Raw genomic sequence first — 57,671 nt, forward strand, 5'->3', positions numbered from 1 at the left:
GAATTTGGTTGTCGTACGACTGACCGCCATATACTGGAAGTACTTTAATTTTTTGACTAAAGCTCGCATAAACCTGAAACGCCTCTGCAACCTGAATAGCTAGTTCACGGGTTGGGGCCAATACCAGTAATTGCGGCTTACGTTGCTCAGGATCGATATTTGCCAACATAGGCAGGGCAAACGCAGCGGTTTTTCCTGTCCCTGTCTGTGCCTGACCGAGTAAATCGTGCCCTTCAAGAATAAGAGGAATACTCTCAGCCTGAATAGGAGACGGTTTCTCGTAGCCAACTTTTTCAAGGGCTTGTAAGATTGGTTCTGGTAAATTGAGGTCTTTAAATGTCATGTCGACAGTTGTGGTCATTAAGGGTCCTGGTGCATTAAGTAAGGAGGGTGCGGCATACGACTAAACCGTACTTTTTCGGTTTATTATCGCAAGACGCTATACAGCGTTGAACTGGCCTGTCCGGCGAGTTAATGAAGCGTATTCTTAGCGTATTTCGCGATATGCTTGCCAGCAGTGTTGCAAAAAACCGTATTATATTCGAATAATGGACAGGTTGCCACGAAATTGCACAAATTCGATGAAATAATAAGCAGTTTAGTCAGTGCTTTTGACAAAGAGCAGGAATGTGACGACAAAAATTTGAGGAAGGGCAAGGAATTACAATGACAAAGCATAGAACTAATAAATTAATTAAACGCACCACGTTAGCCGTTATGTTAACCAGTGCACTTTTGTCAGGGTGTAGCGAGAAGTCGATGGAAAGCCATTTGGCTGATGCGAGAAACTATGCCTCTCAACAGCAGTTTGATGCCGCCATCGTTGAATACAAAAACGCTATTCAAAAGGGCCCTAATGTGGCAGAACCTCGCTTCGAGCTAGGAAAACTGTACCTACAACAAAACAATTATGCGGCGGCAGAAAAAGAACTTAACAAAGCAATGGACTTAGGCCATCCCGTTAGCCAAGTTATTCCATTGTTATCTGTTGCCTATCAACAGTCAGGAGCAGAAAACGCCCTCGCTGAAGTGGATTATCGCGCAGAAGGAATGACCGCGGTTGAATCAGCAGAAGTGGGCTTTTATAAGCTCCAAGCTCTTATGCAACTTGGTAAAAACGAAGAGGCGCAAGCGCTTCTAGCCGATCTTTCTACCCTAGATACCAGTTCGGTTTACAAAGGCCTTATTGATAGTTATGCCTTTGTGCTAGAAAACGATATGGAAGGCGCATTAGCCGCAACAGAAGCCTTGCGTGAGCAAGCGCCAACCAACAAAGACGTATTGCAACAGCTTGCCAAAATTTACCTGCAAAATGGCGAACCTGAAAAAGCCGCAGAGGTATACGGCGTTTATGTTAGCCAGTTTCCAGATGACGTTACCAGTAAATTTGCGTATGCCGCGCTTCTTATTGAAATTAGAGATCTGGATAAAGCTCAGCCTATTGTCGATGATTTGTTGGTGCTAAACGAAAACCATCCGCTGCTAAATACTTTCAAAGGCATTATTGAGTCGGCCAACGAAAATTACGCGAAAGCCCTTGAGCACCTAGAAATTGCCGTTCAAAACGGTAGGAGCGATCAGGTTGTGCGTTTGGTTGCGGGTTTTAGTGCGTATCAAATTCAAGACTTCGAAGCAGCCCAGCGCCACTTAACCATGGTGGCGTCTAGCTTGCCTGATAATCACCCTGGTCTTCGAATGCTGGCAGACAGTATGCTCCAACTAGGTGAAAACGATGAGGCTCTTGAAGTATTAGCAAGAGTTGAAGGTGAGCAGGGTGTTGATGCGGCCCTGTTTTCGAAAGCCAGTTACCAGTTGCTTAGAGAAGGCAACGTCGTTGGCGCTCAGCAAATGGTAGAAAAATCAGAAGGGGTCAGCACAACAGCTGAAGACTTATCTCGTTTAGGTGTGTTACAGCTTTCATTAAACGACATTGATGGATTAGTAAATCTTGAACAGGCGGTTGAGCAAGCGCCTGAGTCTGTCACTTCACAAGCAACCTTACTGCGCGCCTACATAGCGACTAACCAACTCGATAAGGCGAAAAGTGCGGCAAAAGAGTGGCATGAAGCGTCGCCACAGACTGCCGCTCCCTTAATTTATTTGGGTAACATTGCAACGGCAGAAGGCGCTTATCAAGAAGCAGCGCAGTACTTAGACAAAGCGAGCGAGCTTAGCGACGCTGGTAACGAGGTTACGTACTCAAGAGCTAAATTGCTTGTTGCCGAGGGCAAGAAAGAAAATGCAGTTGCGTTTATTCGCGCTTTTATCGACGAGAACCCTGCTGACGTCCAAGCACTGGCGCTGTGGTTTGCGTTGGCAATGGAAAGTGGTGATGCCGACGACGTTGTTAAGCATACCCAAGCACAGTTTAATACCAATAAGGGCAATATTAACCTGCGCCTTTTACTTGCAAGAATGTATTCGCTTAATAACCAGCTAGATAAAACTGTCTCGCTGTTGACGGCTGTTGAAGGTGACGAGTCATCGCCTCAGACTTTCTGGAATTTAAAAGGCCAGGCACTTATTGCTACTAATAACGTAAAAGATGCAACGACCTTCTTTGATCGCTGGTTATCATTTTACCCACAAGATAAAAATGCTGTATTGGGCAAGCTACTTATCGTCGACTCTCAAAAGCAATTCAAGCAAGGATTAGAGTTAACAAACAAGGTATTGTCTAAGCGCCCAGACGCTCAATTAACGCTGTTGAAAGCTTATTTTCATAGCCGTCTTGGTCAGTCAAAACCGGCATGGGAGATTATCAACAATGTCTCTGACGAGGTTAAGGCATTGCCGTTTGTAAGAGGCGTTATTGCACGTTTACATCTTATAGATAAAGCGCCAGAGCAGGCCGTTGACCACGCAAAGGCGGCTTATGATGCCACTTCAAACTCAGACAATGCTTTGCTGCTTGTTGCCGCCCTGGAGATGTCAGGTAAAAAAGAGCAAGCGTTTAGCTTTCTACAAAAGCACGTAAATGCGCACAATAACGATGTACAAAGTGCAATGCTGTTAGCTGAGCGTCAAATTGGTAATGATAGAGCCGCAGCCATTGATACCTATGAGCTTATACTTACTAAAACGCCTGATAACTTTGTGGTGCTTAACAACTTGGCGTATTTAGCGTTTGAAGATAAAGACCTTCAGCGAGACTGAAGAGCTAGCGAAAAAAGCGGTATCGCTGCAGCGTGAAAATGCTGATGCTGTAGACACATTAGCGCAGATTTATATCGCTAAAGGTGAGAAAGAAGAAGCGCTAACCCTGTATGAGCAAATATCAACAGGCCCCATTGCTAGCGATGAAGTGTATTTAAATCACGTAGCTTTGTTACTTGAACTCGATAAAAAGGCCTTAGCGAAGCGACGCCTAGCAAGTAGGGAGTTCACCTCTGAAGCTGCAAAGCAAAGAGTAGAAAGCCTAAAGCAGCAATACGGCGTGTAAGGCATTTTAGTAAAGTTTTTAGCTAACCCGGTTAGCTTTCTTTAGTAACGAAAACTGAAATGAAAGAAGGCCACTTATCGTGGCCTTCTCTTTATGGTTGCCTGCCTGTCTGCTTGGGTAGCTTCTGATTTACTAGCTGTGTCTAGACAGCCTCTGGCAGTTATTCTCTGCTATTTTGTGACGCGACCTGCGCTTTTAGCTCTCGCAACTCTTTGAGCACATCATGCAGTGTAGGTTCGATATTGCCTTGTGCGATTTGCTCTTCAAGTAAGGCAGCTTCTTTTTCTGCTCTTGCCTTTTCGTTTTCTCTTTCCATCACATTGACCACAATACCAATTACCATATTGAGGAATGCGAAGGCGGTAAAGAAGATAAAAGTTAAGTAAAAAATCCAGCTGAGTGAGTACACTTCTTGAGTTTCGTACATCACATCTGTCCAATCTTCGAAGGTCATGATCCTAAAGAGTGTCAGCATAGAAATAGTGATATCGCCCCACAGCACCGGATTAATGTTTTCAAATAGTGTGCTGCCTACCGCTGCGTATATATAGAAGATGATAAACATCAGCAGCATGACATAGCCTAGCTGAGGGAGAGCTTTCACTAGAGAAACAAGTAATATTCGAAGCTCTGGGATGATTGAAATCATACGAAGCACGCGGAAGACCCGCACTAAACGCGCAATCAGCGCAAGTTCAGTGTCGTCTGCCGGGATTAGACTGATAACTACAATGAGGGTATCAAACCAGTTCCAGAAACTTTTGAAAAAGTAACGCTTTTGCTTTTCCGCTAAAAAGCGAATTGTGATTTCAGTTAGAAAGAAAGCGCTGATAAACCAGTCTAAAAACAACGTAATAGATGACATGCCGGTAGGTAGTTCATAGGTCTTCGCACCGACTAATAGCGCCGATATCACGATGACGCTGATAACAAAGGCTTCAAACCATTTGTTTGCTCTTATGCGCTCAAATTTATTTTGTAGTTCAGAGGCTTGCATTTTTATTTATCACTCAAGAAAAAACAATAGACCAAGAGGCTTGTCGTAAGCTTACTTGGCGTTATACTAAAGTTGTTGTTCGCACACATTATGCGCGAAAATGTAGGGGCAAAAAGGCGACTTTAAAGCCTTAAACCCGGCAAAAACAACATCACTAAAAATAGAGACAAATCTAAAGGGCATAATCATGGATGATGAGTTACAGCTGTTGCAAGAGAAATTACGCGTCGTTTCAATGCGTTTATCTAATTTTGTAATGACTAAACAAAACGCTGAAGCATTATGTGATGAATATCGGCAGTTGTTGGGCGCATTAAAGAAGTTCTCTTGCGCAAAATAGCGAGTAGATATTCCTGCTAAACCTCAAATCACCAATTTTCAAATACCGGAGTAGGCACAAAAAAGGGCAGCCAGTCGCCACCCTCTTTATGTCGTACTCAAATGCTTACTTAGCGGTATAAAACAACCTACTGGTCGTTATTGCTCTCGACCGGCTTGAGACCGCGGTTGATCATAGCCACATCTTCACCTGTAAGGGTTCCCGCCGCTTGCTTAAGTGTAATCACAGACTGAATAAAGTCATAGCGAGCACCAGCAAGGTTACGACGCGCATCAAACAGGTTACGTGTGCTATCAAGTACATCAACGATAGTACGTGTACCTACATCAAATCCAGCTTCTGTTGCTTTAAGGGCGCTGTCTGCCGACACAACAGACTGCTCTAGAGCGCGAATAGTAGAGATAGACGCTTTTACGTTGTTAAACGAGCTACGAACCGACTGTACGGTCTGACGATACGTCTGCTCTGCAGCTTGGCTCGCAGCAACGTAGTTGTACTTCGCCTGCGATGTTTGCGCGCTAACACTGCCGCCTTGGTAAATAGGTACGTTCAGAGAGATACCAATTGACTGGCTATCTAGATAAGGGGTTTCATAACCAAATGGGGTCGTTGAGCCATCGTCGTTAAGAATTTCAGCGTCTACATCGTCTTTCGAACGGCCATAGCTGCCTGACAAAGATAACGTTGGCAAGTGACCAGAACGTGCGATTGCGATGTCTTCTTTCGCCACGTCCATAGCTAAGCGGTCTACCAACAATGCTAGGTTTTTGTCTTGGGCGGTTTCTAACCAGCTATCTACGGTTTCAGGTACCGGCATTGTGGCCGAGAAATTATCTTTATTTAAACCATAAAGACGGTCGTGATATTTACCTGTAATCACGCGCAGCGCTTCAAGGGCAAATTCAAGTTCGTTTTTAGCCTGAATTTCCTGAGCGACTGTGCTGTCGTAGTTTGCTTGTGCTTCATGCACGTCTGTAATCGCAGTAAGACCCACTTCGAAACGTTGACGTGTTTGTTCAAGTTGACGTTCAATCGCACGTTTTTCTGAACCTACAAACTCTACGTTGTCGCGGGCGCGCAATACGTCAAAATAAGCAGTAACTGTACGTACAATTACATCCTGCATGCTTGCTGCAAGCTGCGCATCGCTTTGTTCAGCAATTTTTTCAGCGCGATCTAAGCCCAGCCAGTTAGCGTGGTCATACAACGACATCGAAAGTGTTAACCCGTAGTCAATGGTGTCTACTTCTGTATCTGTCGTGAATACCTGAAGGCCATTGTCACCGGCAGCCTGTTGAAAGCGTTCGGAATCTGACATGGTGTAGCCCACAGAGCCAGAGATTTGCGGTAGTAGGCTTGCGCGGCTAATACTAATTCCTTCAAACGCAGCATCACGTTGCGCTTTCGCTTGGTTTACCAATGGATCGTTTGCCAGTGCTTGTTGATATACCTGTAGTAGGTCATCGGCTAGTGCACCAGTTGTCATCGAAACACCGATAACCAGCGACAGAAGTGTTCGTTTCATGCTTACGTCTTCCTGTTGTGTTCAAGTTGCGTCGTCACTTTTTTGTTAAGACGACTTATTAAAACCAAGTGTATGAAAATTCAACCACAAACCGAAAGTCCAAACTCGTAACAGTATTCGATTAACTGTAACAGAATATGTGATCTACCCACGCAATTTTTATAGTAATAGACGACTTGTAATATGAGTTTTCTGTTATTCGTACACACTCAACATCGCATTTTTCATGCGTATACATGGTTGGTGTGTAAATGTACTATGTATGATAAATCTATTTGAACCATAAGTGTCAGCAAATGAGCAAGGAAATCCTTTCATTTACCTCAAATGACGTCGAAATTACCGACATTAAGCCAGTGTATCGTGGTTTCTTTACCATGAATCAGTATCAATTTAAGCACAAGTGTTTCAATGGAGAATGGAGCGACACGGTTACACGCGAAATTTTTGAACGCGGCCATGCGGTGGGCGTTTTGCCCTACGATCCTATTCTGCAAGAATTCGTGCTAATTGAGCAAGTTAGAATTGGGGCGTTAGCTACATCTTCAAGCCCTTGGTTAATAGAAATTATCGCAGGCATGATAGATAAAGGTGAGACTCCAGAAAATGTATGCCATAGAGAGTCCATGGAAGAGGCGGGAATAGAGTTACAAAACTTGACCAAGGCCTTAAGCTATTTATCGAGTCCAGGTGGTACCACGGAAAGATTACATATATTTATAGCAAAGACTGATGCTAGTAAAGCGCAAGGCATTCACGGCCTAGAAAGTGAGTCTGAGGATATCAAAGTGCATCGCGTAAAAGAGAATACCGCTCTTGAATGGTTGGAAAATGGCCGTATAGACAACGCCGCAGCAGTAATTGCGCTACAATGGTTCTTTATGCATAAAACACAACTTCTGGAGCAGTGGCAGACATCGTGACACAACGCAATCAACGAAAATACATCCCTCATCTTCCGTCAATGCAGGCGCTTTGCGAACTGAACTATGCTTATGTTCTTAGAATGCTACCTGACTGCGATACGGAAGATTTGAGTTATGAATTTTCCGTTGGCGTGGGATTGGCCTATGAGATTAGGATAGTGGACTCTGCTCGCTACACCAGCACGTTGAGCATAAAACAAACCACTAAAGACATGCCCTCGTACCTAACGCCAAGTATGACGGTTCGCCTATATCATGATGCCCGCATGGCTGAAGTGATAAACAGCCAAAATACAGGGGCCCTTGAGCCTTCCTATGAATACCCTAATTTGAAGATGCGCCAGCGCAACGAAAAGCATATGGTAAATATCTTTTTAGCTGAGTGGCTAAACTTTTGCCTGCAACATTCAACAAACGTTCCCTCTGAAGCGTGATATCACTAATACAGATAAGTGATTGCCACTTATTTAAGGATAAAGACAAGACCGGTTATGCAGGTATAGCGCCTTACCATTCACTAACGCGAGTGCTTATCGCTGTTCGAGAGGACCTTGCAGATATTGCTGACTCAAAAAAACAGAGCGCTAATCAAGGCAACAACGGGCAAGAACAAAAAGTGATAGTGTTGGTTACTGGTGATATCAGCGGCGATAACTCCCCCGAAAGCTATCAGCATTTTACCGCATTGATGAAGCAATACATCGAGCCAGAAAATATAGACTGGTTTGTTCTTGCTGGAAATCACGACAATAATCCGCATTTCGAAAGCTATCTCGGTAGCCGTCACTTACAAAGCACCAACCCGATAAGCTTTTCAAACTGGCAAATACACGGTATGGATACCCGCGCTTCAGGCAATGTGCACACGGCTGCAGGCGAGGTAAAAGGCAACGATTTAATTGCGTTAAAGCAATCGCTAGATGCATCTTCGCACGTTAATCATCTTGTTGCGCTTCATCACCATATATTGCCTTCGAAAAGCTGGATGGATAAACATTTTTTGGCTAATGCACAGCACCTTGAGTGGCTTATCAATGAATATCCGCAAATAAAGGCGTTAATTCACGGTCATATTCATTCGCCATTGCGCCAACACATAGGAACGAATAGCACGCCTTCTTACGGGAGCCCTTCTACCTGCTGGCAGTGGCGAATGCGTGCTGAATTCGGTGTAAGCGAAGACTCACCTGGGTATCAGCTGATTAACTTAATGGATAATGGAACGGTAGACGTTAGGGTTACCGAGGTCTGGGTTTGAAATAGTCCAAAATACAGAGAACAACACAGTAGAGAGCAACATAGTAGAGAACAGTATGCAGCACATTTTATATCTTCATGGCTTTTTGAGCTCGCCGAAGTCGATAAAGGCCCAAGCCACTAAACAATATTTTGAGCAGCATCACTCAAACGTCACCTTACATATACCTGAACTGTCTAACTTTCCTAGTAAAGTTGAAAGTCAGCTGCTTGAGCTTATTGATAGCACCCCGGCACTGCTTGAAAACGGGCTTAAACTGATTGGTAGCTCAATGGGCGGCTATCTCTCTACCTTTTTACTTGAGAAGTTCGGTGGTAAAGCCGTATTAATAAATCCAGCGGTACGCCCCTATGAACTGCTGCAAAACTTCATAGGCTCTCATGAGAACCCATACAGCAGAGAAAAATTTGAGATAGTAGAAAGCGATATGGGGGTGATAAAAGCCTTAGAGGCTGCTTCAATTAAACAGCCATCTAGTTACAAAGTGCTGCTTCAAACTGAAGATGAAACCCTAGACTATCGCTTGGCTGCAGAGAAGTACCAGAAAAGTCACTTACTTATTGAAGAGGGTGGTGATCACAGCTTTGTTGGTTACGAAAACCACTTACCTGCTATCGCAGAGTTTTTGCTAAAATAAGCGCATTGCCAGTCTTTACTAGCCCTGCTAACATCAAATATACGCCGTGCAGTGCTGTAATTGCTCACAGTAGTGCGTGCTTTCTTTCCTTATCGCTGGCTTAAATAACAACCATAACTATGTCAAATCAATATAATTCAGAAGCTATCGAGGTTTTAAACGGCCTTGACCCCGTAAAACGCCGTCCAGGTATGTATACCGACACCACCCGCCCAAATCATTTAGGGCAGGAAGTCATCGATAACAGTGTGGATGAAGCGCTCGCCGGCCATGCCTCTAATATCAAAGTTATTTTGCATGAAGACCAATCGTTAGAAGTTATTGATGATGGTCGTGGTATGCCGGTGGATATACACCCTGAAGAGGGAATATCGGGCGTAGAGCTTATATTATGTAAGCTTCACGCGGGTGGTAAATTTTCAAATAAAAACTATGCCTTCTCTGGTGGTCTTCATGGGGTGGGGATCTCGGTAGTTAATGCGCTTTCAACCCGCGTTGAGGTGACGATAAGACGAGATAGTAACGTATATCAAATCGCCTTTGAAAACGGCGACAAGGTAGAAGATTTACAGGTTATCGATACTTGCGGCAAGCGCAACACAGGAACCCGTGTTCATTTTTGGCCCGACCCGCAATATTTTGATTCTGCTAAGTTCTCGGTTAGTCGTCTTGTTCATAATCTGCGTGCCAAGGCGGTATTAAGCCCTGGCTTACGCATTCGCTTTGACAACAAAATTACCAAAGAAAGCCAAGAGTGGTATTACGAAGACGGCCTTAAAGACTATCTTTACCAAGCGGTAGAAGAGTTCGAAACTTTACCGTCAGATACGCCATTTGTAGGCACGTTCAGTGGCAATACGGAAGCGGCGGATTGGGCTGTGATGTGGTTGCCCGAAGGTGGTGATTTGGTCACTGAGAGCTACGTTAACCTTATCCCTACCGCGCAAGGTGGTACACACGTTAATGGATTGCGCCAAGGCTTACTGGAGTCGATGCGCGAATTTTGCGAATTTAGAAACTTAATGCCCCGTGGCGTTAAGCTATCGCCGGACGATATTTGGGACCGCTGCGCCTATATCCTTTCAACTAAAATGCAGGACCCTCAGTTCGCAGGTCAAACCAAAGAGCGTCTGTCTTCACGTCAGGCCAGTGCATTTGTATCGGGTGTGGTGAAAGACGCATTTAGTTTGTGGCTAAACCAGCACACTGAAATTGCTGAAGCGCTGGCTGAAATGTGTATTAACAATGCACAGCGTCGTCTTCGACAGGTGAAAAAAGTCGCCCGTAAAAAGGTTACTCAAGGCCCTGCATTACCGGGTAAATTAACCGACTGCTCGTCACAAGATATCTCTTACTCTGAGTTGTTTTTAGTAGAGGGTGACTCGGCAGGTGGCTCGGCTAAACAAGCGCGTGACCGAGAGTTTCAGGCAATCATGCCCCTGCGCGGTAAAATCTTAAATAGCTGGGAAGTCGACTCTTCTCAGGTGCTGGCATCACAGGAAATTCACGATATTTCTGTGGCGCTGGGTATAGATCCAGATTCAACAGACCTGTCTGGTTTACGCTACGGTAAAATTTGTATTCTTGCCGATGCTGACTCGGATGGGCTACACATTGCAACCTTGCTATGTGCACTCTTTGTACGTCATTTCAGAACCTTAGTAGAGCAAGGCCATGTGTATGTGGCTATGCCGCCGCTATTTAGAATAGATGTAGGCAAAGAAGTTTATTACGCCTTAGATGAGGGAGAAAAGCAGGGGATTCTGGATCGTATTGAAGCAGAAAAGAAACGCGGAAAAGTGAACGTACAGCGCTTCAAAGGCTTGGGTGAAATGAACCCGCTACAGCTTCGCGAGACGACAATGGACCCGAACACCCGTCGCCTTGTTCAGTTGACTATTGAAGATGCTGAAGAGATGATGGAGTTAATGGATATGCTGCTTGCTAAGAAGCGTTCTGGCGATCGTAAAACGTGGCTTGAAAGCAAAGGAAATATGGCAGAAGTTGCGCTATAGCGAGGCTCTAGCGCTTGTAAGAGCTAACGCGCAGAATCAACGTCGATGCTTTAAAAGTTAGTCAAAAAGCAAAACGTCAAAAAGTGAATAGAAAACGCCGAGAGACTATCCTGAAACATGGAGTTCTCGGCGTTTTAGTTTGTGCATCTGCAACAAAATACTGCCGCGCATTATGACACTGGTGCCGTTTAAGATGAGTAGCGGCCAGCTTTGGCTTAACGGCATTGTTAAGCCGAACATTAAGGTGCTAACGTCTTTAATCAAGATGTTTCGAAATAACGCAAAGGACAGCGAGCCTACTTTTTGTCTACGCTGCAACACAAGCCACTGATGCAGCGAACCTTGAAATAATATGACGGTGACTACCAGCATCAACGTGTTTGCGCCCAATTGCGCAAGCGTTGGGAAGGGGCGAAAAGCGATGGAAAGGGTACCGCCAACAAGCGCAAGCAAAGCAATAGCGGCAACGTAGCCTGAAATAGTAGTGCGCCTATGTTGCCATATCTTCCAAATTATTATGAGCGTAAGAATGAGCGCGCCAAAACGCGTCCAAACCAAGTAATGGTTAAAAGGCTCTACCGAAATGCCGAATAGGAAAATAGAGAAAAACGCAAAATAGCTAGATCCAAACTGGTTTAGCGACAGGCTGTGGTTCGCATCACTTTGCTCGCTCGCAACGTGCACTTGGTGGTGCGTCATAGCTTTAATTTGTGACCATAAGCCTAACCATGTCAGTAAAAAAAGCGCGGCACTGGCAAAGCCTAAAATGTGGTAAAGCACGCAGTTAGCTCCACGTAAAAAAATTTCAAACTGGTGAGAGGCTCTCAGTGTACCACAGGAGTAGCTGGCCTAGTCTCTGCATCATTTGTCATTGGTAATGACTACGTTGTTTCACCTTCTCGAAATGAAAATAGCGGACAATAGACAGAGACAGGATGATATCGGTTTTTCGGTGCTGATAGCATTCTATGTATTCTCAACATCGAAATTTAGTTTCAATAGCAAGGAGGTTTATTTTGGCATTGCATTCAGTTTCTTCATCTACACGCCAGTTAGCGGTGAGCGATAACACCACAACGCTGTTATTTGACCACGATGGTACTCTGATTGACTCAGAAACCGTACATTTTGACCTTTGGAAAGACATTTTATTGAAATATGATGTTGAGCTAAGCAAGGATTTTTATTGCGAAGTGATGGCGGGGATACCGGTCAAACAAAATGCAGTGGACTTAGTTGAGCATTTTAATATTGATATAGAGCCGCAGTTGCTGGCTCAGCAGAAACACAAAAGCGTGAGCGACTACCTCGACAAGCAAGCTTTTCCTTTGATGCCATTTGCTAGGGAGACCATTACACAATGTGCAGACAAGGGATTTACTATTGGTATTGTGACCGGGGGAAGTAAAAAGGCAGTAGAAAAAACGTTATCTCAATATGAGTTGAGTGATTATATTTCCTGTGTGGTGGCCGTAGAGGACGTAGAAAACAGTAAGCCCTCCCCAGATTGTTATGCCCTTGCAATGGATAAGCTAGGTAAATCGCCTAGCGAGTGTGTAGCCATTGAAGACACGCAAACCGGCATGACAGCGGCACTTGAGGCAAAGTTGGCTTGTATTGTAATACCTACAGACTTATCGCAGCATCACGATTTGTCCCGTGCTACTGTGCGTTACGATAGCTTGAAAGAGTGGAGCGATAGTGAGCTCAAGACACGTTGATTAATAAAGATACGTTAATTAAAAAGGTTATATACGACCAACTTGTCATTCCACTTGTCACTGGTGGCGCGAAAATAGATAACGTAGTATAACCAGCATCTTAGCGCCTATTGTGTTTCGTTTCACAACAACGCATTTAGGCGCTAACTCCTTTTTATTAGTTGTAATTACAGGTAAAGCTGATTTCTTATGATTTTGCGTAGCCTCAAATGGCTTTTAATAACTATCGCCATCATCCTTGTTCTGCTTGTAGTAGGCGTGGCTACGGTTACCGTTATGGCTGTACAAAAAGCGCCCTTGGTAGCATCGACAGCGCCCACACAACTAGATGGTGCTGACAGTGTTAACGAACTGCTCGGCCAGCTTAAACAGGCATTTTCACGCCGAGAAGAAGGTCATCAAGTTACGCTTACCGAAACTCAAGTCGAAAGCCTGGTGGGCGTGTTACAGCGGGCCTTACCGGAGTTTAAAGGCGTAGTAAACATCACCCCATTGGGTGGTACTGTAAATGTTACTTACGCCATTGATAATACAGGCTATTACATTAATGCCTCGGCATTAGTATTACCCGGAGATAGCTTGCGTATAGAGCAAGTTCAAGTAGGTGACTTAACCATTCCGGGCCGTTTTTTACTCGACTTTTTAGAACGCACGGTGAACTCTTATACCCAATCAGAAATAGCCACTATTGCGTTATCTCGAGTTGAACGCGTTACCATGGGGCGCGGTGAACTTACCCTTGATGTTGGGCGCTTAGATGAGCTGCTAAGTGAGCTAAACGTTGTGACTTCAAATATGTCAGTCAGCGAACAAACCGAGCTTCAGCAACTATCAGCCTATTACCTACGTTATTTATCGGGAAGAGAAATAGCTTTATCAAACAAACCGGTTTCTCTTACTGAATACTTGCGTGAAGGGATGGCTAGAGCGCGAGAGCAAAGTCAAACGTCGCAAGATGCGGTACTTCACAACAATGCTGTAATTCTCGCGCTAGCGGTTTACGTGGGTCATCACCGCGTGGGTGCACTGGTTGGCGATATCCAGCCAGATCCCGATAGGGCGTTAAAGCCGCGTAGGGGCGCGGTACTTCATAATCGCAATGACTTGGCTCGTCACTTTATTATCTCTGCGGCATTAGAGCTAATGGCCGAACAAGGTATGTCCCTAGCAATTGGCGAGTTTAAAGAATTAATGGACCGAGGCAACGGTGGCTCGGGCTATAGCTTTGTAGATTTAGCGGCAGATATGTCGGGCACTGAGTTTGCGAAAGTTGCTACAAATCCAAGCACCGCAATGGAAGTACAAAACGCCATGGCACGCATTCAAAGTGAACTTGAAATCATCCCGCCTATTGAAGGTCTGCCTGAAGGCTTGAGTAAGCAAGCCTTCACTGAACAATATCAGCGCGTGGACAGTGAATCCTATTTAAAAGAAGTAAAGGAAATTAAGCGTAGAATCAGCTTGCTGCCGCTTTACCAAAAATAAGCGCTAAGGCATGTAAGAGTGCGCCGAAACTAAGGCGCTAATCTATAAAAAAGCCCGCTGTTAAAGCGGGCTTTGTTTTACTCAGTTGCCGTTCTAGGCTACTTTTTAGCAAGAGACTGCTGAAACTGTGCAATGGTTACAAGGGCCAACTCAATTTTTTTAACCAAAGGCGCAAGTGCCTGCTTAGCGGCATCGTCATCCAGTTCCTTTAGCGATTGCCAGTCATTCGCTATCTCTTGTACATAGGGGCCAAAGCGCTTGGCTGATGTGGTAAAACCGCTATCGTCAGCGAATACGGCTGCAAACTTACCTTTTTGATCGCGCTGTAAGTTATCTAAAACCTGGTCGGCATCAACGGCTTTGCGGTGCAGCGTTTGAAGTGTTTCTTGAAGTTGTTGATGGACAGCTTGCATCTCTTGGCTCTGTTGCATGTTCACGCCTTTTGTTTCTAATGTAATCCTGTGCACGTGTTAGTCGCACACTTAATGTTCATATATTGCGCAGCTATCATTTATGCTACGGCAAATGTATTACGGTAAATAATGGTTAAAGTTTCGCCTTTCAAGGCCGATAACTTACCGATGTTGTAAATTACAAAACCTACGGTTCACTAACGAACTCGCTGTTTACGTAATGCTCAACACATCGTAAGGGTGGGCAATTCTGCCCATTTTTTTACTTTGCTACAAGCAACAAAGGAAAATGGTATGGATCTACAAGGTGCTAGTGCCTCTGGAGCGTCCGGTGCGTCACTTGAGTTGGCCTCTCTTAAGTTGGCAAAAAGCCAACAAGAGCAAGAGGGTAAAGCGTCGCTTCAGCTGCTGGAATCAGCCGCTGACGTACCAAAACCGTCATCTTCAAACCCCGCGTTAGGCGCCAACATCGATACCTACGCGTAAGTTACGGATGCAAATGTAAGTCGATAGGCGTTTTGCCAGGTTGACCGCCAATTTCTCTCACCAGTTTTGGCACTAAAAAGCCTGGCAGACGCTTTATCGCTTCTTCCATAATCAGGCGACCTTCATCGTCGCTGACATAAAAATGGCTTGCACCCTGCACTTTATCTAATACGTGTAAGTAATAAGGCAGGACACCCGCTTCAAAAAGTGACTCGCTTAAGTTACTGATGGCCTCGCCAGAATCGTTAATGCCTTTAAGTAATACCGACTGATTGAGCAAAGTCACGCCCTTGTCTCGCAATGTGCGCAGTCGACTTTTTAAGGGCTCAGAGACTTCATTCGCGTGGTTCGCGTGCAGCACCAGCACTTTTTGAAGCGGCAAGGCCGTAAACCATTCAATAAAGTCATGGCTGATTCTTTCTGGCAATACCACAGGCAAGCGGCTATGTATGCGCAAGCGTTTTATGTGGGGAATGGCGGCAATTTCATTAGCTAACCACGACAAATGATCATCTTTCGCCATAAGTGGGTCGCCGCCGGAAAAAATCACCTCGTTAATCTTGCTGTTACTGCGAAGGTATTCAAGTACATCAAGCCACTGATGTTTACTTACCGAATTGTCGGCATACGGGAAGTGGCGACGAAAACAGTAACGGCAGTTTACTGCACAGCCAGTGCGTACCATCAACAGCACACGAGAATCGTATTTATGCAAAATACCCTTGCCTGCGGTGTCGTGCTCGTCTAACGGATCTTCGCTATAGCCCGGCGAGGTGAGAAATTCGTCGCTAAGCGGCATAACCTGTAAAAACAGGGGGTCGTTAGGGTTTCCCTTTTCCATAAGGTCTGCGAAATGCCGTGGAACACGCATAGGAAACAGACGGCGCGCTTTAATGTGTTGAGCGTATTTTTCTTCGTCTAAACCTAAGTGCTGCAACAGTTTTGCAGGATCGGTGTAGCTACTTGCTAATTCTTTTTGCCAGTTATGCTCTACAGAAATCGGTTTTTTAGGTATTATTTGTTCCACGAAACTTTTTGTACCTTATGTTTAGACAGAGGAATTATGGCTAATTACAGCACTAACGAGTTCAAAGGCGGCCTGAAAATCATGCTGGACGGCGAACCTTGCAACATTCTAGAAAACGAATACGTAAAGCCGGGTAAGGGCCAAGCGTTTAACCGCGTAAAAATCCGCAAGCTTATTTCAGGTAAAGTTTTAGAAAAAACTTTCCGCTCAGGTGAATCAGTAGAAGGCGCTGATGTAATGGATACAGAGCTTGCCTACTTGTACACCGACGGCGAATTCTACCACTTTATGAACAACGATACATTCGAACAAATCGCTGCAGACGAAAAAGCGGTGGGCGAGAACCAAAAGTGGTTGGTAGAAAACGACGTTTGTACTATTACACTGTGGAATGGTTCTCCTATTACGGTAACGCCACCTAACTTTGTTGAGCTAGAAATCACTGAAACGGACCCGGGTCTTAAAGGTGATACAGCAGGTACGGGCGGTAAACCAGCGACACTTAGCACGGGTGCAGTTGTTCGCGTTCCTCTATTCGTACAAACAGGTGAAGTTATCCGCGTTGATACGCGCTCTGGCGAATATGTGTCTCGTGCACAAAAATAATAGCGAAAACTAAAGCGCTATACGCGCATATTGTTTACGTATAAAAGCCGGTGCCTCGTGTACCGGTTTTTTGTTTAAGCTTTACTATTTAGGTTTTAATACATGCAACCTTGGCAGCCGACTACCACACATGATGCGCGTGTAGCGCGTGCAGAATTACTCAGAACCATCCGAGAGTTTTTTTACGCAAGAAACGTGTTAGAGGTAGACACGCCTTTACTTTCAAATGGCACAGTTACTGACGAACACCTAGATGCGTTTGATACACAGTTTAATTTTGCCTCATCTGGTAAGCCAAGTAAGTTGTATCTTCAGACCTCGCCAGAATATGCCATGAAGCGTTTACTGTGTGCTGATAGCGGCAGTATTTATCAAGTATGTAAAGCGTTTCGCCACGAAGGGGAAGGGCGCTGGCACAACCCAGAATTTACCATGCTAGAGTGGTATCGCTTAGGCTATGATCACTTCGCTTTAATGGACGAGGTTGACGCCTTATTGCAAGAAACCTTAAACACCGCCTCAGCCGATAAAATGACTTATCAGCAAGCCTTTCAGCACTATCTAAATATTGACCCACTAAGCGCTAATGATGAAATTTTGCTAAGCGCAATGGAGCAGCACAGCATAGATATTCATGCGCCACAAAGCCTTAGCTATGACAGCAAATTACAACTGTTATTTAGCTATGTTATCGAGCCTGAAATCGGTATTGAACGGCCTTGTTTTGTCTACAACTTTCCGGCCTCTCAGGCTGCGCTTGCAAAGTTAAGTTCTGCTGATGAGCGGGTGGCTGAACGCTTTGAGGTGTATTACCAAGGCGCCGAACTGGCCAACGGCTTTCATGAGTTAAGTGCGGCGAAGGAGCAAAGGCTTCGCTTTGAGACAGATAACGAAAAGCGCAAAGAAAACGGGTTGCCAACAAAGCCCATTGATGAGAATTTTTTAAGTGCCCTTGATGCTGGGTTGCCTGCATGTGCAGGCGTAGCCTTAGGTGTCGACAGGTTACTGATGTTGAAAACAGGCGCGTCACATATTAAAGAAGTCATTAACTTTAATGTAAGTAGAGCTTAAGCACTTTTGCGTATGTTGGGGCGAAAAGTGTTAACTTTGCACCTATACCAGTCTGTATAGGTAATGATCTATGCGGACTGGTATTAGATAGTCACAAAACATTAAATTACGTTAGAACAAAGGGAAGTTACGCTAGCCCGCGGTTGACATAAGTAGGTCAATGCTGAAAAATGTTATAACATCACTAGATAATGTTATAACATCCTTGAAGGAAACCTCATGAAAATGCGTTCGCTGCTAAGTTTGTCCATAGCAGGGCTTTTAAGTGCGCCTGTGTATGCCACTACAGTCACGGGAAAAGTAACCGATACTGCTGGCCAACCAGTTGCTGGTGCAGAAGTTAAAATTGAAGGTAGCCGTCGCGTGGCTTACACCGATGAAAATGGCGTTTACCGTTTTGACGATGTTAAGCAGCCACATATTCATTTACATGTTTATTCTTCTAACTACATTCATGGTGATAACGACCTAGGCGACGTAAACGCAGATCAAAACGTCGATTTTGTTTTGCAGCCAGCATCTGTTGAAAATATTGTTGTAACCGCTAATGCGCTTCAATCATCAGTACTTGAATCGGTTACACCTGTAACTGTTATCGGGGCTGATAAACTACGTAAAATAGAAGCGCCAACCCTAGGCGAGACCCTTAAAAACGCGCCGGGTGTACACAGCACGTATTTCGGTCCAGTATCAAGTAGCCCAGTTATTCGCGGCAACGATGGTCCTCGCGTAAAGATAGTTCAAAACGGCTTAGATGTTTCTGACGTATCGCGCGTTGGGCCAGACCATAACGTAGCGACTACGCTTTCAAGCGCAACCCAGGTGGAAGTACTTCGCGGCCCAGCAACACTCCAATACGGCAGCGGTGCTATCGGTGGTGTGGTTAACGTAGTAGATAAACGCATTCCCCAGTACCAAATAGACGGCGTAGAAGGTGAAGCAGAAACCAGCTACAGCACGGTTAACAATGGTTCGTACACTCGCGCTGATGTGACTGGCGGTAGTGGCAATATTGTGTGGCATGTAGACGGTTTCTATCGCGATACAGATAATGCTGACATCCCAGGCTTCGCGTCTATCGAACCTGATGAAGATGAGCCTTACGGTGAATTAGAAAGCAGCGCCATGGAGACCCGCAACGTGGTTGCAGGCCTATCTTATGTAGCAGAAGAAGGTTACTTCGGTTTCGCGGTTGAGCAGTTAGACAACGAGTATGGCGTACCGGGCCACAGTCATGAGCACGAAGAAGAACATGACGAAGACGAGCATGATGAGCTTGATGGTGACCACGACGAAGACGATCACGATCATGAAGAAGAAGGCGTGCTACTTGATGTAGATATGACTCGCTACCAAGCAGCCGGTGAATGGCATTCTCCTTTCGAGGGACTAACTAACCTTAAATTTGCCGCGGCTTATACCGATTATGAGCACGCAGAAATTGAAGACGGCGAGCCGGGTACTGTATTCACAAACGAATCAAGCGACATTCGCTTGTCGGCTTATCATGAAGAAATAAACGGATGGCACGGCGTATTCGGGTTACAGTTTAACCATAGCGATTATAATGCTGTCGGCGAAGAAGCTTTCACGCCAGCCAATACCACGTCAAGCTATGCACTTTATGTCGTTGAGCAGAAAAAAGTAGGTGACGTTACCTTTGAATTAGGTGGCCGACTTGAACGCACAACCTTGGATGCTGAAGCAAGCGAAGTAGAGCTTGACGTTTTACATGAAGATGAGGAACACGAAGGCGAAGAGCATGAGGGTGAAGAACATGAAGAGCACGCTGTTGCCTTCAACTTCCCTGATTATGACTTCACCAGCCTGTCGCTTTCAGCGGGTGCCAACTGGGAATATCAGGAAGGCCATTCAATTGCAGTGACTTTATCACGCAGTGAACGCGCGCCTAGCCAGCAAGAACTTTTCTCTGCAGGTCAGCACTTAGCAACTCAAAGCTACGAAGTGGGTCTGGTATTCGATATGGACGAAGAAGGCCATATTGAAGAAGACTTAAGAAGCGTTAACGAAGAAGTTAGCACCAACCTAGATATTACTTTCCGTAAATTTACCGGAAGCTGGGGTTACAGCGCATCTTTCTTCTACAATCAGGCTGATGACTATATTTTCCAAACGAGTACGGGTTTGCTTGCCCTAAGCGAACACGAACATGAGGAAGAGCACGACGAGCTTGAAGAAGAGCATGACGAACATGAAGAACACAGTGATGAAGAGGGCACGCCGATTTATTACTTCCAACAGGCTGACGCTGACATCTGGGGCTTTGAAGCAGAAACTTATGTAGACTTAACAGACACGCTACGCTTAACTGTATTTGGCGACTATATTCGCGCAGAAGTAGAAGATGACAACCTTCCACGCACGCCACCTATGCGCTTTGGTAGTGAAATAAGCTATGTGAACGATGGTTTAAGTGCTGACGTGGGCTTTACATGGTACGACGATCAAGATGAAGTGGCGTCGTTCGAAACCTCAACCGATGGCTACACCTTGGTTGATGCTAGCGTTCAATACGAATTTGGTTCGCAAGGTATCGATTGGGTGCTATTTGCTCGTGGTGAAAACCTGACTGATGAAGAAGCTCGTGTTCATACATCTTTCTTGAAAGACCAAGCACCGCTTCCAGGTAGAAACTTTACTATGGGTGTGCGAGCCTTGTTTTAATTAGCGACGTTACTGTAGTAAGCAAAGGCGGTGTAACGTGTTACACCGCCTTCATCATTTATGAAGCGTGAAAAAATATTTATGCAGTTTGAAAAAATGCGTAAAGCAATTTTTTCTTAGGGCTATACAAAGTAAAGGTAAACAGCCCTAAAATAGTGACGATGAAGCAGCTATGAAGTAGAGGTGAAAATGAATGAGATAGCGAATTGGCTAAGTACGCAAACCGAACAACATATGGTTTTAGGTTACGGAAGCTTACTCAGCAAAGATAGTCGAGAGCGCTACTCGAACATTTTCACAAAAGGGATCCCTGTAACCGTAACAGGGTTCGAACGAGCTTGGGTGACGCGCAGTATTCACGAAGAGCAAACCTATGTAGGTGCCGTAGCCAACGCTCATAGCCAGCTGAACGCTCAGCTTATCCCCACGCAAATTAACCCCGCATTACAAGAACGCGAGAAAGACTATCGATTTGTGGAAGTTAGTCCTAAAGCGCTTAGTTTTCAACTTCACCAAGGTGAGGTAACAGACGCGTTAAATGAGCGATTGGCTCAGTTCACTTTCTGGATTTGTGAAACACTCGCCTGCGAGCCAGCAAGCGAAGCTTTTCCTGTTAGCCAAACCTATGTTGATACTTGTATAGCCGGTTGTTTAGAACACGGTGGCATTGAAGAAGCGGAGCGATTTGTAATACACACGTCGCTATGGGAACACCCAAGGATAAACGATAGAGCACAACCCAAATACCCACGTGCGGCAAAAGTAAATAATGAAACTATTGAGCATATAGACAGAATTCTAGCGAAGCGCTAGTTTTAGCAGTAACAAACGCCTTTAGGCAGAGAGTTTAGTGTGAATACTGAAGAATCAATTTTAACCTCGGATAGAATTACTTTAAGACCGCTCACGTTTGATGATCAACATTGGGTACTAGCATTACAGCAAGACGAGCTGTGGCTTAAGTACATTGGAAGTAAGAATGTAAACACATTAGATGACGCCTGCGACTACATTGGAAAAACCAATGCGCAACGAGAAGAGTGGGGTTACGGTTTACTTGCTGTTGAGTTAAATGACACTAAACAACCGTTAGGAGTTTGTGGGTTATTTAATCGCTTTGCATTTGAATGCCCAGACTTGGGCTTCGCCATGTTGCCTGAAGCAAGAGGAAGCGGCTTGTGCCACGAGGCATGCAAGAAGGTTATAGCTTGGGCTACTTCACAAGGGTATGGCTTTTTAACCGCTATGACGCACCCAGACAATAAGGCATCGCAAAAGCTATTGCAGCGACTAGGATTTAACAAGCAGGGCTTTTACTTCGACAAAACGTTCCCAAAACAGCATTTGTTTAGACTTGAGCTTCAGCCATAGATGAGCTCGCTCTATGGCTGAATGTCCAAAGCGTTTCGGCCAAAGCCGCTGCAACCTTAAAGCGGTGGTAAAACGGTCACTTTTTTAATAATGATTGGCTCAATGGGGACGTTATTGGCGTTAAGGCGAATTGAGTATTCAGTTTCTACTTCCGACATAGCATCAACAATATCTTCGCCTTCCACAATCACGCCGAACACTGCATAGCCCCAGTCTCTTCCTGGGTTTAAGCTGCTGTTATCGTTCACATTAAAGAAAAACTGTCGGTTCGCCGTATGTGGGTCATTTTGTCTTGCCATTGCAATGGTGTGTAGGTCGTTGGTTAAACCGTTACCTGACTCATTAAAAATATCGGGGAAGTTTGATTTGCCATTGAAGTCGGCCGTATAACCACCACCTTGCACAACAAAGCCGGGCACTATACGGTGAAAAATGGTGTCTTCGTAGGCGCGCTTGTCCACATAACGAAGAAAGTTATTTACCGTAATTGGCGCGCGTCTTCTGTCTAGCTCAACCACGATATCGCCCATGGTTGTTTCTATTTTCACCCGTGGGTAATAGTTATCGGGCTGAACCTGAGACCCATCGTCTTTTTTGGCCATAACCTGTGAACTGCTGCCAATCAGCATAACGGCGGTCATGATTGATAAAAGTATTTTCTTCATAAAAATGCCTTTAAATGTATTCCTTAGTTTGCGCACTTTCTTTATGCACTTTTCTTTGCGCTTAGCGTTTTGCAGTGCCTAAGATAACGAACTTTTTATCACTCGCAAGTACCTTAGCGCCACCAAACAGCTTTTTAAGTTTTATGTGGTAGTCAAGGTGTCTGTTACCAACCACCACCAAGTGACCACTTTTAATCAGTAATTCACGAGAATCAGTAAACATTTGCCATGCAATATGGTCGGTGATCACGTTTTGCTGATGAAAGGGAGGGTTACACAAAATCTTGGTAACAGCAGGTTTATTTTCACGATTTAAAAGTGTTTCTAAGCAGTTACTTGCAACAAACTCGCACTGGTCGATTTTATCCGGAAAGTTGTTTAGCACGTTGAGTCGGGCACTTTCCAACGCCATATAGGACTCGTCCACGAATATCACTTTGGCGTCAGGAGCGAGAGACAGCGCGTTTACACCTAGTACACCATTACCACAGCCTAAATCTACCACAACGTCATTGGCACTCACCGTCATGTGCTCAAGCATAATACGCGCGCCAATATCCAGCGACTGTCGAGCAAATGTGTTGGCAAGGTTATCGATAGTAAGCTCTGCGCCCATGGTGCTTTTACACTGCCAGCGCGTAGGATAGGGAGAGTCAGCGCGTTTTAGAGACTCACGAGGCGTTGCGAAAATAAGCCGAGATTTCTTTTTAGCAAGAGAGGTGGTTGTAGGGCCTATATATCGCTCAAACAAGTTAAGCACCGACTTCGTAATGGCCTTCACTTTGCCCGTTGCGACGATGCGAGTGCTAGTCGTAACATATTTTTGTATATCGATAAGCTGTTGTTCTAGCAAAGCGAGGGCGCGAGGGACTTTTATGACGATAAGGCTAGGTGCAGTTTCTGGTTTAAACGTTAAGCTTTCTACACTGGTTAACGTTTTAAGCTGTGCGGTCGCGAACTCACTTGTACTGTCATCTACTGATGCATTAAGTAACTTATTGGCTTTCAAGTTCTCAGACAGTGAACGCAACGAAATATAGGAATCAGACACCCAGTAAGGCGCTAAATGGGAAAACCAGCAGCCTAACGCACCAAAGTCATCATTGAAGATCATCATTGACCCATCATTCTCATCGCTGCCAACTGAGAGTGATGTTTCACTTAATAAAGTTTCGATGTGCTCAATAACAAGCTCATCTGCGCTATCCCATGCTTGAAGGCTTACATGCTGGTGCTTTTCAGGGTAGCGAATCAGCGAGAACTGGCGGTCGGCAAATATAAATTCTGTATTCATTGGGGTCTGTTTTTAGAGAAGGCTCAAAGCATTATCTACTAGGGAATGCTCATTCAGTTTACGTGCTAATCTCTATCTTATCATATCAACCACTTGGCTCTAGCGAATAACCCGTTATTCTTCAGTATTGAATGCACCTTGTATAAAACAGAATATTTTACGATGGCAGAGCAATCCGCACTGGAAAAGCATGCGTACTCATAGAAAACAAAGTGTTATAACACAAGCCCTACAGGGGCATTGGCACCGTCAATCGCTATCTAGATAGCGAGTACTAAATACCGAAGGAAGTCTCTCACTTACACATGCAATTTTCTCTGTTCGACACGGCTGAAGACAAGCGCACGTCTTATAAGCTCCCGTTAGTTGAAGGCGATGTCACTTATTTTTCTAACGCGCTATCGCAGGCTACTGCAGATACCTTTTTTACAAAACTGCAAGCAGAGCTACCCTGGCGTCAGGATACGATTAGGCTGTTTGGCAAGCCGGTAAAAATTCCTCGGCTTCAAAGCTGGCACGGCGATCCCGATTGTACGTACACCTATTCAAATTTAACCATGTCGCCGAACCCTTGGACAGAAAGTCTTGCAGACATTAAAGCGCGCTGTGAGCAACTGTGTGAAAAATCGTGCGCGTCACAGTACAAAGCAAGGTTCAACAGCGTGCTAGCCAACTGGTACCGTGATGGGCAAGACAGTATGAGCTTTCATTCCGATGATGAACCCGAGTTAGGCATCAACCCCGTGATTGCATCAGTTACATTAGGTGAGGCAAGACCCTTTGTTTTTAAGCATAAAGAAACAAAGGAAAAGCATACGCAGGTACTTGAACACGGTAGCGTATTGATTATGGCAGGCGCGACACAAAGCCATTATGTGCACGGTATTGCAAAGACGGCTAAGCCTATCGGTGGTAGAATTAATCTTACATTTCGACATCTTATTCAAAGAGCAAGGTAAGCCAAATGCAAGTAAAAGCGTTTCTAGAAACTACGATTGAAGCGGCACTTAGCCCTAGTTATCTCGAGGTTGTAGATGAAAGCTTCATGCACAATGTGCCAGACGGCGCGCAGAGTCACTTTAAAGTTACCGTTGTGAGCGACGCCTTTGAAGGTAAGCGTTTAATAGCAAGGCACAGAGAAATTAACGGGCTTGCGGCAGAAGCGCTGCAGGGGCCTGTTCACGCTTTGGCGCTTCACACGTATACACCGGCCGAGTGGGAAGCGAGAGGTGGAGAGGCGCTAGCATCACCTAACTGTCTTGGCGGCAGCAAGCACGATAAGTAGCACCCTCAATCGTACTAAATGGAAGTAGAAACATGACAAGCAGTAAAAACACAAAAAATGGCGCCGTCGCCGATTATCTAAGCATGATAAAAACACCCGCTATTCAGGTTTTACTACTTGGGACAGGCTTTTTGTTAATGATGCTGTTTGTTTACATGGGCGTTTTAACGTCATTTGATAATGCAGTGTTTAACACAATTAGCGAGCTAGGCAATGTGTCGGGGTGGAAGCGTGATGTGCTTAGAGATACCACAGCGCTAGGTAGCAATACGGTACTAATTTTTGTCGTGGCAGCAGTTGCTGGTGCTTTGGGTATGGCGGGAGAGAAGAAAAAGGCCATTACCTTTATTATTGCCGTTGCGGCGGGAATTGCGATGACTTTTCTACTTAAAGCGGGGATCGACAGACCGCGTCCATCGCTGAACATGCAACATGTTGATGTGTATACCCAAAGTTTCCCTTCGGCTCACGCCACACTATCAACCCTTGTTTACTTTTATGTGGCTCATTTGCTTACACATTTAACGCAAAGTACGCGGGTACGAATATGGATATACCTTGCGACTACTCTGCTGGTATTTTGCATTGGCCTTAGCCGTGTCTTACTGGGCGTGCACTGGCCTAGTGATATTATCGCAGGCTGGTTTGCTGGTGGAAGCATGGCTGCATTTTGCTTTTACGTGATTAAGTGGAAGCGAAAACTGCGTATTAAAGACAAAGGTTAAGTGTGCAAGAACTCAAACGGCTTGGTGATATTATCAAGCGGGATCCTTTCAGAATGGATTGCCTTCATGCCTTGCGGTCGCTCGATTTACCACAAGGCTACATAGGTGCAGGGTTTTTACGAAATGCAATATGGGATGAGTTGCATGAAAGGGGTAAACCAACGCCGCTTAACGATATCGATGTGATTTACTTTAGCGATGAAATCACAGTATCTCAGAATGTTGCAGTAGCCCAGACTTCAACAGAACCAGCATTTCAACAACAAGAACACTCACGAATAACTGCAGCCGCTAAATCAGAAATAAAAAATCAAGAAAAAGCCATTGAACGCCAGTTAACCCAAATAATGCCCCAAGCTAATTGGCAGGTGAAAAACCAAGCACGTATGCACTTAACTCACGGGCACTCTCCCTATAAAAGCAGTCACGAAGCCATTTCATATTGGATAGAGCGTGAGACATGCGTAGCAATTCGCTTATTAGCGAATGATGATTTAGACGTGCTTGCACCATTTGGCCTAGTTGCAAATTTTGCCGGCACCATAAGTATAAACCCCCAATATCCAAGACCCGAAGTTTTTAAACAGCGACTTGCTTCTAAGAATTGGCTTACTGTTTGGCCTTCGCTGACAGTTCAGAAATAACTGGAAAACAGTACGTACTTGTAAGAATCGGCACGCAATGTTTGAGACTATACTTTAGTTAATCAAAGCCATAATAAACATTCTTCTGCACAACAATTCGTTGTTCCTCTGCTTTTATACCAGCAGCAAAGCATTACTCAATAACCATTTTATCTCGGTATTTCCTTTGTACCTATCATCCATAAAGTTACGAAAGAGCGCTGTCACAGTAAACGCGTAACACTTGAATTGCACAAAAAACTTGCACTTGTGTAACCTTTGGTTATTATTGATACCTATGGGTTACATATGACCCGTTTAGGTATCAAACGAGACACTAAAACGCAGTGAGCTTAATACGGCATCAATGCGCCGTTAATAATAAGGAATTTAAAAATGGCAACATCAATTTTAGTAACACCAGAGACGGAGCAAGAGTATTTAACAATAACTGGAAAAGTTAGTATTTGCCTTGCTCTTATTGTACTAAGTAAGGCAGCGTTGGCTGTGGTCAACGACACTGGCTCAGTGGTTAACTTACTACTAGATCTGATAGCAGCGGCAAGTGCGATTTACTGCGTTGTTTTATCAGTTAAAACGATGAAATTCACAAAAAATATATCGCGTTTGGGTTATTGGACACTGAAATTTAACGATGAGTATGTGGACTATGTCAGTTCGTTTAGCTTGCGCATTACCTGTCACATCATGTTATTTGGTGCGTTGGTTCTTGCTTTTTGGGGCGACAGCAGATGGTTTGTAGATCTCATAGCCCCCTTTGAGATCACCAATGCTCTTCAAGTCTTGCTCGGTGTAGCCGCGGCTGCGCATGGAACATCCATTTTATGGAAGCTGCGTGAGGAAGACCTAGATGAATGAAGATTTAGATAACCACATTCATAAGCTACGATTGCAACACAAAATATCTCAGCAAGAATTAGCTGACGCTATTGGTGTTTCCAGGAAGACTATTAGCACAGTAGAAACCGGACGCTTTACACCATCGGTAGTTATTGCTCTAAAAATTGCCGAATATTTTGCCATTCCAGTTGAGCAAGTATTCGCACTTAAGTAAATAGGTAGCGTTATGTTGGAATTATAGTGTAGTGATTGTCATATTAGATAGCGCTGCATTATACGGTTGAATTAGTACGTCTGAATTAGTACGAGCCGGAATTTATCTTCTGGCCGAGTTTTTCGATGCAATATCAACGATTTTAGCGGAAATAGCCGCTATGGTCGTATTTTCGCTCATAGCTTGTTTTTGTAGTCGGCGATACGCGTTGTTTTCGCTTAGTCCAAATTGTTCCATTACTACCAGCTTTGCTCGGCTTATCAGCTTCTGCTCTTGAATTGCACGTTTAGCTTCTTCAAGCTCTCGTCCCATGTCTTCTATATGCTGGGCTTGTGAACGCAGTAAGTCGTAAAAAGAGCGGTGGGCCGATAAGGTTTTAGTCTGCTCATTGAGTGACAGCGTTTTAATTTCGTCTTCTTTAGTGTCTTCCGCAAGACCTGGCATACTGGGATCAAACAATAAGGTGAGCGGCGAGCCATCATTAGCGTGCTCATCGTTAAAGCGCGTAAGCAACTGTTGATGATTGGCCATTTCATTTTTTGCATTGGCAACTTTACTGTTAGCTTGCTGTGTTAAAGCTTCGGTCAGTGCTACCTCAATACCCTGCATTGCATCTATACGACGGGTCGCTACATCGAACCAAACTTCTGATATTTCACCGGCAATGGGGCTGCCGTCTCCAAGCTGCGCGATCATATTTCTAAGCTGTGCAATATCTATTGCGGCAGGGCTTTTATTTAAAGCATCCAATGCGTCCTTATGCGGCTCACAGCTAAACTCACCGAATATATTAAAGTGATGTTCTTGGGCTTGTTGAAGCGCAGCAAGCTTTTCACATAAACGCGCGTCGAAATGGGTTTCTGCAAAACCAATTGCTCCCCACGCACGTTCTTGCCCAGCATACTCTTTGGCCTGCATGAAGTTGAACAAAGCAACCAGCAAACGGGTAATGGTTGGGTCGCTTGCTATATCTGCTGCTTCAAAAATGACAGTAAGTAAACTTGCCACTAAGCGGCTGTAGGCTCGTGTTGATTCCAGTGGCGTTAGCTGCTGCTTACTGACTTGTTCTCTTAAGCGTGGCAGATAGTCTGTCGCCTGCATGGCTAAAGTAATACTGCTTAATAGACGCGGGTTGCCAGAGGTAATTTCATCGGTTAAGTAAAGAGACTTCAAATGGCTTTTTAGCATTGACTCTGCTTGTTCACTAGCACTGACATACTGCATTCGCTCAACTTGGTAGCGCTCGGCTTTAGACGCAAGAAAGATATTGCTGGCTCCGCGCTCTTTTTGCAGTTCATGTATAAGCTCACGAACCGCAATAACAATACGACAGTTACTAGAAAGCTGTTCTAACACAGTGATTTCTGCGTGTTTTGCGGCCAGCAAAAAACGTTTGGTCGCATCGCTACAAAGCGCAATGGTTTGTTCAGGTTCGTGTAGCATAAGAGGCCCTGCTAAATGTTGGTTTACGCAATTCGCTTTTTTATTGACAGTTTTTTTGCGAAGTATTGCTTTAAAGCACGTTGAATTAAGCAACACTTATGCCCTGTTTATCAGAATGGAGTTAGGCAAAGCCTGGATGGGGGAGTAATGCGCCGAATGCTTAACAGGCGTGACTTTTATAGGTGTTAAGCAAAATTAATTACTATTTGATGAGTTAAAAATGACGGGCACTTTAGGAGAGAGCGCAAGCGGTATTGCACTTTAGTGGTGCAACCCGCCTGTAGATAGTTGTATTTAATTTTATAAGCTAGTTTCGAACCACGCGGAGAAACCAACCGACAAAGAGAGAAATCAAGAAGCCGAAGAAGGCAATCATAGTAGTAATGGTAAGCATCTGTCCTGAGAAGTCTGCATTTTCCCCGGTATGTTCGCTTACAAGCATTCCAGAAGCCTTGAAGATAAACAGAGCCGCAACAGAAAATAGTAAGATAACGGCGGTAGACATAATGGTGGCTTTCCAATAAGCCTTTGGCGACATCCAATGAATAGCGCCTGCAACTAGCACGCACAAAATGGTAAGAATATAAGGTACCACGTAAACTCCTCGTTAAATAAGACCTATGCTTTACATCATTGCCACATCATTAAGTGCAAATTAGCGCGAAGTAGCGGGCCAATAATACGAGCTAATGCTACGGGCTCCTGCTAAGAGCTAAGCGCAACGATGGGCTAGGTTAATAAAATACTGCAATACGATGCCACGTAAGATGCCTTTTGTCAGCAAAGGCCCCAAAATTTAGCGCATCTGAAACTAAACCAAGAAGCGGCGTTAACAAGAAACTAAATGGCTTTTGCTTTTGTTGTCTTGCCGCTGCCCCCTCTGAACTGTGTTTGTGCGTCAGTAACAATCTATTAAAAGATTTTAAGCTACAATGGTGGTAGAATCGCCGAAAAATCATCCTGCCTACTTGGTGTACTGCTATCACGCGGTTTACGCCACGGTGGGTTGTTGTGTTTAACATCTTAGCTTCTGAGAGAACATGTTCGATTTAATTACCAGTAAAGACAGCAACGTTAAGAACGACGTGCTATCAGGTATTACAGTGGCACTAGCCCTGGTCCCTGAAGCCGTCGCATTTGCATTTGTAGCCGGCGTAGAACCAATGATTGGTCTATACGCGGCCTTCATGATGGGCTTGATCACTTCGGCTATTGGTGGCCGTCCAGGAATGATTTCTGGTGCTACTGGCGCTATGGCCGTTGTAATGGTGGCACTGGTTGCCCAACACGGCGTGCAATATCTATTCGCCGCGGTTATTTTAGCCGGCTTACTGCAAATTATGTGCGGTATATTCAAGCTCGGTAAGTTTATTCGTTTAGTGCCATATCCGGTAATGCTTGGCTTTGTAAACGGTCTTGCAATCGTTATTTTCTTAGCTCAGTTAGGCCAGTTTAAAGTGACTAACGCTGCTGGAGAACTGCAGTGGATGGAAGGTACGCTGCTGTACTGGATGCTAGGGCTCGTGGCGTTAACCATGGCCATCATCTATTTACTGCCTAAGCTCACGAAGGCTGTTCCTGCGTCGCTAGTAGCGATTGTTACGGTAACAGCATTAGTACACGGCCTCGACTTAGAAGCACGTACGGTAATCGACTTTGTTCGCGATTTGCTACCAGTCTGACCAGCGCGACACCGCGACGCTAGCGGGTGAACTTCCTAGCTTCGCTATTCCTATGGTGCCCTTCACCTGGGAAACTTTCATGATAGTACTACCAACCTCAGTGATTCTTTGTTTGGTGGGTCTTATTGAATCGCTTCTTACTCTTTCATTAATTGATGAAATGACCGATACCCGTGGTCGTGGTAATAAAGAGTGTGTTGGTCAGGGCGTTGCAAATACCGTTAACGGTTTCTTTGGCGGTATGGGCGGTTGTGCCATGATTGGTCAAAGCATGATCAATATAAACTCTGGCGGCCGTGGTCGCTTATCCGGTATTACTGCCGCACTTGTACTATTGGGCTTCATTCTATTTGCCGCACCGCTTATTGAAATGATCCCGCTTGCTGCTCTTGTTGGCGTAATGTTCGTAGTGGTAATCGCTACCTTCGAGTGGGCCTCATTCAGAATTATTCGCGGCGTAAACAAAGAAGATGCCTTTGTGCTCTTCCTTGTGACAGGCGTTACCGTTATTGCTGACCTTGCTATTGCGGTAGTTGTGGGGGTTATCGTTTCCGCCCTTGTGTTTGCATGGAAACACGCCCGTCATATCGAAGCGAAGTCGCACATTGATAACGACGGCTGGAAAGTCTATGAACTAGACGGCCCGCTTTTCTTTGGCTCGGTATCGCATTTCAAAGACTTGTTTGATATCGCTAACGACCCACAGGATGTAGTTATCGATTTTAAAGACTCTCGTATCTGGGATTCATCAGGTATCGACGCACTAGATACCCTTGCAGATAAATATGAAGAGCAAGGTAAGAAACTACACATTCGTCATATCAGCGATGAGTGTCGCTCACTGCTTCGCAAGGCCGACAAATTTGTTGAAATTAACGTAGTTGAAGACCCTCGCTATCGAGTAGCAACGGATAAATTAGCCTAATTTATTTGATACCGCTTGATGCACCAAGTGAACACAGATTTGCGTTTGTTTGGTGCAGTTGTGAAGTCTGAATAATGCTTATTTTGTAGTAAATCAAATAAAAACAATTGTTTACGGTTTTGGCACTGAACTTGGATAGCTATAAACGTAAAGTGTGTTTTGGTGATTTGTGTCAATCGCTGAAAATTGTGTGATTTATAACACTCCGTAAAATGTGTTAGCCGACCTAATCCGTTGGCAAAATAGGCAACGAAGCCCGCATCAACGAAAGTTGAAGCGGGCTTTTTTTTTTGTCCCGAAAAAAGGGGAATACCATGACTTCATTGGACTCAAAAACGCAAATTGTCGTCGTAGGCAACGGCATGGTGGGGCATCATTTTGTTGAGCAGCTTCACCAAAGCGATGCCAATGTAGAAATAACCGTTTTATGTGGCGAGTCTCGCCTCGCATACGACCGCGTTTATCTGTCATCATTTTTTAGTGGCGCTAGTGCTGATGACCTAGCGCTTACTACACCCGCTCAGTACGCCGAATGGGGCGTAAACGTAGTCACCAATGCCTTAGTGACCGATATTGACCGTGACAATAATAAAGTGACGACTTCTGAAGGGCAGGTGTTTAGCTACGATAAGCTTGTGTTAGCTACGGGCTCATACCCATTTGTGCCACCCATCCCTGGCAACGACCAAGAGCATTGCTTAGTGTACCGCACCATAGACGATCTACTCGCTATTGAAGCGTCAGCAGCAGTGAGCAAAGTAGGGGTTGTTGTTGGTGGTGGGCTGTTGGGTTTAGAAGCCGCTAACGCATTAAAGCAAGCTGGGCTAGACACTCACGTGGTCGAATTTGCGCCACAGCTTATGGCGGTGCAGCTAGACCAAGCCGGTGGTACCGTACTTAAAGACAAAATTGAAGATTTAGGCGTAACCGTTCATACCCAAAAAGCAACCCAAACTATTGAAGCTGGTGATACATGCCGCTATAAAATGGTATTTGCAGACGGCACTGCGCTAGAAACTGACATGATTTTATTTTCTGCCGGTATTCGACCTTCCGACCAGCTCGGCAGAAAGTCAGCGCTAACATTGGGTGAGCGCGGCGGTATTGTCATTGATAATCACTGCGTGACGTCTGACCCAAACATTTACGCGGTGGGCGAATGTGCGCTGTGGGATAACAAAATCTTTGGCCTGGTAGCACCGGGCTATACCATGGCGCGCACAGCTGTAAGTCATATAACCGGCGGCGATGCCGAGTTCGCTGGCGCAGATATGAGTACCAAACTCAAGCTAATGGGTGTGGAAGTGGGCTCAATTGGCGATGCTCATGAACGCACAGCCGGTGCGCTTAGCTACACCTATTTAAATCAGCCAGAAGGCGTGTACAAAAAGCTGGTGGTAGATAGCGAGCAAAAGTACGTGCTTGGTGCTGTACTCGTTGGCGATACCAGCGACTACGACACGCTATTACAATATGCGCTTAACAGCATCGAATTACCTGAACACCCAGAAAGCCTGATTTTGCCATCTTCTGATGCTGCACCAGCATTAGGTGCCGATGCACTTCCAGACACAGCCTCTATTTGTTCATGCCTAAACGTGACTAAGGGCGACATTGTTTCAGCTATTGAAGGTGGCTGTTGCAGCGTTGGCGATGTAAAAGGTGAAACTAAAGCCAGTACTGGTTGTGGAGGCTGTGCCGCACTACTTAAAAACGTAGTAGATAGCGAGCTTGAAAAGCGCGGTGTTGAAGTATCAAAAGCGATTTGTGAGCACTTCAATTACACCCGACAAGAGCTGTTTCACATTGTTAAGGTAAACGGCATTCGCACCTTCGACGAGCTACTTGAACAGCATGGTGAAGGTTTAGGTTGTGAAATTTGTAAGCCTGCTGTGGGTTCTATTCTGGCATCAGTTTATAACGACTACATCCTAAAAGCTTCACATCTTCCTATACAAGACACCAACGATATCTACCTTGGCAACATGCAAAAAGATGGCACGTATTCCGTTGTACCGCGTGTACCTGGTGGCGAAATAACGCCTGAGAAGTTGATTTTACTAGGTGAAGTGGCAAAAGAATACAACTTGTACACCAAGATCACGGGGGGTCAGCGCATTGATTTATTTGGCGCGCGCGTAGAGCACTTACCTGATATCTGGGAAAAACTCGTCGCTGGCGGTTTTGAAACCGGCCACGCTTACGCGAAGGCCCTGCGTACTGTGAAATCGTGCGTGGGAAGTACATGGTGTCGCTACGGTGTGCAGGACTCAGTAGGCACGGCTATTGACTTAGAAAACCGATACAAAGGCCTACGTGCACCGCACAAAATCAAATTTGCCGTATCGGGGTGTACTCGTGAGTGTGCAGAGGCTCAAAGCAAAGACATTGGTGTTATCGCTACCGAGCAAGGCTGGAACCTGTATGTTTGCGGGAATGGCGGCATGAAGCCTCGACATGCAGACCTGTTTGCCACCGACCTAGATACCGAAACACTTATTAAGTACATCGACCGCGTGCTGATGTTTTACGTGAAAACGGCTGATCGCCTACAGCGCACATCGGTGTGGATGGACAACTTAGAAGGTGGGTTAGCTTACTTGCAAGACGTTGTGATAAACGATGCTCTTGGCATTAATGGTGAGCTTGAAGCACAGATGGATGCTGTGGTTGATGCTTATCAGTGCGAATGGAAAACCACCATTGAAAACCCTGAGTCGCGTAAGCGTTTCCGTCAATTTGTAAACAGTAGTGCCAGCGACACCAATATTCAGTTTGTTTCAGAGCGGGGGCAGGTTCGTCCAGCTACTGAAGCTGAAAAAGTAGCAGGGAAAGATCAGTTTATTCCCGTCTCTATGGTGTAGTTCACAAAATTAATGGTGTAGCCACTGATTTAATGGTGTAGCCACTGGCTTATCAACCTTGTTAGGAGATACAAATTATGACAGCTGCGCAAAACGTAATAGCGTCGGAACAGGCAGTGCAATGGCACCTTGTTTGTGAGACGAAGGACCTAGTGACAAACAGCGGCGTTTGCGTCCTTGTTGACTCACAGCAAATAGCGCTTTTCTGCTTGAAAATAAAGGGCGAAACAAAGGTTTTCGCCATTAGTAACTACGACCCTATTGGTAAAGCAAACGTACTTTATCGCGGGCTTTTGGGGTCGATAGGCGGTGCGCCAGTTGTCGCTTCGCCGTTGTACAAAGAGCATTACTTTTTAGAAACAGGGCTGTGTAAAGAACACGATGATGTTTCCGTCACGGCTTATCCTGTGAAGGTAGAAGGCGAGAAGGTTTTTGTAGGCATTTAAGTAAACTGACCCTATTTGAATGCCCACATGAATAGAGTCTTCTTGCAAAAACGCATTCAATTATTTCGAAATCGAAAAAGGTAATGAAATGAATATGGCTACACGACAACCCGACATGATGTCTGAACAATTAAGACAAACAACATGCCCATACTGCGGCGTAGGGTGTGGTGTAGATATCAGTTGCAACGTTAGCAAGCGTGCCACAACCCTGGACACTGTTAAAGGCACGCCAGAGCATCCCGCCAATTATGGAAGATTGTGTGTTAAAGGAACAAACCTGCTTGAAACAAACGACCTAAATGGACGTTTGCTTCACCCAACCATAGCAGGTCAATCGGTGGATTGGGACACGGCCACCGATGTGATTGCGGATAAGATCACATCTACCATTGCGCAGTATGGCGCGGATGCCGTTGCTTTTTATGTTTCAGGCCAGCTTCTTACTGAAGACTACTACATTGCCAATAAGCTTATGAAAGGTTATATCGGCAGTGCCAATATAGATACCAACTCTCGACTTTGCATGTCATCAGCGGTAGCTGCTTATAAGCGCGCCTTTGGTGAAGACGTGGTGCCTTGCGATTACACCGACTTAGAGTGTACAGATTTATTGGTAATTACGGGAAGTAATACGGCGTGGGCCCATCCTGTGCTTTTTCAGCGCATTCAGCGAGCAAAGCTGAAAAACCCAAATATGAAGGTCATCGTTGTCGACCCGCGCAAAACTGAAACCTGTACGATAGCCGACTTACACCTTCCTATAAAACCAGGTAGCGATGTTGCGCTGTTTAATGGCTTACTTAGCTATGCAGACGCACAAGGTAGAATAGATAGAACCACCGTCGAAACCTATGCCGAGGGGCTTGATGAAGCGCTTGAAAGTACAAGTGGCTTAACGCTGGATGACGTGGCTAGCGTATGCGATATAGAAAAAAGCAAGGTTAAGGCTTTTTTCGACGCATTCTGTCAAGCATCCAGCGCCATTACTTTTTATTCTATGGGCGTTAATCAGTCTTCCGCTGGCGTAGATAAAGCCCAAGCCATTATTAACTGCCACCTGGCTACAGATTTAATTGCCAAAGACGGTTGTGGTCCGTTTTCTATCACAGGTCAGCCTAATGCCATGGGGGGGCGTGAAGTTGGTGGCTTAGCTAACATGCTAGCTGCCCACATGGATTTAGAAAACCCTGAGCATATCGAAGCAGTAAAGGCCTACTGGCATGCACCCGTTATGCCCAAAGGTCAGGGGCTAAAAGCTGTAGACCTCTTTAACGCAATAGAGAGTGGCAAGGTTAAATTCGTTTGGATAATGGGGACTAACCCTGTTGTCAGTATGCCCAATCGCGGCCAAGTTGAGCGCGCACTTTCAAAATGTGACATGGTGGTGGTGTCTGATATTGTTGAATCTAACGATACGCTTAACTACGCCCACATTGCCCTTCCTGCCACAGGGTGGTCGGAAAAAGACGGCACAGTGACAAACTCAGAGCGCCGTATATCACGTCAGCGCGGCATATTGCCCCCGCCTGGAAATTCAAAACACGATTGGCAAATCATGTGCGACGTGGCGGCTAAAATGGGTTTTGGCGAGGCATTTAGCTTTACTCATCCGTCGCAAATATTCTGCGAATACGCTGGCTTAACTGGCTATCACAATAATGGCAAACGCCAGTTAGACTTATCACCTTTGCAAATGCTAAGTGAAGCGCAGTACAACGCTCTATCACCTATCCAGTGGCCTTTTCAGAGCGCGGTTTTGAATACTCCCTCATCCGGTACCAAGCTTAACGCAAACACTAAGCCCAACCTTATCAGTAAGCGTCCTTTTGAAGATAAGCAGTTTTCGACGCCTAGCGGTAAGGCTAAACTGATTCCCGTAACCTATAAAGCTCCACTGCAGGTTACTTCAGATGCATACCCTTTTGTCGTTAACAGCGGTCGAGACTCGAGATCAATGGCATACCATGACGCGCACGGGTAAAGCCGCAAAGTTACTCGCCCATATGCCGAGCGCCTCTGTCTACATAAACCCAAAAGACGCTGCTGAGTTAGGTGTTGCAAATAATGACCTCGTTTCTTTGGCAAGTGCGGTGTGTCAAGACGCCCCAGCTATCTATCCGGTAAAAACAGATGCGGACATGCGCAAAAAAGAAGTGTTTATACCCATACACTGGTCGGCGCAATGGGGTTCTCACAGTAAGCTAGGCGCACTTTACGCGAGCGCGGTAGACCCAATTTCAGGTCAGCCCGAACTAAAACACGCTGCAGTGGCTATTGCACCTGTACGTTACGCTACGTATGGGAAACTTTTTTTATCATCAAAGATACAGTCGTCACACGACTCCAAAACAAACATTGATAATCCCAGCATCGATAATCCAATCATTGATAATCCCAGCATCAATAATCAGGAAGCGCTAAAGAAAGTATGTGATTACTGGAATAAAACACCGCTTGAGGCCGAAGGCGCTACATCAAGCGGAAGTAGTTCTGAAGAAGCACTATCAGTATTAAACGTAGCGTCGAACAAAGGACGTCGAGAATTTACTCAAAGCTTGATACCACAGTTACCGCAAAACGCGGTGCTATTACAGTTTCACCATCACACTTTTTCAGTATGCCTTGCGCTTGTCGATGACCTACTGTGCTTCGCCGCATTTCTGGGCGATGAGCCAGAAAAAACAGGCTCGGCTCATGTGGCGGCACAGACAAAAAGCACTTGGTCAGTTCCGAATGCGTGGCTTGCCAGCCTATTAAATACGGCGATTTCTACTGAGTCACAACGCAATTTATTGCGAGGACAAGTGGATGACGCATTTCTAAAAGGCGATGTAGTTTGTAGCTGTTTTGAAGTACGTGAAAAGACGATTACAGATGCCATCACCAAAGGCTGTTTATCGGTAAGCGAACTTGGTAAGCAGTTAAAATGCGGCACTAACTGTGGTTCTTGCAAGCCCGCCTTGTCCGAGCTTATAGACAAGCATTTAGTTATAGAAACCCAATCTGTTTAGGAGCGTTAAATTATGTCAATTGCATCTAGTTGGTCTTTACCGTTTTTGCGCACCTTATTCAAACATCAGAAACCTCTGTCTAATCTTTTTTATCGCGATGCAACTTCGAATAAGGCTTCGACAACTCGTAAGTGTAACGACACTTTTAAATCATTAGCTAAGTATGCGTACCTCAACAAGTGGCTGAAAACAGCAAACCTTGGTGATGGGCGTCAAAAACAGGGCCAAGTATTTATTGTAGGCGCAGGTCCTGGCGATGCAGAGCTACTTACCTTAAAAGCGTTTCGCCTTTTACAGCAAGCCGATGTGGTATTGTTTGACGCACTTGTAAGCGAAGATATTCTTTCGCTTATTCCATCTAGTGTAGCGAAAGAGTACGTAGGAAAGCGATGCAAAAAGCATAGCTTTACCCAAGACGCTATTTGTAAGCGGGTGGTTGAACTTGCTAGTTTGGGCCATACCGTGGTGCGACTAAAAGGTGGCGACCCAGCCTTGTTTGCGAGAACCTGCGAAGAAACTGATGCGCTAACAAAAGCTAACATTCCTTTTGCTATTGTTCCTGGTATTACTGCGGCATCGGGCGTGTCTGCTTATACGGGTATTCCTCTTACCGACAGGCGCTGTGCCCAATCGGTGAGTTTTATGACTGCACATTTTAAAGATGCTGAACAATGGCCTGAAATGGCGCCGATGGCGCAGAATGTATTAAAGCAAACCATGGTGGTTTATATGGGGCTAAGCCGCCTTGAGGGGCTTTGCAAAGGCTTGATGCAGCACAAGGTGCAAAGCACGTGGCCGGTAGCGGCAATTGAAAATGCTACATCGCCTCAACAGCGCGTAATTACTGGCGAGCTTGCTAATATTCATAGCAAAGTAAAGGCTGCAAATTTAACTGGGCCTACGTTACTTATATTTGGAAAGGTGGTAGAGTCTCGTCAACAGGTAAATACACTTCTACTACATTCATCCGAGCATGCAGCAACCATTTAGCGAATACATAAAAATTATTGGTAAGGGTCAAAAAGGGGGGCGTAGCCTCACCCGTGATGAAGCTTATCATGCCATGAAAATGGTATTGGCCAATGAAGTGACCGGCGATCAACGGGGCGCATTTCTTATGTTACTTCGCACCCGTGAAGAAACACCAGAAGAAGTAATTGGTTTTGTTGATGCATGTCGAGAATTGATTGAGCCAGAGGTTAAGACACTTACCCCAACGTTAGATATTGGGTGTTATGCAGGAAAACGTCGTCAGCTTCCTTGGTACTTACTGGCCGTAGCCGTACTAGCCAACAACGGTTATTCCATTATGCTTCACGGTGCCCATGAACCCGGTTCGGGTCGTCTTTATGCAAGTATAGCATTGCCAAAGTTGGGACTACCTGAAGTCACCAGTATCGCTGAGGCAAACCAGCAGTTTGCTGATAAAAGCGTAACCTATCTCGATTTATCTTACTTATTACCTTCGCTAGATACCATCATTAAGCTACGCGAAGTGTTTGGGCTACGCTCTTGTGCCAACACCCTAGCCAGGCTATTGAACCCCACCAGCGCAGAATTTTGTGTGCAGGGGGTTTACCACATGCACCTTGACCATAAGCATTGTCGCGTTAATGAAAATTACCCGTCAATAAACGCCCTTTGTTTTCGCGGCGATGGTGGCGACCCCGAGGTTAACGGAGAACGAGAAACCGAACTTTTCATTACCCGTAATGGTAAAACTGACGAAGTAATAATGCCGGTGGTTGCTGACAAGTGGGCGCTAAAAGACAAAGATATGAACGTAGACGATATGCTCGACGTGTGGAAGGGTGAAGCGAACAGCCTTTACGGTGAACAGGCTATTTTAAGCACACTTGCCAGCTATCTAGTGCTTCTACAAAGTTGTGATGTTGCAGATGCCTTATCGCAAGCACGACAGCTTTGGGCGCAGCGAGATAAGAACGCATCGCCATTCTAATGACTTGGTTGTGTTGACCATTTTCTTTACTAGAGACCACGCTTATTTGATCGCGAACTACCAGCTTAAACATGGAATTTATCAGAGCATAAAAAGCTTTTAGATTGACGAAAAATTGCCAATCGTCGTATTGTCTTAATCGCTGCGTATATACATCACTTCCGTAAAGAGAGGCTGAGCAAGCCCAGAGTTTGCTTGTTCTGGTTCACAGGGTAAGATTTTTCATTGACCAACAAATATTAATGCTTTTATTTTTGTTGATCCCTAATAATCTCGATTTCCTCTGCTATCTTTAATCAAAACCGAAAAAAATTAGCTTATCGTTCCTGATACTAACCGTAATTGCGAGTGACGGAGCACGTACTATTTCAAATGTGCTGCATCGCCGAAGGGTTACAGGCTGACGAATAAGCGCGCTTAGTTCATCAGGAGCAGAGGATGTTTTTCAAAAATAAAGAGGTAATAGCTGAAAACTTACGTTTGAAAAAGGAGATTGAGGCATATCAAACAGTTCAGGAGGAGCTGCGCGAAGAGATGCTTTATATAGAATTAAACCCTGACGGTAGGGTTAATGCTATCAACGACTTGTGTTCTCAGGCAACTGGTTACTCAATAGGTGAATTAGAGGGAAAGTCTCTAGAGAGATTGATGAGCCAAAGTGCGCTTAGAAAACCTGCTGGACAGGATATGCTCGGTGCGATTAAAACGCATCGTCATTGGCATGGAGCAGTCAGTTTTTTAGATGCGAAAGGTCAAGAAATGTGGGTACGCGGTATTGTGCAGCCCGTTGATGACGCGAACGGTAACGTAAAATATATCGCCTTCTACATGGCAGAACAAACGCGAAACATCACTTTTAGCAACGAACTGCGCGATATGATTGCTGCGCTCCACCGCTCATCTGCTGTGATTGAGTTCAATTTAGATGGAACGATAATAACAGCGAATGACAACTTTCTTAAAGGTATGGGGTACTCCCTAGAGCAGATAGAAGGTAAGCATCACAGAATGTTTTGTACCGAACAAGAAGCTAATTCAGAAGAATATAAACATTTCTGGCGGGACTTAGCTGAAGGGAAATTAGAATCAGGTAGGTTTAAGCGAATAGATAGCCGGGGCAACGAAGTTTGGTTAGAAGCGTCGTATAACCCAATTAGAAATGAAGACGGAAACCTTTATAAAGTCGTTAAGTTTGCCACCGTCATTACTGAGCAAATGCAGCGTGAGTTTGCAATTTCTGAAGCGGCTAATGTGGCATTTAATATCTCGCAAGAGACAGGAGAGCAAGCCCGCAAAGGTAATGAAGTGCTTAATGCCACAGTGAAAGCAATGAATGAGCTCACCACTCAAATGGGCAATGCGAGCGAAGGCATCAAAGACCTCGATGAGCAATCACAAAAAGTTGCCGATTTGGTACAAAGTATCAGTGGAATTGCTGATCAAACCAATTTGCTCGCGCTTAACGCCGCTATTGAAGCCGCTCGCGCAGGTGACCAAGGTCGAGGGTTTGCTGTTGTTGCCGATGAGGTAAGGCAGTTAGCTTCACGAACAAGCAGTGCTACAGAAGAAATAGTCAACGTTGTTGTAGAGAACAGAAAACTTACTGAAAATGCCGTTCAGCTTATTGAAGCAGGACAGGAAAAAGCCCGCGATGCATTAGAATATTCAACGCAATCAGGTAACGCGATGGGTGAAATTCAAAGTGGAGCGAATGAGGTAGTTAACGCTATCGGACAGTTCACGAAACGTCTATAGATCAGAGCGCCTACCATTCGTGTTGGGCGTGTTTATACGTTTAAATATACTCAATCGTGGTGCTTGTTTGCTCGCACCATGGTTGAACACCTCCCCCGTTTTGGTGCACAAAACCTTTCTTTAGGCTGTAAGTGCCTAGCTATATTTTTCAGTATTTCTTTAAAAATCATACGGTTAAATTTTTGGCACGTTGACTGCAAATACATACGTGCAAAACAACGTTGCCGTACAAGGCTGCGAATGCGACACGACTGCTTATGCATCGTGTAATGCACAACATTTTCCATAGTGTGAATAAGAAAAATTATTAGGAATCAGTGGAGAACGGTAAGGAAGCTCCAACTTCTCCAGCATTTATGGCAAATGATAATAATAAGAAAAGATGGTTTTATTAAGCTAAAGCTTTTTTATAACCTCCCTTTAAGATGAGGTGTGTGAGCGGGAATTCCTGACTTACCAATAACAACTTGATGCGTTAGTAATTACTCCGATGTTACTAACACGGCAACGAAGCCCACCGTGCTAGACATGTAAATGTCTATAGCTGGTGGGTTTTTTTTTGGCTACGAGGAACACGTATGACTGGGTTAAAGACAACATCATTACTAAAACGCTTTAGAACGGTGGGCGCGAGCGTTTGTGCTGCACTTGTCGTTTCTGTAGCAACATTTTCAACATCTGTTTCAGCACAAGCGCCCGCAGTAGGATGGCCAGAGAAAGAAGAACTGAAGTTTGGTTTTATTAAACTGACTGATATGGCGCCGCTTGCTGTGGCGTATGAAAAAGGCTTTTTCGAAGATGAAGGGCTATACGTCACATTAGAAGCGCAAGCAAACTGGAAAGTGCTGCTAGACCGGGTTATTGATGGCCAGCTAGATGGCGCTCACATGCTTGCAGGTCAACCGCTTGGCGCGACTATTGGCTTTGGTACGGAATCCCATGTAGTTACTGCGTTTAGCATGGACCTAAACGGAAATGGCATTACCGTATCAAACGAGATTTGGGAGAAAATGAAGGCGTACATTCCACAGGAAGATGGCAAGCCTGTACACCCAATCAAAGCTGATTATCTTAAACCGGTTGTTGATGAATACCGCAACGCCGGTAAACCTTTCAATATGGGCATGGTATTTCCTGTTTCTACCCACAACTACGAACTGCGTTATTGGCTAGCAGCAGGTGGCATTCACCCAGGTTATTACGCCCCTCACAAAGGTGATACCGCAGGCCAAATCGATGCACAAGCACTATTGTCTGTAACGCCACCACCACAAATGCCAGCGACTATGGAAGCAGGCACTATTTATGGCTACTGCGTAGGTGAACCATGGAACCAACAAGCGGTATTTAAAGGTATCGGTGTACCTGTAATTACCGATTATGAGATCTGGAAAAACAACCCTGAAAAAGTGTTTGGTGTAAGCCAAGGTTGGGCTGACAAGTATCCAAATACTCACATACGCGTGGTAAAAGCCTTAATTCGTGCAGCAATGTGGTTGGATGAAAACGACAATGCTAATCGTCCTGAAGCAGTAAAAATTCTTGCTAAAAGCAACTACGTTGGCGCAGACGAAGACGTACTGGCTAACAGCATGACGGGCACCTTTGAATACGAAAAAGGCGACAAGCGTGACGTGCCAGACTTCAATGTGTTCTTCCGCTACAACGCTACTTACCCGTACTACAGTGATGCAATTTGGTATCTCACACAAATGCGCCGCTGGGGACAAATTTCAGAAGCTAAGTCTGACGATTGGTACAAGGAAACGGCCAAAAAGGTCTACAAGCCAGAAGTTTATGCCCAAGCTGCTAAAGCGCTTATCGCTGAGGGTAAAGCAAAGGCATCTGATTTCCCTGAGTTTGGAACGGAAACAGGTTATAAGCCGCCTCAGAGCGAGTTTATTGATGGCGTAACGTTTGATGGAAGCAAGCCTAACGCTTACTTAGAGCAATTTGATATTGGTCTTAAAGGCGACACTGTTCTGTAAGTGTCTCGTAAAGTTGCCTCGTCGACCCTCAGGTGAGACGGGGCATTCAAAGCGCAATAGCGCACATTAAATATCAGGAGCAAGCAATGAGCAAGATGACAACCATTCTTCGCCTTCCATCATCGCCGTCAAACGCAAACTCTTTATTGAGTCGTTTATATCAATCCACGCCTGCGTTGTTGCTGCCTGTAATCGGCTTGCTGATGTTTCTGGCCATTTGGAATGGCGTTGCAAAAAGTATCGATACATCGTTAGGCCAATTTCCAGGCCCTGCACAAGTTTTTGAACAAGCGGGTGCTTTAATAGACGAGCATGTCGCCCAGCGTGAAAAGGCAGATGCTTTCTATCAACGTCAGGAAGAACGAAATGCAGCGCGTGTGGCGCAAGACCCTACTTATAAGCCTAAGATACGAGACTTTACCGGTGCGCCCACGTTCTTCGATCAAATTTGGACCAGCCTCTACACCGTTATGGTTGGGTTTTTTATTGCATCAGTAGTTGCAGTTCCATTGGGTATTTTGTGTGGTTTAAGCAAATCAGCCTACACGGCAATAAACCCGCTTATTCAATTATTCAAACCCGTTTCGCCACTAGCATGGTTACCACTAGTCACTATGGTAGTAAGTGCGCTTTATGTCAGTGATGACCCAGCGTTTTCAAAGTCGTTTGTTACTTCTGCTTTCACGGTCTCGCTTTGCTGCCTATGGCCAACCCTTATTAACACTGCCGTAGGGGTTTCAAATATTGAAAAAGATCTTATCAACGTGAGCAAAGTGCTGCGTCTTACACCTTTTGCTCACCTTACGAAAATAGTACTGCCATCTTCAATTCCAATGATATTCACTGGGCTTCGATTATCGCTTGGTATTGGTTGGATGGTACTCATAGCAGCAGAAATGCTTGCCCAAAACCCAGGGTTAGGAAAGTTTGTCTGGGATGAGTTTCAAAACGGTAGTTCAGAATCCTTAGCCCGAATCATGGTGGCAGTATTAACTATCGGTGTCATCGGCTTTGTATTGGACCGTCTAATGTTATCAATTCAGCGCGCGGTAAGCTGGGATAAGTCGAGCGTATTACGCTAATTTTGAGGAGAAATTTATGCATACTAAACATTTAGAATTAGAGCAGGTAGGTATCGACTTCCCAACTCCAAAGGGCCCCTTTACTGCGCTTCAAGATGTAAATCTTAAAATTAGCAAAGGTGAATTTGTTTCATTGATTGGTCACTCTGGCTGCGGAAAATCGACTGTGCTGAATATTATCGCGGGTTTACACCAAGCAACTTCAGGAGGCGTAATATTAGATGGCGCTGAAGTGAAGCAGCCTGGACCAGAGCGCGCCGTAGTATTTCAAAACCATTCGCTATTGCCTTGGCTTACGGTATATAAGAACGTTGAGTTGGCCGTTAAATCCACCATGCGAGGTAAGAGTAAAGGCGAGATGCGCGAATGGATCATGCACAACTTAGAGCTTGTACACATGACTCACGCACTCGACAAATTGCCAAGTGAAATCTCCGGGGGTATGAAACAACGAGTAGGTATTGCGCGCGCGCTGGCAATGGAACCTAAAGTGTTATTGATGGACGAACCGTTTGGCGCGCTTGACGCATTAACTCGTGCACACCTTCAAGACTCTTTAATGGAAATTCATGCTGATTTGGGTAACACCGTCATCATGATTACCCATGACGTGGATGAAGCAGTATTGCTATCTGATCGCATCGTAATGATGAACAATGGGCCCGCCGCCACCATTGGTGAAATTCTAGATATTGAGTTGCCTCGCCCGCGTGATCGATTAGCGCTTGCCGACAACAAACAATATAACCACTACCGACATGAGGTATTAACCTTCCTTTACGACAAGCAGAAAAAGGTTGAAACCGTTACTTCACGTGCTAACAACGCATCATCAAAACCCAGCGGGGTGACATCTGAAAAAAAAGATACTAAAAAGTCAGATGCTGCCTAGAACTATCGGCATCTGATAAGGGCGGTAGTTGTACCGCCCCAAACGTATAACTTTCACTTTTTAACCGGCATTTTCATGCTGGCTGGGTAAGTGTTGGCTAATAAAAAATTAAAATTAAAACCGATAGGGAACACGCATGAACACGTTTAAAAAACTAAGCATCAATATGTTAGCTGCCTCTGTTATGGTAGTACTAGGTGGCAGCGCGATTGCTGCTGATATTCACACCGCGCTAAGTGACTCAAAGGCATGGGCTGACCTTAATTTACGTTATGAAGCGGTAGATCAAGATAATGCACTAGAAGATGCAAGCGCGCTGACCTTACGCACCCGTTTAGGCTTTAGCTCAGGGAGTGTTAATGGTTTCTCGTTTACCGCCGAGGTTGAAGACAGCCGCATTGTAATGGGGCAAGATGAGTTTACCGTAGGGCCTACTGGCTTCAATGTGGGTGAATACTCTGTCATTGCTGACCCAGAAACAACCGAAGTTGACCAAGCCTTTATTCAATACAAAACAGGTGACTTTACCGCCAAGGTTGGTCGCCAAGTTATTACGTTAGACGACCACAGATTTGTTGGTCACGTTGGTTGGAGACAGGACCGCCAGACTTTTGATGCCGTAAGCGCAAAATATGCGGCAACTGACAATCTAGAGCTTTTCTATAGCTACTTATATAAGCGTAACCGTATTTTTGCCGAAGCTGCTGATTTAGATTCAAAAGATCATATCCTTCACGCTACTTATAAGTCGAAAATAGGTAAGTTTGTGGCCTACGCGTATTTATTAGAATTAGATAATGATACAGATAATGCGCTGGATACGTATGGCGTAAGCTATGATGGAAAGATGAAAGGGGACAGCATAAATTGGGCTTATGGCGCTGAGTTTGCTACGCAATCGAGCGAAGCTGGCGCGGGTGAAACTGCCACCGACTTTGATGCGTCTTACCTAAATGCTTATCTAGCCGCAACCTTCTCTGGTGTAACCGCTAAAGTCGATTATGAAGTACTAGGTTCAGATGATGGACTGTACGGGTTTGCTACACCTCTTGCTACTCTACACAAGTTCAACGGTTGGACCGATCAGTTTTTGGGGACACCAGCACAAGGCTTACAAGACCTTAAGTTTTCACTTTCTGGCGGCCTAGCCGGTGGTAAGTGGCTTTTGGCTTATCATGATTTCAGCGCTGACGACAGCAGCAATGGTGTTGATGATTTAGGTAGCGAATTTAATGTTCAATACACCAAGAAATTTGTGGGTAAGTACAATTTCGGCATCAAGTACGGTACTTACGACGCGGGCGATATAAAAGTAGACGCTAATCGCTTTTGGATGTGGGTTGGTACGCGTTTTTAAGTGCTATGCGAACTAACTCTCAGACCTAACATAGCGCTATAGTTCCACCAAACTTTGATTGGCTAAGTCGTTATTGACTTAGCCAGCCTTTTTCAACGGCTATATCTAGCTGCTGCATAACATAGTCCCACAGTGCTGGCGCACACGATTTCAAGTGTGCATTTCGCGCTTCAATTTTCTCTCTTGCAATACCATGATGCTTCCAGCTTCCTCCATTGTCTTTCATATTTTGAAATACAGGGAGTACTCGGTCCATGGCTTTAGCAAATTCTGCATCGGCGGTTTCTGCGGCTTCAAACTCAAGCCATAAATTGAGCAGTTCGCTATCAAGTGGGCTTGGCAATAAACCAAAAATGCGCTTTGCGGCCGCGAGTTCCTTCTCAGCTTGTGCGTCATGGTCGGCTTGCTGGTTAAACGCGAACATATCACCAGCGTCAATTTCCACGATATCGTGAATAAGGATCATGCGAATAACACGGGTAATGTTTATAGGTTTCACCGCATATTCACTCAACATATTTGCCATTAATGCGACATGCCAGCTGTGCTCTGCGGAGTTTTCTTGGCGATAGTTATCACTTGGAAGCGTAATCTGGCGCTTAACCGCTTTGAGTTGATCAAGTTCACAAATGAATTCGGCAAAGTCGCTTACTGCTCGCATTCGGGGGCTCCTAGGCGTAAAAATGGGCGCAAGAGCGCCCATTTCATAATTAAAGGTGTTATTGTTTGTTAAACCAAATTACTTCTGCTCTGACAACCACACGATAAGGTCAGCGATGTCATCAAAGGTCATATCAGAGGTAAACGTTGGCTGGTATTTACCATTGATAATAAAGCTAGGCACACCAGTTAGGTGTTCACGGTACTCATCGATTTGCTGTTGGTTTTTGCGCACCATGCTATTAACGCCGAAGCTCTTAGCCATTTTATCAAACTCTGCACCGTCTACGCCATTAACCACGAAGATGTTGCGAAGGTCTTTTAGCCCTGTGATAGACGCGCGCTGTTTATGAATGTAGTTAAAGATAGCACCATTCATTGCATCTTCTTGCTTCATTGCGCGGGCAATTAGCATAGCTTTAGTCGCATCGTCCTGAACTTCTGGGCCGGTAAAGCGCATAAAGTTTACGTGTACTTTGTTGAACTTAGTACCGTCGCTTTTCTTTTCTTTAATTTGTGCAACGATTGGCTCAAATTGGAAGCAGTGCGGGCACCAAAATGAGAAGTACTCAGTAATTACTGGTTTATCTGTGGCTTCTTTATCAAGCACTTTATAATGCGTGCCTTCTTTCCATTTAGACGCTGGCTCTTGAGCGCAAGCTGTTAATGGCAAAAGCATTGCCATGACAAACATTACTGCAAACTTTTTCATGGATTATGATCCTGTATTAAAAAAACGATTATCGATGTTGAGATTATCACAGGCTTGTTTGCTTAACTAGGACCTGTTTCGCAACAAAGTCTTAGTACGCGATGGGGTTAACATTACCTGCGATGGGATAAGCGATTGTCGCAGAATAAACCTCTTACCATGAATAGAATATGAATAGCATTTACTGATACGGCTAGAGTAGGGGGAGATAAAAAAATGTGCCGAAGTTTAAGCCTGCGGCAAAGAAGGGCGATGATAAGTAGAAGCAAAAGCTACAATAATAAAATATACGCCAAACTATTGAACGAAAAACGGCTACACCACTGTGTAGCCGATTGAATTGCTAGGCTTGGCCTAAATTAACTACATAGTATAGTTAACAGAAAGCAGCGCTCTTCGCTCCTGCCCCGCATAACCTACAATATCTTCATAGTCGGTATCGAATGCATTGTCGACTTTCAACGATACCTGCCACTGACTGTCGATTTGATAACCTACGTTAACGGTAGCAAGGGTATAAGCTGAAAGCGCTAACCTTTGAGACGACTCAGGGAATGGTGGGAAGAAAGTGTCGTAACGGCTTCCGGTGTAGGCCAGCTTGGTGTAAAAGCTGAACTTTTCTGTACCAAAGTCAGTGGTATAAGTTATCGAGCCTTGATGGCGAGCACGACGTAACTCTGTGCTTGTGATACCACTGTCAGTTTGCTCAGCGTCTAGGTAGCTGTAGGCGGCGGTAAGGTCCCCATAGCCACTGTCCCAGTTTAGCTCTACATCAATCCCTTCCCGAGAACTTTCACCATCGATATTATCCGCACTGAACGCACCTAAGTCAGAAACATAAACAAAGCCGTTAATTTCGTCTTCAAGATCGGTGGTATAGGTACTGATTTGACCAGAAAGCGATTGCCAGTTGGCTTTAACACCTACTTCCCACTCTTCACTGGTTTCAGGCTCTAGGTTAGGGTTTCCGATGAAGCTTGCAGGGAAATAACCAAAGCGTTCAGTAAAGGTTGGTGTTTTAACAGCTCTACCATAGCTTGTGAAAACAGCGTAGTGGTCGTTAAGTTGCCATGTCAAACCGCCGCGATAACTTACGGCATTGTCGAACTCACTATTATTGTCGAACCTTGCGCTTAATGTTGCCGTTAGCGACTCGGTAAACTGACTGTTTGTTTCTGCAAATACGCTGTAGGTGTTGTCGTGTTGTTTTTGGTTAGGATCGCCAAATACAATAGGGCCGCGCTGGTCAAAAAGGCGCTGTAGATATTCAACGCCGCCTGCAAAATCCCAATTGTCGATGGTGTAAAAACCGGTCCAGTTTAACTCAATACGTTCACCCGTGGTGCCGCCTGTATCAGTCCCCGATTCAGTATTATCGTTTTCATCTTTACGATAGTGTGCACTTAATGCCGAACGGTAGCCTGTGTTTTCAGGGGCAAATTCCCATCTTAATTTCGCACTAACTTGTGTGCCATCTGTCACGTTATCTGTATCAGCGGGAAGGCCGGTTATTACAAAGTCAGTACCGTCATAGTCATTTTTATATTGAACAGTACGTAAATTTGCTATGAAGGTATGCTCGGTGTTGGCGGCATAATTGAGGTTTATGCCAGCAGTCATATTGTCATAGCCATCGTCTTCGTTACCAACGCGAGATACGTTATCTCCGTCAGTCCGAATATAGCTCGCGTAGGCAGACACTCCCACGTCATCGCTCTGTGAGCGCGCATTCATGCTGCCCTGAAGGGTACCTTGAGTGCCAATGCCAGCTGAAAAATCTACGTGAGAAACATTGTCGGCAAACTGGCCAGATTTAGTGGTAATGCTTAGTACACCACCAATTGCGCCGCTACCCCACCTCGCACTTTGCGGGCCGCGAAGTAGCTCAATGCGCACTACGTTGGCGCTAGTAAGGTGAGCAAGGTCAACAAGACTCCCTTGGCCTACATCGTTGGCAACAACACCATCAATTAAAACAAGTAGATGGTTGGTTTCACCGCCGCGCACGCGCAGCTCTGTTAAGCCACCAGGACTGCCTGACTGAGACAAGCTAACGCCCGGTAGGCCGCGAATTAGTTCGGTAAGTTGAAGTGCGCCCGAAGCTTTAATGTCGCTTTCAGTCAGCACCGAAACTGAGCCAGGCAGTTTAGTTAGCGAAATAGGTAAACGGGTGCCGGTGACGGTTAGCGTTTCAATATCTTGGTTTGAAGTTTGCGCGAAGGCAGATGTGCTTAAGCACGAAATAACTGCAGCGCTAAGGGCTGCTTTAGTAAAATGTGTACGCATGGTTTTTATATTATCTTTGATGCGCTCCACCCGAGCACATGATGAGTGAAAGTGCACGTTGTTACTTATTCTTTTGAATAGAAGCAAAAAACGACACCATGAAGTACAGGCCGGTATCCGGGCTTACTCGCCAATACCGATAAGGTAATGGCTCTTTTGCCTTCCCATCTAGTGGCGTCTGATTGCGCTGAAGCGCGTTGACGTATAAAAGACAGTGGCGAATGAAAAGAAAACGACAATGCGTTGAGTTTACCGTTGCGGGGGCAGCATCAGCTTTTCACTGATTTCCCGTTTAACTATTGTCACAGTAGTAGTTATGGAGCGCGACAAAAGCACCTACACAGCGCGATTATATAGAACTTAAAAAGTGATAGCGAATACGGTTTCTTATAAGTTACGCTTTTTCGATTTGTATAAAAATATCGAAAAAGCGCTTTGATAAGTGATGTAAAAGTTGAATCAGTAACCTAGTTTCAACGGGGGCTCTTGGAGTGCAGATAGCTGTTCTTTAAGGGCAAGTATTTGGCCTTCCCAATATTTGTCTTCAGCAAACCAAGGGAACGCACGAGGAAACGCAGGGTCTTCCCACCGACGAGAAAGCCACGCCATGTAATGCACCATGCGCATTGCTCTAAGCGGTTCGATAAGCGCTAACTGAGCCGTATCGAATTCGTGAAATTCTTCGTAGGCCTCTACTAGGGTATCTAGCTGCAAAAGCTGCTGTTGGCGGTCGCCACTTAACATCATCCATAAGTCTTGAATAGCGGGTCCCATACGGCAGTCATCTAAGTCAACGAAGGTTGGACCGTCGCGCCATAGTATATTGCCTGGATGGCAGTCACCGTGTAAACGAATATTCGATGTTGGCTTATACGCTTGTTGGGTGGCCTCAATAACTGGATTGAGTATGGCAAAAAAGGCCGTCTTCAAATGCTCGGGTAGCAGTGTGCTTTGCAACAGAACCTGTTTGGGCTCATCAAGGTAACTTTCAATGTCAATTGAGGGGCGATCTGCAAACTCTTTAGCTGACGCAACGCGATGGATACGACCAATAAAACGCCCCATCCATTCGAGCTGATCAAGGTTGTCGTTTTCAAATTGTCTACCGCCTACCGAAGGGAATAGCGTAAATCGATAGTCAGTCTCTGCCACCGTATGATGATGGAGTGTTTTACCGTTTAAAGCTAAAGGTGCAGCCAATGGGATTTCGTTATCCATTAGCTCTGCAGCAAACGCGTGTTCTTCAAGAATTTGCGCATCTGTCCATCGACCTGGGCGATAGAATTTTGCCACATAGCGCTGACCGTCTTCAGCCAAAAATTGATAAACGCGGTTTTCATAGCTGTTGAGCGCTAGCAGGCCGCTTTGAAGAAAAATGCCCTGACTTTCCAGGGCATCTAATATGGTGTCTGGGCTAAGCCCAGAAAAAGAAAAATCTGTCATCGATAAAGGAACTTCGTTGGTTCATCAACCGTAACCGTTTCCCCATCAATAGTGGTGGTTACACTGATAAAAATATCGGTAACCGTATCTTCCAGATTATAAGCGTCCGTTGCAACAGAAATCGGCGTACTGTAAACCGCACCACCTTTAACTGTTACTTCTTGCTCGCCTATGTATTCGTAGTCAGGAAGACCTTTTACAGCAATAGTATACGTTTGCTCTTGCTGGGTTTTGTTGAGCACTTTTATGGTATATACGTTTTCAATAAGCCCTTCATTGGTCTCGCGGTACAGTGAGTTTCTGTCGCGGATGATGTCGACTTCAGTTGGGCTGCGTGTCCAAATATTGGCGAATAACAAACCCGTCATCACCAGAAGAACGACAAAGTAACCAATTAGCTTAGGACGAAAAACGTGAGTCTTGCCGCCCGCAAGTTCTTCCTCTGAGGTAAAGCTTATCAAGCCTTTGGGGTAGCCCATTTTATCCATTACGCCATTACAGGCATCAACACAGGCACCGCAGTTGATGCATTCGTATTGAAGGCCGTTGCGAATATCAATACCGGTAGGGCAGACTTGAACACATAAATTACAGTCAATGCAGTCACCTAAGCCTTTTTCCTGCACCTGTTCGTGACTGAGCTTTCGAGGGCGTGGGCCGCGCTGTTCGCCTCGTTTTGCATCGTAAGATACGGTAAATGTATCTTTGTCGAACATGGCAGATTGGAATCGTGCATAAGGGCAAATGTGGGTACACATGATTTCACGCATGTAGCCTGCATTCCCGTAGGTACAAACTGCAAAGAAAATAACAGAAAACCCTGCCCAGAAACTGGTATCGAATGTGACGAAATCAACAAACAGAGCATCAATTGGCGTGAAGTAGCCGACAAAGGTTAGCGCAGTTAATAGGGCTACCAATACCCAAGCGGTATGCTTCGCCGTTTTACGCAAAAATTTATCTGCATCCATTTTACGCGCATCTAGCGCTATACGCTTGTTACGCGGGCCTTCGAACTTCTCTTCAAACCATGTGTATATGTATACCCATGTCGTCTGCGGGCACATAAAGCCACACCACACTCTACCTGCGAAGGTGGTGACGAAAAATAATGCAAAAGCAGAAACAATGAATATATAGGCCAGTAAGGTAAGGTCTTGAGGCCACAAAGTAAGAGAAAAAATAGTAAAACGCTGTTCGCCAATATCAAGCAGTACGGCCTGATGGCCGTTGTACTGAATCCATGGAATGATGGCAAAAAGGGCTAAAAAGAAAAGACCGAAGAAACGTCTAAACGTTTCCAAGGGGCCCTGCACGGCGCGCACATAAATACGGCTACGGGAGTCGTGACGTTTACCCTCTGTGGCTCCTTTGGGTTTATGTACTTTTACCGGTGTTACGTTTTTGACCGGTATTTGTTCATTCATAGCTTAACCTTATGTGACGTAACAAACTGCTTGTGCAGTATAACCGCGTTCAACACGTCATATTTAATATAGATCAATAATGCGGCGTATGGTCTATCTTTTTAAACTTTCAGTCAATACTGAAAGTTCAGAAAATAATGCTGGTGGCTTGTTATTTTTCTTTTGCATTATGTCATTTTGTAAATTTCTACATACAGCGACATGGCTAATAAGCGTAAAATTGAATAAATGGTTAGCCCTAAAAAGTGTCGGTCGAAAAAGTATACAAGTTATACCTTAGTATAAACTATCGTGTTTACAGTAAGTTAGATAACACACTACCATGCAGCGCAATTATGTGGCCAATAAGTGTCCAAATCATGTACAGTGAACCTTGTTGTAATACAAATTAGCAAAGCATTTATTAAGTATATTGTTGGTGAAAAGCGCACAAAGTAGGCGCTATTTGTTGTAAACCCCTATCAAAGTTAGCTGAGAAGTTATGTTACGGTTCTTTATTATCGCTGCGGAAATTATTGTTTTGGTAATAGTGCTGCGCTCTCCTTTTGTCCAGTATTTATTTGAAGATATTCAAAACTCTGTCTCTGACTGGCTGGTGTCCATTGCCACCCTTCCAGAGCGAAAAGAGTTACGTAGTTTGCAAGATAAAATAAATATTGAACTAAGCCCTTTGAAACCTTACCAGCAAAGCTACGTTAAACTAATTACCGCCGATGCTGCAAGCGTAAAACGCTTTCACCACACCTATTGTGAAAACGATGATATAAACCCTAATTTTACGGGAACTAAACGCGCAAAACTGTGCCTAATCATTAAGCAGTCGCCGGTTATGCAAGTTTCAAAGTGACATTAGCTTTTTGAGTAAGAAAAAGTTAAATCTAAAACTTTTCTAATGTTTTTTTGATTAATAACTTTCTCAACGCTTGCTAACTTAAGGTTAAACGACTGAATTTAGGAGCATGAAAGTGAATAAATTACGTACTTTTTCTTGTTTAAGTTGCGCCGCAACCGTAGGGGCTCTAGTTGTTTTTGCGCCAACCCAAGCCGCTGAGGTAGAGATAACATGGGAAGAGCCAGAATCTTACAGCGATGTCAGGCCAGCCAATGAATCTCGTAAACGCTTTCGTGAGCGAACTTTAAAAGACTTAGAAGAACACATTACAGAATTAGCTAGCGACCTGCCCGAATCACAGGTACTGTCGATGACGGTGACAAACGTTGATTTGGCTGGTCAAGTTTGGCCGAGCCAGTTTGTAGGTTTTGGCAGCGGGGCTGGCAGCGATGTGCGAATAATTAAACGCATAGATATTCCAAGAATGACGTTCAGCTACTCGCTATCTAATTCTGATGGTCAGGTCATTTTAAGTGGTGAGGATGTGAAGCTTAAAGACATGGACTTTATGGAGTCGAATATCCGTCACAACCGCACCGAGTCGTTATCGTACGAGAAAGCCATGCTAAACGACTGGTTTGCTGATACGTTCTCCACGCAAGTCGCGGCAAACGATTAATACACCTTTTTAAAAAGGTAATAAAAAAGGTCACGTGTAGTGACCTTTTTTGTGTTTTTAGTCCAGGTTTGTTGGGCTAAGAAAGCGTGTATAGCTTACAGGTAATCAAATTCATTGCCCGAAATAGCGAGTGTGCTTTCAGGGCCTGCTTTGTAAGCGGCTTTATGTGCGTCACGGCGTACTAAAATACGTTCCATATAGAAGTCACGTGTTTTCATCTTTGAGGCGGCAAGTACCATATTGCCCGATGCCTGAGCTTTATCAGCCATGCTGTACCAAAGTACACCAATCAATGAATAGGCGCTGTATGCTAAGTAATCACAGGCAGCTGCCGCCGCGGTAGTTGCATCCATACCTAAACAATCGGCTGAAGATGCACGCCAATCATCAAGAATACCTTGAGCGAGACCTTTCGCTTCACTGTCTTGAATGTCGCTAACTAATGCACTAAACGCTTTATAAGTAGCTTCCATCATTTGTCCGCCATCGCGGGTAAGCTTACGGCCGATAAGGTCTAGGGCCTGTATACCGTTCGTTCCTTCGTACAGCATTGCAATGCGCACATCGCGCATAAGTTGCTCCATGCCCCACTCACGAATAAAACCGTGACCACCGAATACCTGTACACCGAGGCTAGTCGTTTCAAGGCCCATATCGGTCATAAAGGCTTTACAGATAGGCGTTAAAAACTGAAGTATTTTGTCGGCATCTTCTTTTTCTTGGCCCTCACCAAGTTTTTCTACGTCCATAAATTTAGCGTAGAAAAGTGAAAGTGCACGGCAACCTTCAATCAATGATTTCTGTGTAAGTAGCATACGCGCTACGTCAGGTTGAAAAACGATTGGGTCTGCTTTGCCCTCTGGGTTTTGGATACCCTGAGGTGCGCGAGACTGCACACGTTCGCGTGCGTAGGTTAGCGCGCCCTGGTACGAGGCTTCTGCTGCACCTAAGCCTTGCAGGCCTACTTGGAACCGAGCATCGTTCATCATAGTGAACATGCATGCTAAACCTTGGTTTTCTTCACCGACAAGGTAGCCTGTTGCGCCGTCGAAGTTCATCACACATGTCGGGCTCGCTTTGATCCCCATTTTGTGTTCAATGCTTCCTACTGAAAGGCTGTTCGCCTCACCTGGCTCATTGCTAGCATCTGGAAGGAATTTAGGCACTAAAAACAGGCTTATACCTTTAACACCTTTTGGTGCGTCAGGAAGGCGAGCTAGCACAAGGTGAATAACGTTCGAGCTCCAGTCTTGATCACCAGCAGTAATAAATATCTTGTTACCGGTTACTTTGTAGCTACCGTCGCCTTGTGGCTCAGCTTTAGTGCTAAGCAAGCTCAAATCGGTTCCCGCGTGAGGCTCGGTCAGGTTCATTGTACCTGTCCACTCACCGCTGATTAGCTTAGCAAGGTAGATATCTTTCAATTCTTTACTGGCGTGCTTAGTAACAGCAAGCGTGGCGCTTTCGGTAAGCATGGTGGTTAAGCGCCAGCTTAAGTTCGCCGCGTTTAGCATTTCGTGAACAGGCACCGCCATAGTGTACGGCAAGTCTTGCCCGTCGTACTCGGCAGTGCCTAGCATTGCGTTCCAGCCGTTAGCAACATATTCCTGATAAGCATCTGCAAAGCCTTTAGGTGTGGTAATTTTACCGTTTTCAAGCTTACAGCCTTCCTCATCGCCCTCACGGTTAAGAGGGGCAACCACATCCAAGGCAAACTTTGCGCCTTGCGCAATAATTTCATTGGCTAGTTCGCTATCAAAGTCGCTGATACCGAGCTTTTCGTAGTGAGCATCAAGTCCAAGCCAGTCTTTTAATAAGAACTGAAAATCAGTTGTAGGGGCGTGGTACAGAGGCATGGATGACTCCTTTTTCAAACAAGTGTTTTAATTTTGCCTATTATAGTCACAAAAAGCGTAGTCCGAATAGTCCGTTAAAGGAAAGTTAATAATAAATTTGGATGATGTGGCAATGAGAGCAGCCCATGGAAATGCTGGTGATGATGTCTCGTGTGCCACTGTTAATATAGAATGGTGAACACAAATGCTTAGCTTGCTTGCAATTCACATACTCAGTGGCATGCTTAGCCTACATTGAAATAACACATACGCACCAGCAACACGGTACATAAAGTCATGAATTCAGATAGCGCGAAGAAAAACCTTGAGCATAGTAGTAATGAAGCGCAGGCCCCGGTTTGTATAGTCACGGGGGGAAGCTTGGGTATCGGTTTTGCAGTATGCAAGTTGTTTAGCGAAAACGGCTATCAAGTGGTTAACTTAGATATAAGAGACTTTGAGCAAGCTGTGCCTAACGCTATTTGGAAGCCTTGTGATGTAAGCGTGGTAAGTAACGTTGAAGCTGCAATCGATGAAGTTATGACGGCTTATCAACGCATAGACGCGTTAGTGTGTAATGCTGGTATCCACGTGTCTGCAACTATTGAGGATACCGACGAAACCTTGCTTGATAAGGTGCTTAGCCTGAACGTTAAAGGCGCCTATGGCGCAATTAAATCTTGCTTGCCGACGATGAAAAAGCAGGGAAGTGGAGCC

At 45.0% G+C, this 57,671-nt stretch carries 50 protein-coding genes, 2 pseudogenes and 1 riboswitch (2 of these 53 only partly in view); of the genes and pseudogenes, 36 read left to right on the forward strand and 16 right to left on the reverse strand.

The genetic code is table 11. The features are described from left to right. On the reverse strand, positions 1-361 hold the beginning of the coding sequence (locus ACYX4W_RS06360) for a DEAD/DEAH box helicase (RefSeq protein ID WP_474853553.1). 1,430 nt of this gene lie to the left of the window's left edge; 361 of the gene's 1,791 nt are visible here — the first part of the coding sequence; its start codon is at positions 359-361; its stop codon lies off the left edge, out of view. Between the two features lie 305 nt (positions 362-666). On the opposite strand from ACYX4W_RS06360, the gene prsT reads away from it, so the two are divergent. After that, positions 667-3,156, forward strand: a complete 2,490-nt coding sequence (prsT, locus tag ACYX4W_RS06365) for an XrtA/PEP-CTERM system TPR-repeat protein PrsT (RefSeq protein ID WP_476075026.1) — start codon at positions 667-669, stop codon at positions 3,154-3,156. Next, positions 3,128-3,442: a tetratricopeptide repeat protein gene (locus ACYX4W_RS06370; protein WP_476075027.1), complete on the forward strand. Its 315-nt coding sequence runs from the start codon at positions 3,128-3,130 to the stop codon at positions 3,440-3,442. The genes prsT and ACYX4W_RS06370 overlap by 29 nt, the downstream gene beginning before the upstream one ends. A gap of 160 nt (positions 3,443-3,602) precedes the next feature. On the opposite strand, the gene ACYX4W_RS06375 is transcribed toward ACYX4W_RS06370, so the two are convergent. Further along, positions 3,603-4,439 (reverse strand): ion transporter, encoded by an 837-nt coding sequence (locus ACYX4W_RS06375; protein ID WP_476055024.1) that lies wholly within the window; start codon positions 4,437-4,439, stop codon positions 3,603-3,605. A 187-nt stretch (positions 4,440-4,626) separates the two neighbouring features. On the opposite strand from ACYX4W_RS06375, the gene ACYX4W_RS06380 reads away from it, so the two are divergent. Further along, complete coding sequence (locus tag ACYX4W_RS06380; RefSeq protein WP_474808806.1) at positions 4,627-4,779, forward strand: hypothetical protein; 153 nt, start codon at positions 4,627-4,629, stop codon at positions 4,777-4,779. 127 nt (positions 4,780-4,906) lie between these two features. Here ACYX4W_RS06380 and tolC read toward each other — a convergent pair whose 3' ends face one another. Beyond that, positions 4,907-6,304, reverse strand: a complete 1,398-nt coding sequence (gene tolC / locus ACYX4W_RS06385; RefSeq protein ID WP_474853559.1) for an outer membrane channel protein TolC — start codon at positions 6,302-6,304, stop codon at positions 4,907-4,909. A 296-nt stretch (positions 6,305-6,600) separates the two neighbouring features. On the opposite strand from tolC, the gene nudF reads away from it, so the two are divergent. From nudF to parE, 5 genes are all read left to right on the forward strand, one after another. Beyond that, positions 6,601-7,227, forward strand: a complete 627-nt coding sequence (nudF, locus tag ACYX4W_RS06390; protein ID WP_476075028.1) for an ADP-ribose diphosphatase — start codon at positions 6,601-6,603, stop codon at positions 7,225-7,227. Further along, on the forward strand, positions 7,224-7,664 hold the full coding sequence (locus tag ACYX4W_RS06395; RefSeq protein ID WP_476075029.1) for a DUF1249 domain-containing protein: 441 nt from the start codon (positions 7,224-7,226) through the stop codon (positions 7,662-7,664). The genes nudF and ACYX4W_RS06395 overlap by 4 nt, the downstream gene beginning before the upstream one ends. Beyond that, the gene (locus tag ACYX4W_RS06400; RefSeq protein ID WP_476075030.1) at positions 7,661-8,488 is read left to right on the forward strand and encodes a metallophosphoesterase; all 828 of its coding nucleotides are present in this window, start codon (positions 7,661-7,663) and stop codon (positions 8,486-8,488) included. The genes ACYX4W_RS06395 and ACYX4W_RS06400 overlap by 4 nt, the downstream gene beginning before the upstream one ends. Positions 8,489-8,543: 55 nt before the next feature. Next, positions 8,544-9,125, forward strand: a complete 582-nt coding sequence (locus ACYX4W_RS06405; RefSeq protein WP_474808796.1) for a YqiA/YcfP family alpha/beta fold hydrolase — start codon at positions 8,544-8,546, stop codon at positions 9,123-9,125. A gap of 119 nt (positions 9,126-9,244) precedes the next feature. Continuing rightward, positions 9,245-11,140 (forward strand): DNA topoisomerase IV subunit B, encoded by a 1,896-nt coding sequence (gene parE, locus ACYX4W_RS06410; protein ID WP_179982326.1) that lies wholly within the window; start codon positions 9,245-9,247, stop codon positions 11,138-11,140. Positions 11,141-11,245: 105 nt separating this feature from the next. Here the strand turns inward: parE and ACYX4W_RS06415 are convergent, their stop codons facing one another. After that, on the reverse strand, positions 11,246-11,920 hold the full coding sequence (locus ACYX4W_RS06415; protein ID WP_476075031.1) for a hypothetical protein: 675 nt from the start codon (positions 11,918-11,920) through the stop codon (positions 11,246-11,248). Positions 11,921-12,156: 236 nt separating this feature from the next. Between ACYX4W_RS06415 and ACYX4W_RS06420 the strand changes: the two genes are divergently transcribed. Further along, positions 12,157-12,861 (forward strand): HAD family hydrolase, encoded by a 705-nt coding sequence (locus tag ACYX4W_RS06420; RefSeq protein ID WP_476055018.1) that lies wholly within the window; start codon positions 12,157-12,159, stop codon positions 12,859-12,861. 189 nt (positions 12,862-13,050) lie between these two features. Further along, on the forward strand, positions 13,051-14,346 hold the full coding sequence (locus tag ACYX4W_RS06425; RefSeq protein ID WP_476075032.1) for a hypothetical protein: 1,296 nt from the start codon (positions 13,051-13,053) through the stop codon (positions 14,344-14,346). Between the two features lie 98 nt (positions 14,347-14,444). Here the strand turns inward: ACYX4W_RS06425 and ACYX4W_RS06430 are convergent, their stop codons facing one another. Further along, on the reverse strand, positions 14,445-14,777 hold the full coding sequence (locus ACYX4W_RS06430) for a hypothetical protein (RefSeq protein ID WP_179982330.1): 333 nt from the start codon (positions 14,775-14,777) through the stop codon (positions 14,445-14,447). A gap of 276 nt (positions 14,778-15,053) precedes the next feature. On the opposite strand from ACYX4W_RS06430, the gene ACYX4W_RS06435 reads away from it, so the two are divergent. Further along, positions 15,054-15,245, forward strand: coding sequence for a hypothetical protein (locus ACYX4W_RS06435; protein ID WP_179982331.1), 192 nt, complete (start codon positions 15,054-15,056; stop codon positions 15,243-15,245). 1 nt (position 15,246) lies between these two features. On the opposite strand, the gene epmB is transcribed toward ACYX4W_RS06435, so the two are convergent. After that, a complete protein-coding gene (gene epmB, locus ACYX4W_RS06440; protein WP_476075033.1) occupies positions 15,247-16,272 on the reverse strand; it encodes an EF-P beta-lysylation protein EpmB in 1,026 nt (341 codons plus the stop codon). A 36-nt stretch (positions 16,273-16,308) separates the two neighbouring features. On the opposite strand from epmB, the gene efp reads away from it, so the two are divergent. The 5 genes from efp to ACYX4W_RS06465 all read left to right on the forward strand — a co-directional run bounded on the left by efp (position 16,309) and on the right by ACYX4W_RS06465 (position 22,005). Beyond that, on the forward strand, positions 16,309-16,878 hold the full coding sequence (gene efp / locus ACYX4W_RS06445; RefSeq protein ID WP_179982333.1) for an elongation factor P: 570 nt from the start codon (positions 16,309-16,311) through the stop codon (positions 16,876-16,878). 102 nt (positions 16,879-16,980) lie between these two features. After that, a complete protein-coding gene (gene epmA, locus ACYX4W_RS06450; RefSeq protein WP_476075034.1) occupies positions 16,981-17,949 on the forward strand; it encodes an elongation factor P--(R)-beta-lysine ligase in 969 nt (322 codons plus the stop codon). Positions 17,950-18,168: 219 nt separating this feature from the next. After that, positions 18,169-20,634 (forward strand): TonB-dependent receptor, encoded by a 2,466-nt coding sequence (locus tag ACYX4W_RS06455; protein WP_476075035.1) that lies wholly within the window; start codon positions 18,169-18,171, stop codon positions 20,632-20,634. Between the two features lie 189 nt (positions 20,635-20,823). Next, positions 20,824-21,447 carry a gamma-glutamylcyclotransferase gene (locus ACYX4W_RS06460; protein WP_476075036.1) on the forward strand — a complete coding sequence of 208 codons (624 nt, stop codon included), beginning with the start codon at positions 20,824-20,826 and terminating at the stop codon, positions 21,445-21,447. Positions 21,448-21,486: 39 nt separating this feature from the next. Next, a complete protein-coding gene (locus ACYX4W_RS06465; RefSeq protein ID WP_476075037.1) occupies positions 21,487-22,005 on the forward strand; it encodes a GNAT family N-acetyltransferase in 519 nt (172 codons plus the stop codon). A gap of 56 nt (positions 22,006-22,061) precedes the next feature. Here ACYX4W_RS06465 and ACYX4W_RS06470 read toward each other — a convergent pair whose 3' ends face one another. Next, a complete protein-coding gene (locus ACYX4W_RS06470) occupies positions 22,062-22,670 on the reverse strand; it encodes a peptidylprolyl isomerase (protein ID WP_476075038.1) in 609 nt (202 codons plus the stop codon). Positions 22,671-22,731: 61 nt separating this feature from the next. After that, positions 22,732-23,964 carry a methyltransferase gene (locus ACYX4W_RS06475; RefSeq protein WP_476075039.1) on the reverse strand — a complete coding sequence of 411 codons (1,233 nt, stop codon included), beginning with the start codon at positions 23,962-23,964 and terminating at the stop codon, positions 22,732-22,734. Between the two features lie 305 nt (positions 23,965-24,269). Between ACYX4W_RS06475 and ACYX4W_RS06480 the strand changes: the two genes are divergently transcribed. The 6 genes from ACYX4W_RS06480 (at position 24,270) to ACYX4W_RS06505 (ending at position 27,672) form a co-directional block, all read left to right on the forward strand. After that, positions 24,270-24,923: an alpha-ketoglutarate-dependent dioxygenase AlkB family protein gene (locus ACYX4W_RS06480; RefSeq protein WP_476075040.1), complete on the forward strand. Its 654-nt coding sequence runs from the start codon at positions 24,270-24,272 to the stop codon at positions 24,921-24,923. 5 nt (positions 24,924-24,928) lie between these two features. Next, positions 24,929-25,249 (forward strand): BolA family protein, encoded by a 321-nt coding sequence (locus tag ACYX4W_RS06485; protein WP_474808771.1) that lies wholly within the window; start codon positions 24,929-24,931, stop codon positions 25,247-25,249. A 32-nt stretch (positions 25,250-25,281) separates the two neighbouring features. Next, complete coding sequence (locus ACYX4W_RS06490) at positions 25,282-25,974, forward strand: phosphatase PAP2 family protein (RefSeq protein ID WP_476075041.1); 693 nt, start codon at positions 25,282-25,284, stop codon at positions 25,972-25,974. 2 nt (positions 25,975-25,976) lie between these two features. Then, positions 25,977-26,618 (forward strand): nucleotidyltransferase family protein, encoded by a 642-nt coding sequence (locus tag ACYX4W_RS06495; protein WP_476075042.1) that lies wholly within the window; start codon positions 25,977-25,979, stop codon positions 26,616-26,618. Positions 26,619-26,993: 375 nt separating this feature from the next. After that, a complete protein-coding gene (locus ACYX4W_RS06500; protein WP_476075043.1) occupies positions 26,994-27,476 on the forward strand; it encodes a hypothetical protein in 483 nt (160 codons plus the stop codon). Continuing rightward, on the forward strand, positions 27,469-27,672 hold the full coding sequence (locus ACYX4W_RS06505; RefSeq protein WP_014948230.1) for a helix-turn-helix transcriptional regulator: 204 nt from the start codon (positions 27,469-27,471) through the stop codon (positions 27,670-27,672). The genes ACYX4W_RS06500 and ACYX4W_RS06505 overlap by 8 nt, the downstream gene beginning before the upstream one ends. Before the next feature lie 102 nt (positions 27,673-27,774). On the opposite strand, the gene ACYX4W_RS06510 is transcribed toward ACYX4W_RS06505, so the two are convergent. Further along, positions 27,775-29,115 (reverse strand): nitrate- and nitrite sensing domain-containing protein, encoded by a 1,341-nt coding sequence (locus ACYX4W_RS06510; protein ID WP_476075044.1) that lies wholly within the window; start codon positions 29,113-29,115, stop codon positions 27,775-27,777. A 307-nt stretch (positions 29,116-29,422) separates the two neighbouring features. After that, on the reverse strand, positions 29,423-29,710 hold the full coding sequence (locus tag ACYX4W_RS06515; RefSeq protein WP_014948232.1) for a hypothetical protein: 288 nt from the start codon (positions 29,708-29,710) through the stop codon (positions 29,423-29,425). Positions 29,711-30,155: 445 nt separating this feature from the next. Between ACYX4W_RS06515 and ACYX4W_RS06520 the strand changes: the two are divergent. From ACYX4W_RS06520 to ACYX4W_RS06570, 11 genes and pseudogenes are all read left to right on the forward strand, one after another. After that, positions 30,156-31,722: pseudogene (locus ACYX4W_RS06520) on the forward strand (SulP family inorganic anion transporter). A 314-nt stretch (positions 31,723-32,036) separates the two neighbouring features. Further along, positions 32,037-34,586 (forward strand): nitrite reductase large subunit NirB, encoded by a 2,550-nt coding sequence (gene nirB / locus ACYX4W_RS06525; RefSeq protein ID WP_476075045.1) that lies wholly within the window; start codon positions 32,037-32,039, stop codon positions 34,584-34,586. Positions 34,587-34,663: 77 nt separating this feature from the next. Continuing rightward, the gene (gene nirD, locus ACYX4W_RS06530) at positions 34,664-35,032 is read left to right on the forward strand and encodes a nitrite reductase small subunit NirD (protein WP_476075046.1); all 369 of its coding nucleotides are present in this window, start codon (positions 34,664-34,666) and stop codon (positions 35,030-35,032) included. Positions 35,033-35,120: 88 nt separating this feature from the next. After that, a pseudogene (locus ACYX4W_RS06535) lies at positions 35,121-38,046 on the forward strand (nitrate reductase). A gap of 12 nt (positions 38,047-38,058) precedes the next feature. Further along, entirely contained in the window at positions 38,059-39,036 is a 978-nt protein-coding gene (gene cobA / locus ACYX4W_RS06540) for a uroporphyrinogen-III C-methyltransferase (protein ID WP_476075047.1), read from the forward strand. Beyond that, positions 39,020-40,006: a glycosyl transferase family protein gene (locus tag ACYX4W_RS06545; protein ID WP_476075048.1), complete on the forward strand. Its 987-nt coding sequence runs from the start codon at positions 39,020-39,022 to the stop codon at positions 40,004-40,006. The genes cobA and ACYX4W_RS06545 overlap by 17 nt, the downstream gene beginning before the upstream one ends. A gap of 438 nt (positions 40,007-40,444) precedes the next feature. Further along, positions 40,445-41,761, forward strand: a complete 1,317-nt coding sequence (locus ACYX4W_RS06550; RefSeq protein WP_476054998.1) for a methyl-accepting chemotaxis protein — start codon at positions 40,445-40,447, stop codon at positions 41,759-41,761. 578 nt (positions 41,762-42,339) lie between these two features. After that, entirely contained in the window at positions 42,340-43,749 is a 1,410-nt protein-coding gene (locus ACYX4W_RS06555) for a CmpA/NrtA family ABC transporter substrate-binding protein (protein ID WP_476054997.1), read from the forward strand. Between the two features lie 86 nt (positions 43,750-43,835). Continuing rightward, complete coding sequence (locus ACYX4W_RS06560; RefSeq protein WP_474853610.1) at positions 43,836-44,831, forward strand: ABC transporter permease; 996 nt, start codon at positions 43,836-43,838, stop codon at positions 44,829-44,831. Between the two features lie 16 nt (positions 44,832-44,847). Continuing rightward, the gene (locus ACYX4W_RS06565; protein ID WP_476075049.1) at positions 44,848-45,723 is read left to right on the forward strand and encodes an ABC transporter ATP-binding protein; all 876 of its coding nucleotides are present in this window, start codon (positions 44,848-44,850) and stop codon (positions 45,721-45,723) included. 136 nt (positions 45,724-45,859) lie between these two features. After that, on the forward strand, positions 45,860-47,080 hold the full coding sequence (locus ACYX4W_RS06570) for an alginate export family protein (RefSeq protein ID WP_476075050.1): 1,221 nt from the start codon (positions 45,860-45,862) through the stop codon (positions 47,078-47,080). Between the two features lie 70 nt (positions 47,081-47,150). Here ACYX4W_RS06570 and ACYX4W_RS06575 read toward each other — a convergent pair whose 3' ends face one another. From ACYX4W_RS06575 to ccoG, 5 genes are all read right to left on the reverse strand, one after another. Next, entirely contained in the window at positions 47,151-47,741 is a 591-nt protein-coding gene (locus ACYX4W_RS06575) for an HD domain-containing protein (RefSeq protein WP_476075051.1), read from the reverse strand. A 78-nt stretch (positions 47,742-47,819) separates the two neighbouring features. Then, positions 47,820-48,452 (reverse strand): thiol:disulfide interchange protein DsbA/DsbL, encoded by a 633-nt coding sequence (locus tag ACYX4W_RS06580; protein ID WP_334059125.1) that lies wholly within the window; start codon positions 48,450-48,452, stop codon positions 47,820-47,822. Positions 48,453-48,815: 363 nt separating this feature from the next. Beyond that, a complete protein-coding gene (locus tag ACYX4W_RS06585) occupies positions 48,816-50,738 on the reverse strand; it encodes a TonB-dependent receptor plug domain-containing protein (protein WP_476075052.1) in 1,923 nt (640 codons plus the stop codon). Between the two features lie 91 nt (positions 50,739-50,829). Beyond that, a riboswitch (cobalamin riboswitch) is annotated at positions 50,830-51,093 on the reverse strand. Between the two features lie 104 nt (positions 51,094-51,197). After that, positions 51,198-52,181: a serine/threonine protein kinase gene (locus ACYX4W_RS06590; protein ID WP_474808738.1), complete on the reverse strand. Its 984-nt coding sequence runs from the start codon at positions 52,179-52,181 to the stop codon at positions 51,198-51,200. Next, a complete protein-coding gene (ccoG, locus tag ACYX4W_RS06595) occupies positions 52,178-53,608 on the reverse strand; it encodes a cytochrome c oxidase accessory protein CcoG (protein ID WP_474853618.1) in 1,431 nt (476 codons plus the stop codon). The genes ACYX4W_RS06590 and ccoG overlap by 4 nt, the downstream gene beginning before the upstream one ends. A 481-nt stretch (positions 53,609-54,089) precedes the next feature. On the opposite strand from ccoG, the gene ACYX4W_RS06600 reads away from it, so the two are divergent. Together ACYX4W_RS06600 and ACYX4W_RS06605 are read left to right on the forward strand one after the other, a co-directional pair. Further along, positions 54,090-54,455, forward strand: coding sequence for a hypothetical protein (locus tag ACYX4W_RS06600; protein WP_474808734.1), 366 nt, complete (start codon positions 54,090-54,092; stop codon positions 54,453-54,455). 118 nt (positions 54,456-54,573) lie between these two features. Then, a complete protein-coding gene (locus ACYX4W_RS06605) occupies positions 54,574-55,119 on the forward strand; it encodes a DUF3016 domain-containing protein (protein WP_476075053.1) in 546 nt (181 codons plus the stop codon). Positions 55,120-55,214: 95 nt separating this feature from the next. Here ACYX4W_RS06605 and ACYX4W_RS06610 read toward each other — a convergent pair whose 3' ends face one another. Further along, on the reverse strand, positions 55,215-56,975 hold the full coding sequence (locus ACYX4W_RS06610) for an acyl-CoA dehydrogenase family protein (protein ID WP_476075054.1): 1,761 nt from the start codon (positions 56,973-56,975) through the stop codon (positions 55,215-55,217). A 276-nt stretch (positions 56,976-57,251) separates the two neighbouring features. On the opposite strand from ACYX4W_RS06610, the gene ACYX4W_RS06615 reads away from it, so the two are divergent. After that, a protein-coding gene (locus ACYX4W_RS06615) for an SDR family NAD(P)-dependent oxidoreductase (protein ID WP_474808731.1) crosses the window boundary here: on the forward strand, positions 57,252-57,671 show its 5' portion. Its footprint extends 372 nt past the window's final position; only the first 420 of its 792 coding nucleotides appear in the window; its start codon is at positions 57,252-57,254; the stop codon falls past the right edge of the window.

Source organism: Alteromonas sp. ABH4_454 (genome assembly GCF_056311775.1).

What these genes read in the sequence shown, in the direction of transcription:
- epmA (WP_476075034.1), top strand. Translation starts at nt 16,981, where the DNA reads ATGCAACCTTGGCAGCCGACTACCACACATGATGCGCGTGTAGCGCGT.
- ACYX4W_RS06430 (WP_179982330.1), bottom strand. Translation starts at nt 14,777, where the DNA reads ATGCAACAGAGCCAAGAGATGCAAGCTGTCCATCAACAACTTCAAGAA.
- ACYX4W_RS06485 (WP_474808771.1), top strand. Translation starts at nt 24,929, where the DNA reads ATGCAAGTAAAAGCGTTTCTAGAAACTACGATTGAAGCGGCACTTAGC.
- ACYX4W_RS06585 (WP_476075052.1), bottom strand. Translation starts at nt 50,738, where the DNA reads ATGCGTACACATTTTACTAAAGCAGCCCTTAGCGCTGCAGTTATTTCG.
- ACYX4W_RS06425 (WP_476075032.1), top strand. Translation starts at nt 13,051, where the DNA reads ATGATTTTGCGTAGCCTCAAATGGCTTTTAATAACTATCGCCATCATC.
- ACYX4W_RS06590 (WP_474808738.1), bottom strand. Translation starts at nt 52,181, where the DNA reads ATGACAGATTTTTCTTTTTCTGGGCTTAGCCCAGACACCATATTAGAT.
- ACYX4W_RS06600 (WP_474808734.1), top strand. Translation starts at nt 54,090, where the DNA reads ATGTTACGGTTCTTTATTATCGCTGCGGAAATTATTGTTTTGGTAATA.
- ACYX4W_RS06455 (WP_476075035.1), top strand. Translation starts at nt 18,169, where the DNA reads ATGAAAATGCGTTCGCTGCTAAGTTTGTCCATAGCAGGGCTTTTAAGT.
- efp (WP_179982333.1), top strand. Translation starts at nt 16,309, where the DNA reads ATGGCTAATTACAGCACTAACGAGTTCAAAGGCGGCCTGAAAATCATG.
- ACYX4W_RS06565 (WP_476075049.1), top strand. Translation starts at nt 44,848, where the DNA reads ATGCATACTAAACATTTAGAATTAGAGCAGGTAGGTATCGACTTCCCA.
- tolC (WP_474853559.1), bottom strand. Translation starts at nt 6,304, where the DNA reads ATGAAACGAACACTTCTGTCGCTGGTTATCGGTGTTTCGATGACAACT.
- ACYX4W_RS06460 (WP_476075036.1), top strand. Translation starts at nt 20,824, where the DNA reads ATGAATGAGATAGCGAATTGGCTAAGTACGCAAACCGAACAACATATG.
- ACYX4W_RS06435 (WP_179982331.1), top strand. Translation starts at nt 15,054, where the DNA reads ATGGATCTACAAGGTGCTAGTGCCTCTGGAGCGTCCGGTGCGTCACTT.
- ACYX4W_RS06480 (WP_476075040.1), top strand. Translation starts at nt 24,270, where the DNA reads ATGCAATTTTCTCTGTTCGACACGGCTGAAGACAAGCGCACGTCTTAT.
- cobA (WP_476075047.1), top strand. Translation starts at nt 38,059, where the DNA reads ATGTCAATTGCATCTAGTTGGTCTTTACCGTTTTTGCGCACCTTATTC.
- ACYX4W_RS06375 (WP_476055024.1), bottom strand. Translation starts at nt 4,439, where the DNA reads ATGCAAGCCTCTGAACTACAAAATAAATTTGAGCGCATAAGAGCAAAC.
- nirB (WP_476075045.1), top strand. Translation starts at nt 32,037, where the DNA reads ATGACTTCATTGGACTCAAAAACGCAAATTGTCGTCGTAGGCAACGGC.
- ACYX4W_RS06380 (WP_474808806.1), top strand. Translation starts at nt 4,627, where the DNA reads ATGGATGATGAGTTACAGCTGTTGCAAGAGAAATTACGCGTCGTTTCA.
- ACYX4W_RS06490 (WP_476075041.1), top strand. Translation starts at nt 25,282, where the DNA reads ATGACAAGCAGTAAAAACACAAAAAATGGCGCCGTCGCCGATTATCTA.
- ACYX4W_RS06570 (WP_476075050.1), top strand. Translation starts at nt 45,860, where the DNA reads ATGAACACGTTTAAAAAACTAAGCATCAATATGTTAGCTGCCTCTGTT.
- ACYX4W_RS06505 (WP_014948230.1), top strand. Translation starts at nt 27,469, where the DNA reads ATGAATGAAGATTTAGATAACCACATTCATAAGCTACGATTGCAACAC.
- ACYX4W_RS06575 (WP_476075051.1), bottom strand. Translation starts at nt 47,741, where the DNA reads ATGCGAGCAGTAAGCGACTTTGCCGAATTCATTTGTGAACTTGATCAA.
- ACYX4W_RS06470 (WP_476075038.1), bottom strand. Translation starts at nt 22,670, where the DNA reads ATGAAGAAAATACTTTTATCAATCATGACCGCCGTTATGCTGATTGGC.
- ccoG (WP_474853618.1), bottom strand. Translation starts at nt 53,608, where the DNA reads ATGAATGAACAAATACCGGTCAAAAACGTAACACCGGTAAAAGTACAT.
- parE (WP_179982326.1), top strand. Translation starts at nt 9,245, where the DNA reads ATGTCAAATCAATATAATTCAGAAGCTATCGAGGTTTTAAACGGCCTT.
- ACYX4W_RS06580 (WP_334059125.1), bottom strand. Translation starts at nt 48,452, where the DNA reads ATGAAAAAGTTTGCAGTAATGTTTGTCATGGCAATGCTTTTGCCATTA.
- ACYX4W_RS06510 (WP_476075044.1), bottom strand. Translation starts at nt 29,115, where the DNA reads ATGCTACACGAACCTGAACAAACCATTGCGCTTTGTAGCGATGCGACC.
- prsT (WP_476075026.1), top strand. Translation starts at nt 667, where the DNA reads ATGACAAAGCATAGAACTAATAAATTAATTAAACGCACCACGTTAGCC.
- ACYX4W_RS06550 (WP_476054998.1), top strand. Translation starts at nt 40,445, where the DNA reads ATGTTTTTCAAAAATAAAGAGGTAATAGCTGAAAACTTACGTTTGAAA.
- ACYX4W_RS06610 (WP_476075054.1), bottom strand. Translation starts at nt 56,975, where the DNA reads ATGCCTCTGTACCACGCCCCTACAACTGATTTTCAGTTCTTATTAAAA.
- ACYX4W_RS06500 (WP_476075043.1), top strand. Translation starts at nt 26,994, where the DNA reads ATGGCAACATCAATTTTAGTAACACCAGAGACGGAGCAAGAGTATTTA.
- nirD (WP_476075046.1), top strand. Translation starts at nt 34,664, where the DNA reads ATGACAGCTGCGCAAAACGTAATAGCGTCGGAACAGGCAGTGCAATGG.
- ACYX4W_RS06405 (WP_474808796.1), top strand. Translation starts at nt 8,544, where the DNA reads ATGCAGCACATTTTATATCTTCATGGCTTTTTGAGCTCGCCGAAGTCG.
- ACYX4W_RS06545 (WP_476075048.1), top strand. Translation starts at nt 39,020, where the DNA reads ATGCAGCAACCATTTAGCGAATACATAAAAATTATTGGTAAGGGTCAA.
- nudF (WP_476075028.1), top strand. Translation starts at nt 6,601, where the DNA reads ATGAGCAAGGAAATCCTTTCATTTACCTCAAATGACGTCGAAATTACC.
- ACYX4W_RS06555 (WP_476054997.1), top strand. Translation starts at nt 42,340, where the DNA reads ATGACTGGGTTAAAGACAACATCATTACTAAAACGCTTTAGAACGGTG.
- ACYX4W_RS06475 (WP_476075039.1), bottom strand. Translation starts at nt 23,964, where the DNA reads ATGAATACAGAATTTATATTTGCCGACCGCCAGTTCTCGCTGATTCGC.
- ACYX4W_RS06560 (WP_474853610.1), top strand. Translation starts at nt 43,836, where the DNA reads ATGAGCAAGATGACAACCATTCTTCGCCTTCCATCATCGCCGTCAAAC.